This window comes from Plantibacter sp. VKM Ac-2880 (genome assembly GCF_015351235.1).
Lineage (GTDB): Bacteria > Actinomycetota > Actinomycetes > Actinomycetales > Microbacteriaceae > Plantibacter.
The window spans coordinates 1,191,179-1,245,612 of record NZ_JADKSJ010000002.1; the positions used below are offsets into that span (position 1 = coordinate 1,191,179).

Annotated in this window: 53 protein-coding genes (1 of these 53 cut by a window edge); 26 read left to right on the top strand and 27 right to left on the bottom strand. The window is 70.2% G+C overall.

Going from position 1 to position 54,434, the window contains the following annotated elements; all coding sequences use genetic code 11:
• The first annotated feature begins 137 nt into the window (after positions 1-137).
• Both ITJ57_RS19895 and pgm read left to right on the top strand, forming a co-directional pair.
• Positions 138-1,685: an alpha/beta hydrolase gene (locus ITJ57_RS19895; RefSeq protein ID WP_194671296.1), complete on the top strand. Its 1,548-nt coding sequence runs from the start codon at positions 138-140 to the stop codon at positions 1,683-1,685.
• Positions 1,686-1,764: 79 nt separating this feature from the next.
• Positions 1,765-3,384 (top strand): phosphoglucomutase (alpha-D-glucose-1,6-bisphosphate-dependent), encoded by a 1,620-nt coding sequence (gene pgm, locus ITJ57_RS17660; RefSeq protein ID WP_194671297.1) that lies wholly within the window; start codon positions 1,765-1,767, stop codon positions 3,382-3,384.
• A 255-nt stretch (positions 3,385-3,639) separates the two neighbouring features.
• On the opposite strand, the gene ITJ57_RS17665 is transcribed toward pgm, so the two are convergent.
• Complete coding sequence (locus ITJ57_RS17665; RefSeq protein WP_370582482.1) at positions 3,640-4,497, bottom strand: D-alanyl-D-alanine carboxypeptidase family protein; 858 nt, start codon at positions 4,495-4,497, stop codon at positions 3,640-3,642.
• 81 nt (positions 4,498-4,578) lie between these two features.
• Between ITJ57_RS17665 and ITJ57_RS17670 the strand changes: the two genes are divergently transcribed.
• The 4 genes from ITJ57_RS17670 (at position 4,579) to ITJ57_RS17685 (ending at position 10,432) form a co-directional block, all read left to right on the top strand.
• Positions 4,579-5,673 (top strand): alpha/beta hydrolase, encoded by a 1,095-nt coding sequence (locus ITJ57_RS17670; protein WP_194671298.1) that lies wholly within the window; start codon positions 4,579-4,581, stop codon positions 5,671-5,673.
• 109 nt (positions 5,674-5,782) lie between these two features.
• Complete coding sequence (locus ITJ57_RS17675) at positions 5,783-7,579, top strand: MDR family MFS transporter (RefSeq protein WP_194671299.1); 1,797 nt, start codon at positions 5,783-5,785, stop codon at positions 7,577-7,579.
• Between the two features lie 252 nt (positions 7,580-7,831).
• Positions 7,832-9,280: a GH1 family beta-glucosidase gene (locus tag ITJ57_RS17680; RefSeq protein ID WP_194671300.1), complete on the top strand. Its 1,449-nt coding sequence runs from the start codon at positions 7,832-7,834 to the stop codon at positions 9,278-9,280.
• Positions 9,281-9,421: 141 nt separating this feature from the next.
• Positions 9,422-10,432: a LacI family DNA-binding transcriptional regulator gene (locus ITJ57_RS17685; RefSeq protein WP_228507323.1), complete on the top strand. Its 1,011-nt coding sequence runs from the start codon at positions 9,422-9,424 to the stop codon at positions 10,430-10,432.
• A 2-nt stretch (positions 10,433-10,434) separates the two neighbouring features.
• Here the strand turns inward: ITJ57_RS17685 and ITJ57_RS17690 are convergent, their stop codons facing one another.
• A complete protein-coding gene (locus ITJ57_RS17690) occupies positions 10,435-11,304 on the bottom strand; it encodes a site-specific DNA-methyltransferase (RefSeq protein WP_194671302.1) in 870 nt (289 codons plus the stop codon).
• Positions 11,305-11,373: 69 nt separating this feature from the next.
• Here ITJ57_RS17690 and ITJ57_RS17695 point away from each other — a divergent pair, with 69 nt between their 5' ends.
• The 3 genes from ITJ57_RS17695 to ITJ57_RS17705 all read left to right on the top strand — a co-directional run bounded on the left by ITJ57_RS17695 (position 11,374) and on the right by ITJ57_RS17705 (position 13,210).
• Positions 11,374-11,667, top strand: coding sequence for a GNAT family N-acetyltransferase (locus tag ITJ57_RS17695; protein ID WP_194671303.1), 294 nt, complete (start codon positions 11,374-11,376; stop codon positions 11,665-11,667).
• A gap of 64 nt (positions 11,668-11,731) precedes the next feature.
• Positions 11,732-12,652 (top strand): polyphosphate kinase 2, encoded by a 921-nt coding sequence (ppk2, locus tag ITJ57_RS17700; protein ID WP_194671304.1) that lies wholly within the window; start codon positions 11,732-11,734, stop codon positions 12,650-12,652.
• A gap of 57 nt (positions 12,653-12,709) precedes the next feature.
• Positions 12,710-13,210, top strand: coding sequence for a hypothetical protein (locus ITJ57_RS17705; RefSeq protein ID WP_056010879.1), 501 nt, complete (start codon positions 12,710-12,712; stop codon positions 13,208-13,210).
• A 46-nt stretch (positions 13,211-13,256) separates the two neighbouring features.
• On the opposite strand, the gene ITJ57_RS17710 is transcribed toward ITJ57_RS17705, so the two are convergent.
• From ITJ57_RS17710 to ITJ57_RS17725, 4 genes are all read right to left on the bottom strand, one after another.
• The gene (locus tag ITJ57_RS17710) at positions 13,257-13,802 is read right to left on the bottom strand and encodes a HEAT repeat domain-containing protein (protein ID WP_194671305.1); all 546 of its coding nucleotides are present in this window, start codon (positions 13,800-13,802) and stop codon (positions 13,257-13,259) included.
• A gap of 67 nt (positions 13,803-13,869) precedes the next feature.
• The gene (locus ITJ57_RS17715) at positions 13,870-14,919 is read right to left on the bottom strand and encodes a biotin/lipoate A/B protein ligase family protein (RefSeq protein ID WP_194671306.1); all 1,050 of its coding nucleotides are present in this window, start codon (positions 14,917-14,919) and stop codon (positions 13,870-13,872) included.
• Between the two features lie 56 nt (positions 14,920-14,975).
• Positions 14,976-16,394 (bottom strand): NAD(P)/FAD-dependent oxidoreductase, encoded by a 1,419-nt coding sequence (locus ITJ57_RS17720; protein ID WP_370582485.1) that lies wholly within the window; start codon positions 16,392-16,394, stop codon positions 14,976-14,978.
• Between the two features lie 190 nt (positions 16,395-16,584).
• Positions 16,585-17,475 carry an alpha/beta hydrolase gene (locus ITJ57_RS17725; protein WP_194671307.1) on the bottom strand — a complete coding sequence of 297 codons (891 nt, stop codon included), beginning with the start codon at positions 17,473-17,475 and terminating at the stop codon, positions 16,585-16,587.
• A gap of 348 nt (positions 17,476-17,823) precedes the next feature.
• Between ITJ57_RS17725 and ITJ57_RS17730 the strand changes: the two genes are divergently transcribed.
• The 3 genes from ITJ57_RS17730 to ITJ57_RS17740 all read left to right on the top strand — a co-directional run bounded on the left by ITJ57_RS17730 (position 17,824) and on the right by ITJ57_RS17740 (position 20,937).
• Positions 17,824-18,882 (top strand): magnesium and cobalt transport protein CorA, encoded by a 1,059-nt coding sequence (locus tag ITJ57_RS17730; RefSeq protein ID WP_194671308.1) that lies wholly within the window; start codon positions 17,824-17,826, stop codon positions 18,880-18,882.
• Positions 18,883-19,072: 190 nt separating this feature from the next.
• Complete coding sequence (locus ITJ57_RS17735) at positions 19,073-19,525, top strand: MarR family transcriptional regulator (RefSeq protein WP_327078820.1); 453 nt, start codon at positions 19,073-19,075, stop codon at positions 19,523-19,525.
• 5 nt (positions 19,526-19,530) lie between these two features.
• Positions 19,531-20,937: an MFS transporter gene (locus tag ITJ57_RS17740; RefSeq protein WP_194671309.1), complete on the top strand. Its 1,407-nt coding sequence runs from the start codon at positions 19,531-19,533 to the stop codon at positions 20,935-20,937.
• Positions 20,938-21,052: 115 nt separating this feature from the next.
• On the opposite strand, the gene ITJ57_RS17745 is transcribed toward ITJ57_RS17740, so the two are convergent.
• Complete coding sequence (locus ITJ57_RS17745; protein WP_194671310.1) at positions 21,053-21,979, bottom strand: isoprenylcysteine carboxylmethyltransferase family protein; 927 nt, start codon at positions 21,977-21,979, stop codon at positions 21,053-21,055.
• A 7-nt stretch (positions 21,980-21,986) separates the two neighbouring features.
• A complete protein-coding gene (locus tag ITJ57_RS17750; RefSeq protein WP_194671311.1) occupies positions 21,987-22,367 on the bottom strand; it encodes a DUF3054 domain-containing protein in 381 nt (126 codons plus the stop codon).
• Between the two features lie 126 nt (positions 22,368-22,493).
• Between ITJ57_RS17750 and ITJ57_RS17755 the strand changes: the two genes are divergently transcribed.
• Positions 22,494-22,787: a DUF4287 domain-containing protein gene (locus ITJ57_RS17755; RefSeq protein ID WP_194671312.1), complete on the top strand. Its 294-nt coding sequence runs from the start codon at positions 22,494-22,496 to the stop codon at positions 22,785-22,787.
• 10 nt (positions 22,788-22,797) lie between these two features.
• Here the strand turns inward: ITJ57_RS17755 and ITJ57_RS17760 are convergent, their stop codons facing one another.
• From ITJ57_RS17760 to ITJ57_RS17780, 5 genes are all read right to left on the bottom strand, one after another.
• Positions 22,798-23,610 (bottom strand): CPBP family intramembrane glutamic endopeptidase, encoded by an 813-nt coding sequence (locus tag ITJ57_RS17760; protein ID WP_056782160.1) that lies wholly within the window; start codon positions 23,608-23,610, stop codon positions 22,798-22,800.
• A 68-nt stretch (positions 23,611-23,678) separates the two neighbouring features.
• The gene (locus ITJ57_RS17765) at positions 23,679-24,524 is read right to left on the bottom strand and encodes a transglutaminase family protein (protein ID WP_194671313.1); all 846 of its coding nucleotides are present in this window, start codon (positions 24,522-24,524) and stop codon (positions 23,679-23,681) included.
• Entirely contained in the window at positions 24,521-25,450 is a 930-nt protein-coding gene (locus tag ITJ57_RS17770) for an alpha-E domain-containing protein (protein ID WP_194671314.1), read from the bottom strand. The genes ITJ57_RS17765 and ITJ57_RS17770 overlap by 4 nt, the downstream gene beginning before the upstream one ends.
• A complete protein-coding gene (locus ITJ57_RS17775) occupies positions 25,444-27,156 on the bottom strand; it encodes a circularly permuted type 2 ATP-grasp protein (protein ID WP_194671315.1) in 1,713 nt (570 codons plus the stop codon). The genes ITJ57_RS17770 and ITJ57_RS17775 overlap by 7 nt, the downstream gene beginning before the upstream one ends.
• A gap of 274 nt (positions 27,157-27,430) precedes the next feature.
• The gene (locus ITJ57_RS17780) at positions 27,431-28,372 is read right to left on the bottom strand and encodes an aldo/keto reductase (RefSeq protein WP_194671316.1); all 942 of its coding nucleotides are present in this window, start codon (positions 28,370-28,372) and stop codon (positions 27,431-27,433) included.
• Between the two features lie 155 nt (positions 28,373-28,527).
• On the opposite strand from ITJ57_RS17780, the gene ITJ57_RS17785 reads away from it, so the two are divergent.
• From ITJ57_RS17785 to ITJ57_RS17795, 3 genes are read left to right on the top strand one after another with little or no spacing between them, the layout of a single operon-like run.
• Positions 28,528-28,971: a GNAT family N-acetyltransferase gene (locus tag ITJ57_RS17785; protein WP_194671317.1), complete on the top strand. Its 444-nt coding sequence runs from the start codon at positions 28,528-28,530 to the stop codon at positions 28,969-28,971.
• A 52-nt stretch (positions 28,972-29,023) separates the two neighbouring features.
• Positions 29,024-29,455, top strand: coding sequence for a hypothetical protein (locus ITJ57_RS17790; protein WP_194671318.1), 432 nt, complete (start codon positions 29,024-29,026; stop codon positions 29,453-29,455).
• A 29-nt stretch (positions 29,456-29,484) separates the two neighbouring features.
• Positions 29,485-30,393, top strand: coding sequence for an SMP-30/gluconolactonase/LRE family protein (locus tag ITJ57_RS17795; RefSeq protein WP_228507325.1), 909 nt, complete (start codon positions 29,485-29,487; stop codon positions 30,391-30,393).
• A gap of 12 nt (positions 30,394-30,405) precedes the next feature.
• On the opposite strand, the gene ITJ57_RS17800 is transcribed toward ITJ57_RS17795, so the two are convergent.
• The 3 genes from ITJ57_RS17800 to ITJ57_RS17810 form a co-directional block, all read right to left on the bottom strand.
• A complete protein-coding gene (locus ITJ57_RS17800) occupies positions 30,406-31,428 on the bottom strand; it encodes a LacI family DNA-binding transcriptional regulator (RefSeq protein ID WP_194671319.1) in 1,023 nt (340 codons plus the stop codon).
• A gap of 77 nt (positions 31,429-31,505) precedes the next feature.
• The gene (locus tag ITJ57_RS17805; RefSeq protein ID WP_228507327.1) at positions 31,506-31,925 is read right to left on the bottom strand and encodes a carboxymuconolactone decarboxylase family protein; all 420 of its coding nucleotides are present in this window, start codon (positions 31,923-31,925) and stop codon (positions 31,506-31,508) included.
• Positions 31,926-31,960: 35 nt separating this feature from the next.
• Positions 31,961-32,710 carry an SDR family NAD(P)-dependent oxidoreductase gene (locus ITJ57_RS17810; RefSeq protein WP_194671321.1) on the bottom strand — a complete coding sequence of 250 codons (750 nt, stop codon included), beginning with the start codon at positions 32,708-32,710 and terminating at the stop codon, positions 31,961-31,963.
• Positions 32,711-33,013: 303 nt separating this feature from the next.
• Between ITJ57_RS17810 and ITJ57_RS17815 the strand changes: the two genes are divergently transcribed.
• The 5 genes from ITJ57_RS17815 to ITJ57_RS17835 all read left to right on the top strand — a co-directional run bounded on the left by ITJ57_RS17815 (position 33,014) and on the right by ITJ57_RS17835 (position 40,645).
• The gene (locus ITJ57_RS17815) at positions 33,014-34,330 is read left to right on the top strand and encodes an extracellular solute-binding protein (protein ID WP_194671322.1); all 1,317 of its coding nucleotides are present in this window, start codon (positions 33,014-33,016) and stop codon (positions 34,328-34,330) included.
• 132 nt (positions 34,331-34,462) lie between these two features.
• Positions 34,463-35,344 (top strand): carbohydrate ABC transporter permease, encoded by an 882-nt coding sequence (locus tag ITJ57_RS17820; RefSeq protein ID WP_056010829.1) that lies wholly within the window; start codon positions 34,463-34,465, stop codon positions 35,342-35,344.
• A gap of 4 nt (positions 35,345-35,348) precedes the next feature.
• Positions 35,349-36,293, top strand: coding sequence for a carbohydrate ABC transporter permease (locus tag ITJ57_RS17825; RefSeq protein WP_228507330.1), 945 nt, complete (start codon positions 35,349-35,351; stop codon positions 36,291-36,293).
• 34 nt (positions 36,294-36,327) lie between these two features.
• Positions 36,328-37,332 carry an aldo/keto reductase gene (locus tag ITJ57_RS17830; RefSeq protein WP_194671323.1) on the top strand — a complete coding sequence of 335 codons (1,005 nt, stop codon included), beginning with the start codon at positions 36,328-36,330 and terminating at the stop codon, positions 37,330-37,332.
• 154 nt (positions 37,333-37,486) lie between these two features.
• Positions 37,487-40,645: a glycoside hydrolase family 2 TIM barrel-domain containing protein gene (locus tag ITJ57_RS17835; protein ID WP_194671324.1), complete on the top strand. Its 3,159-nt coding sequence runs from the start codon at positions 37,487-37,489 to the stop codon at positions 40,643-40,645.
• On the opposite strand, the gene ITJ57_RS17840 is transcribed toward ITJ57_RS17835, so the two are convergent.
• Genes ITJ57_RS17840 through ITJ57_RS17855 form a run of 4 tightly spaced genes read right to left on the bottom strand, consistent with a single transcriptional unit; the run spans position 40,623 to position 43,171 of the window.
• Positions 40,623-41,879 carry an NAD(P)/FAD-dependent oxidoreductase gene (locus ITJ57_RS17840; protein ID WP_194671325.1) on the bottom strand — a complete coding sequence of 419 codons (1,257 nt, stop codon included), beginning with the start codon at positions 41,877-41,879 and terminating at the stop codon, positions 40,623-40,625. The two genes, ITJ57_RS17835 and ITJ57_RS17840, sit on opposite strands and share 23 nt — an antisense overlap.
• Positions 41,880-41,893: 14 nt before the next feature.
• Positions 41,894-42,199, bottom strand: a complete 306-nt coding sequence (locus ITJ57_RS17845) for a DUF3072 domain-containing protein (RefSeq protein WP_056010822.1) — start codon at positions 42,197-42,199, stop codon at positions 41,894-41,896.
• Between the two features lie 26 nt (positions 42,200-42,225).
• Positions 42,226-42,669, bottom strand: a complete 444-nt coding sequence (locus tag ITJ57_RS17850; RefSeq protein WP_194671326.1) for a VOC family protein — start codon at positions 42,667-42,669, stop codon at positions 42,226-42,228.
• A 13-nt stretch (positions 42,670-42,682) separates the two neighbouring features.
• Positions 42,683-43,171 (bottom strand): MarR family winged helix-turn-helix transcriptional regulator, encoded by a 489-nt coding sequence (locus ITJ57_RS17855; protein WP_194671327.1) that lies wholly within the window; start codon positions 43,169-43,171, stop codon positions 42,683-42,685.
• 102 nt (positions 43,172-43,273) lie between these two features.
• On the opposite strand from ITJ57_RS17855, the gene ITJ57_RS17860 reads away from it, so the two are divergent.
• Complete coding sequence (locus tag ITJ57_RS17860; RefSeq protein ID WP_194671328.1) at positions 43,274-44,317, top strand: LLM class flavin-dependent oxidoreductase; 1,044 nt, start codon at positions 43,274-43,276, stop codon at positions 44,315-44,317.
• The gene (locus ITJ57_RS17865) at positions 44,314-44,988 is read left to right on the top strand and encodes an NADPH-dependent F420 reductase (protein ID WP_194671329.1); all 675 of its coding nucleotides are present in this window, start codon (positions 44,314-44,316) and stop codon (positions 44,986-44,988) included. The genes ITJ57_RS17860 and ITJ57_RS17865 overlap by 4 nt, the downstream gene beginning before the upstream one ends.
• On the opposite strand, the gene ITJ57_RS17870 is transcribed toward ITJ57_RS17865, so the two are convergent.
• A complete protein-coding gene (locus tag ITJ57_RS17870; RefSeq protein ID WP_194671330.1) occupies positions 44,985-45,770 on the bottom strand; it encodes an alpha/beta fold hydrolase in 786 nt (261 codons plus the stop codon). The two genes, ITJ57_RS17865 and ITJ57_RS17870, sit on opposite strands and share 4 nt — an antisense overlap.
• 73 nt (positions 45,771-45,843) lie before the next feature.
• Here ITJ57_RS17870 and ITJ57_RS17875 point away from each other — a divergent pair, with 73 nt between their 5' ends.
• On the top strand, positions 45,844-46,542 hold the full coding sequence (locus tag ITJ57_RS17875) for a YafY family protein (protein WP_194671331.1): 699 nt from the start codon (positions 45,844-45,846) through the stop codon (positions 46,540-46,542).
• A gap of 52 nt (positions 46,543-46,594) precedes the next feature.
• On the opposite strand, the gene ITJ57_RS17880 is transcribed toward ITJ57_RS17875, so the two are convergent.
• A complete protein-coding gene (locus ITJ57_RS17880; RefSeq protein ID WP_194671332.1) occupies positions 46,595-46,777 on the bottom strand; it encodes a hypothetical protein in 183 nt (60 codons plus the stop codon).
• 78 nt (positions 46,778-46,855) lie between these two features.
• Here ITJ57_RS17880 and ITJ57_RS19540 point away from each other — a divergent pair, with 78 nt between their 5' ends.
• Positions 46,856-48,217: an HNH endonuclease signature motif containing protein gene (locus ITJ57_RS19540; RefSeq protein WP_228507332.1), complete on the top strand. Its 1,362-nt coding sequence runs from the start codon at positions 46,856-46,858 to the stop codon at positions 48,215-48,217.
• A gap of 48 nt (positions 48,218-48,265) precedes the next feature.
• Here ITJ57_RS19540 and ITJ57_RS17890 read toward each other — a convergent pair whose 3' ends face one another.
• Genes ITJ57_RS17890 through ITJ57_RS17910 form a run of 5 tightly spaced genes read right to left on the bottom strand, consistent with a single transcriptional unit; the run spans position 48,266 to position 52,172 of the window.
• Positions 48,266-49,129 carry an NAD(P)-dependent oxidoreductase gene (locus ITJ57_RS17890; RefSeq protein WP_194671333.1) on the bottom strand — a complete coding sequence of 288 codons (864 nt, stop codon included), beginning with the start codon at positions 49,127-49,129 and terminating at the stop codon, positions 48,266-48,268.
• A 10-nt stretch (positions 49,130-49,139) separates the two neighbouring features.
• Positions 49,140-49,535 (bottom strand): AraC family ligand binding domain-containing protein, encoded by a 396-nt coding sequence (locus ITJ57_RS17895; protein WP_194671334.1) that lies wholly within the window; start codon positions 49,533-49,535, stop codon positions 49,140-49,142.
• Positions 49,535-49,993, bottom strand: a complete 459-nt coding sequence (locus ITJ57_RS17900; RefSeq protein WP_194671335.1) for a cupin domain-containing protein — start codon at positions 49,991-49,993, stop codon at positions 49,535-49,537. The genes ITJ57_RS17895 and ITJ57_RS17900 overlap by 1 nt, the downstream gene beginning before the upstream one ends.
• A gap of 47 nt (positions 49,994-50,040) precedes the next feature.
• Positions 50,041-50,865: a phosphoenolpyruvate hydrolase family protein gene (locus ITJ57_RS17905; protein WP_194671336.1), complete on the bottom strand. Its 825-nt coding sequence runs from the start codon at positions 50,863-50,865 to the stop codon at positions 50,041-50,043.
• Positions 50,866-50,867: 2 nt separating this feature from the next.
• A complete protein-coding gene (locus ITJ57_RS17910) occupies positions 50,868-52,172 on the bottom strand; it encodes a Tm-1-like ATP-binding domain-containing protein (protein WP_194671337.1) in 1,305 nt (434 codons plus the stop codon).
• A gap of 249 nt (positions 52,173-52,421) precedes the next feature.
• On the opposite strand from ITJ57_RS17910, the gene ITJ57_RS17915 reads away from it, so the two are divergent.
• A protein-coding gene (locus ITJ57_RS17915; RefSeq protein ID WP_194671338.1) for a glycoside hydrolase family 78 protein crosses the window boundary here: on the top strand, positions 52,422-54,434 show its 5' portion. Its footprint extends 681 nt past the window's final position; 2,013 of the gene's 2,694 nt are visible here — the first part of the coding sequence; its start codon is at positions 52,422-52,424; its stop codon lies off the right edge, out of view.

Sequence of the window (54,434 nt, forward strand, 5' to 3'; positions counted from 1 at the left end):
TGGATACAAGGGTGTATTGGGCGCTGCCGCTCGTCTCGGGATGCGAGTTCACGGCCGTTCGTCTCCCCGATCTCGATGCGTGATCCGACGTCGCGCGAGGCTCCACCCGATGGCCTGAGACGACGAACAGGAGTGACGTGACGAGTGTCTTCACCGACGCCGCCTCGCGGACCACTCCTCGACTGAACCTCGCGGCGGGCGCCGAGGCCGCGTTCGACATCGCACCCTCCTGGACCCTGCCCGCCTGGCGGCTCCCGACATGGGTCGGGCGGCCGCTCTCCGCAGCGCGCGTCACGCTCGTCAAGTCGGTCGTCATGACCGTCGCCATCGCCGCGATCCTCGCCGGCGTCGTCACCGTGACGCAGACCTCGACCGCCGGGGCCAGCGCGATCGCCGCCTCCGACTTCGCACCGGCGGCGTCCACGGTCCCCACCATGAGCGCAGCGGCCTTCACCGCGACCTACGTGGGCGACCTCGCCGCTGCGGCGTCCGCCCTCACGACGATGTCGTCGATCCAGGTCGCCCAGCTCTGGACCGCCTTCCCGCCCGGATACCGTGCGCTGCTCATGACCGGCTACCCGGCGATCATCGGCAACCTCGAGGGCGTCACCTACACGGACCGCGCGACCGCCAACGTGTCCCGCCTCGCCGGGCTCCTCACCGACACCGAGGCGAGCTACCGCGCGATGACGGCGAGTGCCGATCAGGTGGACGGCGAAGCGGCATCGATGGCCCTCGCGACGACCGTGTCGCGACTCGACGCGATCAAGCTGCTCGTCGACCGGTACGCCCCGGAGGCGGTCGCCGCCAGGCTCCAGCCCGAGTACCTCATCACGCTGCAGGCGGCGGGGGCCGGTCCTCCTCGCGTCGCGGTCGCGGTGGGCGACGTCGACACCGCCACCTACGTCACCGTGTTCGTCCCGGGGATGAACAGCAGCGCACTCGAGCTCGACGACTACCTGCGCGGCGCGAAGCGCATCCAGACGGCCGCGGCGGACAGCGCGGTGATCCTCTGGATCGGCGGCCACAGCCCGACCGCCCTCGAAGTGCCCTCCAACGACCGCGCCATCGAGGGGGCACCGCTGCTCGCCGGCGTGCTGGCCGGCTACGACGCGTACCGGACGACGCACGGTCTCTCCTCGCAGCTGAGCGTGGTGGCGCACTCCTACGGCACGGCGACGGCCTCGCTCGCGCTGGCCTCCGGCGACTACCACGTCGACGACTTCGTCATGCTCGGCTCGGCGGGCATCCCCTCCGAGATCGCGATCACCGACCTCCATGTCCCCACCAGTCGCGTGTACGCCTCACAGGCGAGTGCCGACACCCTCGCGGGCCTCGGGCAGATCCTGTCCGGGCGGGCGAACCCGACCGGTGACACCTGGGGAGCGACCGTGTTCGGCTCGGACGGCCTGACCCTCGGCGACGGCGACCACCTCGGCGCCGTCGACGGCCACAACGCGGTCGGCTCGAGCAACGCCGACGACCGGGGCAAGTACCTCGGGCCGGCCACCGAGAGCCTCTACGCGATCCAGCGCATCGTGACCGGGAAGGCCTACGCGCTGCCCGACCTCACGACCCCCGCCGGCGAACGGCACCCGGGTGCGACCGCCGCCTCGAGGACGACCGACCCGGCAACCACCACGTCGGCCTCGGCGAGCGCCGCCGCAGTCCTCGCCACCCGCTGACCGTCCGCGATCGTCGGGTGCCCGACATCCGGAGGTCAAGCGCCTTCCTGACCCGATCGGTTGCTGCCAGACTGGGGCGATGAACGATCGCGCTGGGACCCCCGCCACCGAAGCCGACCTGATCGACGTCCCGTCGCTCATCGACGCGTACTACACGCGCAAGCCCGACGTCTCGATCCCGGAGCAGCGGGTCGTGTTCGGCACGTCCGGCCACCGCGGCTCCTCGCTGAACACGGCGTTCAACCAGGACCACATCGCCGCCACGACGCAGGCGATCGTCGAGTACCGCGCGGGCCAGGGCATCACCGGTCCGCTCTTCATCGGTTCCGACACGCACGCGCTCAGCGGGCCGGCGCAGACGACGGCGCTCGAGGTCCTCGTCGCGAACGGGGTCCGGGTGCTCGTCGACGAGTTCGACGACTTCGTCCCGACGCCGGCGCTCAGCCACGCCATCCTCAAGTACAACGCGGAGGGCAACGGTGACCAGGCCGACGGCATCGTCGTCACGCCGAGCCACAACCCGCCGGCCGACGGCGGCTTCAAGTACAACCCGCCGCATGGTGGGCCGGCCGACTCCGACGCCACCTCGTGGATCGCGAACCGCGCCAACGAGCTCATCGCCGGTGGCCTGCAGGACGTGAAGATGGCCGAGCCCTCGGCCGTCGAGACGTACGACTTCCGCGGCAACTACGTCGACGACCTGAAGCACATCGTCAACCTCGACGCCATCAAGCGGAGCGGCATCCGCATCGGTGCCGACCCGCTGGGCGGTGCGAGCGTGCACTACTGGCAGGCGATCGCCGACCGCTACGAGATCGACCTCACCGTCGTGAACCCGCACGTCGACCCGGCGTGGGCGTTCATGACGCTCGACTGGGACGGCAAGATCCGCATGGACCCGTCGTCACCGTCGGCCATGGCCGCGCTCGTCGCCCGTCGTGACGAGTTCGACCTCCTCACCGGCAACGACGCGGACGCCGACCGCCACGGCATCGTCACCCCCGACGCCGGACTCATGAACCCCAACCACTACCTCGCCGTCGCGATCGACTACCTGTACGCGAACCGTCCGGGTTGGCGCGAGGACGCCGCGGTCGGCAAGACCCTCGTGTCGTCGTCGGTCGTCGACCGGGTGGCCGAGTCGCTCGGGCGTCGCCTGTGGGAGGTCCCGGTCGGGTTCAAATGGTTCGTCCCCGGTCTCGTCGACGGCACCGTCGGCTTCGGCGGCGAGGAGAGCGCCGGCGCGAGCTTCCTGCGCTTCGACGGCTCCGTGTGGACGACCGACAAGGACGGCATCCTCCTGTGCCTGCTCGCCGCGGAGATCCTCGCGGTCACCGGCAAGACCCCGTCGGTGCTGTACCGCGAACTCACCGAGCGCTTCGGCGACCCGGTGTACGAGCGTGTCGACGCCGCGGCCTCGAAGGAGCAGAAGGCACGCCTGGGCAAGCTCGACGGCGATGCGATCACGGCGACCGAACTCGCGGGCGACCCCATCGTCGCGAAGCTCAGCCACGCACCGGGGAACGACGCCGCCATCGGCGGGGTCAAGGTCGTGACCGAGCACGCGTGGTTCGCGGCCCGCCCCTCCGGCACCGAGGACGTCTACAAGATCTACGCGGAGTCCTTCAAGGGTGCCGAGCACCTGAAGCTCGTGCAGGCAGAGGCGAAGCGGATCGTCGACGACGCCCTCGGCGCCTAGGCTTCCGCGGTCCCTGAGCCGCCCCGCCCCGGCCCCTGAGCCGTCCGGGTCCTGAGTCGCCCCGCCCCGCCCCGGTCCCTGAGCCGCACCCTCCCGGTCCCTGAGCCGCACCCTCCCGGTCCCTGAGCTTGTCGAAGGGCGCACTTCGACAGGCTCAGTGACCGGTCTTCCGGGGCCCGACTCGTCCCCGGCCGGTCCCTGAGCCGTACCCTCGGTCCCTGAGCCGTACCCTCGGTCCCTGAGCTTGTCGAAGGGCTAGTTCAAGTACCCGGGTGCGGCCGGGAGTCCGAAGAACTCCTCGAGCGTCGTGACGCCCGTGTTGTGCATCTCGGTCGCGAGCGACACCCCGATGTAGCGGTAGTGCCACGGCTCGAAGGAGAACCCGGTCACCTCGACCTTGTCGGCCGGGTACCGCAGGAGGAAGCCGAACCGGTAGGCGTTCGCGGCCAGCCACTGGCCTTCGGCCGTGTCACCGAAGCAGGTGTTGAGCGAGCAGTTCCCGCTCGCGGCACCGATGTCCATCGTCCAGCCGGTCTGGTGTTCGCTGTAGCCGGGTCGCGCGGTCGTCGCGTCGTCGGGCTCGCTGTCGTACACGGACACCTGGCTCGAGTAGCTGCGGTACGCGCTGTTCGAGGCGAGTGACAGGCCGGCCTCGGCCGAGGCGGCGTCGAACATCTGCACGATCGCCGCGGCGGCCTCGGCACGCAGCAGCGGGTCCCAGGTGTGCGCGACGGGCACGGCGACGAGGTCCGGCGGCGTGTAGTCGACGGGGTTGAGCGGCCGGGTCTTGTTGACGACCACCCAGGGGCTCAGCGGGTCGTCGATCGAGAACGCCGCCTTGTCGAACGCGGGCGGTGCCGGCGGGGCGACCGGGGTGGTCTCGGTCGGCGTCGGCGTGGCCGTGGGCGACGGGGTCGGGGTGGCCGTCGGCGTGGCGCTCGGCGTCTTCGTGGCGGCGACCGGGGCGGGCGTCGCTCCCCCGGCGATGTTGACGACGAGCACCACCAGCAGGATCGCGAGCGCGGCCGCGAGCACCCCGAAGGCGATCACGCGGTTGCGACGCACGCGCGGCGAGACCGGGCGTCGGTGGGAGGGCTGATGGGCTGCGGTCACCCGTCGAGCCTAACCGTGACACGCCGAGTCCGCCTCTGCCACACTGTCGACAGGCACGCACACCGGACGAGGGGCCCGACGATGACTGCAGCGACGCCAGCACACCACGCGCCCACGCGTCGCCGGCGTCCGCGGTTCCGCCGGCTGCTCACCGCGGTCGCCGTCATGGTCGGTCTCGGGCTCGTGGTGGCGGTCGTCGCGGCGATCACCCCGTGGCCGTCCGCTCTGCTCATCCGTTCGGTCTTCGAGCGCGGCGGGGCCGCGACGGTCGCCGAGATGGAGCCGTACGTCCCGGACACGAAGCTCACCGAGTACCGCGACGTCGCCTACGCCGCACCCAGTGGCGGACGCCCCCAGGTCGACACGACCCTCGACGTCTTCACCCCGGCCGACGGCACGGAGCCGCTGACCACGATCGTGTGGATCCACGGCGGGGCGTGGATCTCCGGCGAGAAGGGCAACGTCGAACCGTACCTGCGGATCCTCGCCGCCGAGGGCTACACGACGATCGCCGTGAACTACACGATCGCCCCGGAGGCCATCTATCCCACGGCCGTGGACCAGCTGAACGACGCGCTCGCGTACATCTCCGAGCACGCGCCGGAGTGGAACGGGAACCCCGACCGGATCGTCCTCGCCGGCGACTCCGCCGGATCACAGCTCGCGAGCCAGCTCGCGGTCCTGACGACGAACCCCGACTACGCCGCCCTCAGCGGGATGACCCCCGGCATCCGCGCGGACCAGCTCGTCGGGGCGATCCTCAACTGCGGCGTCTACGACATGACGGCGATGGCGGAGCTCGACGGCATCGGCGCGTGGGGCCTGCAGACCGCGCTCTGGGCCTATGCGGGGACGAAGGACTGGTCGGAGACCTCGACCGGCGCGCTCATGTCCACCATCGACTTCGTCACCGCGGACTTCCCACCGACCTTCATCACCGGCGGCAACGGCGACGCCCTCACCTGGTTGCAGTCGGTGCCGATGAGCCAGGCCCTCGAAGCCGCCGAGGTCCCCGTCACGAAGCTGTTCTGGGCCGCGGACCACGAACCTGCGCTGCCGCACGAGTACCAGTTCCACCTCGACCTGGACGACGCGCACGTGGCGCTCACCGCGACCCTCGACTACCTGACGGCGCTCGACGCCGAGCTCGACGCCGCAGCGACCACGGCGCCCTGATCGGTTCGGTTGCCGCGGAACTTGCGCCGGGTGTAAGTTTGCACACTACGCAAAATCCCCAACGTCGGTGCGCCTGTGAACCGGCGCGCCCAGAGTCGAACGAGACCGCATGTCATCCAGCTCCCCCGCCTCGACCGAGCGACCGGGATCCACGCCCGTCCTCAGTCACCGGCAGATCCTCTTCATCATCTTCGGCCTCATGGCCGGCATGTTCCTCTCCGCCCTCGATCAGACCATCGTCGGCACCTCGATGCGCACCATCGCGGACGACCTCGACGGCATGGCGCTGCAGGCCTGGGTCACGACGGCCTACCTCATCACCTCGACGGTCTCCACGCCGATCTACGGAAAGCTGTCCGACATCTTCGGCCGTCGGCCACTCTTCATCATCGCGATCTCGATCTTCCTGATCGGCTCGCTGCTCGCCGGCATGTCCGGCTCGATGTACGAGCTCGCGATCTTCCGCGCCATCCAGGGGCTCGGTGCCGGTGGGCTCATGGCCCTGCCGCTGACGATCATGGGCGACATGCTCGCCCCGCGTGAGCGCGCGAAGTACCAGGGGTACTTCCTCGCCGTCTTCGGTGTCTCGAGCGTCATCGGTCCGCTCATCGGCGGCCTGTTCGCCGGTGCGCCCGAGTTGCTGTTCATCACCGGTTGGCGCTGGGTGTTCCTCATCAACCTGCCGATCGGCGTCATCGCGCTCGCGATCGTGCTGCGCTTCCTGCACATCCCGCACACGCGTCACAGCGTCCGCATCGACTGGTGGGGTGCCGCCACGGTCGTGCTGGCCGTCGTGCCGCTCCTCCTCGTCGCCGAACAGGGCCGCATCTGGGGCTGGGCCTCGGCCGGCTCCATCGCCTGCTACGCGATCGGTGTCGCCGGCATCGTCGGGTTCATCCTCGTCGAGCGGGCGATGGGCGACGACGCGCTCATCCCGTTGAAGCTCTTCAAGAACTCGACGTTCCGGGTCGCCACGATCCTCGGCGTCCTCGTCGGGTTCGGCATGTTCGGCGCGATGATGACCGTGCCGCTGTTCCTCCAGTTGGTGGAGGGCGCGACGCCGACCGAGTCCGGTCTGCTCATGCTGCCGATGATCCTCGGCCTCATGATCTCGTCCATCGCGAGCGGCCAGATCATCGCGCGGACGGGCAAGTACAAGGCGTTCCCGATCGTGGGCACCTTCCTGCTGCTGAGCGGCTTCTTCTACTTCAGCTTCGCGACGGCCGACAAGCCGGTCTGGTGGATGATGGGCGGCATGCTGCTCGTCGGCCTCGGCCTCGGTCAGCTCATGCAGACGCTGACGATCGCGAGCCAGAACGCCGTCGAGGCGCGCGACATCGGTGTGGCGACGAGTTCGTCGACGTTCTTCCGTCAGATCGGTGGAACGTTGGGCACGGCGGTCATCTTCTCGGTGCTCTACACGCGCATCCCGACGACGATCGCGGCGGCCTTCGCCGACCCGACGCTCAGCGAGCGCGTCCGGACCGCGGCGCAGGACCCGGCCGTGCTGTCCGATCCCGCGAACGAAGGCATCCTGAAGGTGCTGCAGCAGGCGCAGGAGAACAGCGGTTCGGCGGGTACCGCGCTCGACGGCGACACCTCGTTCCTCCTCGGCGCGAACCACGACCTGGCCGCGCCGTTCCTCACCGGCTTCGCCGACGCGACCGTCACGGTCTTCTGGGTGAGCTTCGCGGTGGTCGCCGTCGCGTTCGTCCTGAGCTGGTTCCTGAAGGCACCGCCGCTGCGGGCGAAGTCGGCCCTGCAGGAGCGGACCGACGCGCAGGCCGCCGTGGATGCGGAGGACGAGCTGTCGCTCGCCGCGCAGCGGGCCGCCGAGCTGGCCGGGTCGCAGTTGTCGCCAGACACCGCGAGCAACCGCGTCGTCGACCCGAGCACCAAGCGCTGACCGTCGTCCGTCGGGCCGCCAGCGCACCGCGCTGACGCGAGCCCCGGTGCCGGCGCGGTGCGCCGACGTCATCGCACCCGATTCGGCCCCACCGCGACCCCAGCACGTGAGCGCGCCCCTCCTGAGGGGCGCGCTCACGCGTGTGCACCGCGCTCACGTCAGCGCACCGCGCCGGCCCCACACCCGACCCATGCATGAGAGCGCTCTCAGCAGGCGATAGCATGGCCTTGCACCCAGCCACGAGGAGCTCCGATGACGCACGCCCCCCAGCCCACCAGCCGCCCGGCCCTGATCCTGCCGCCGTTCCTCTGGGGTTCGGCCACGGCCGCCGCCCAGGTCGAGGGCGCCGCCCACGAGGACGGCAAGGAGGACTCCATCTGGGACGCCTTCGCCCGCGTGCCGGGAGCGATCGCGAACGGCGACGACCTCGAGGTCGCCGTCGACCACTACCACCGCTCCGCCGGCGACGTCGCGATCATGAGCGAGCTGGGCCTCGACGCCTACCGCTTCTCGACGAGCTGGGCGCGCATCAAGCCGGGCGACCGCGAGGTCAATCCCGCCGGCCTCGACTTCTACAGCCGTCTCGTCGATCAGTTGCTCGACGCGGGCATCCTCCCCTGGCTGACGCTCTACCACTGGGACCTCCCGCAGGCCCTCGAGGAGCAGGGCGGATGGGCCAACCGGGACACGGCCCTCCGCTTCGTCGACTACGCCGAGGCCACCTACGCCGTCCTCGGCGACCGGGTCCAGCACTGGACGACGTTCAACGAGCCGTTCTGCTCGGCCCTCCTCGGCTACGCGGTCGGCGTGCACGCCCCCGGCCGACGCGACGAGGCCGCCGCCCTCGCCGCCATCCACCACCAGCACCTCGCACACGGGCTGGCCACCACCCGCCTCCGCGAGCTGGGCGCCGAACAGATCGGCATCACCCTCAACCTCACGAACGCGATCCCGGCCGACCCGACGGACCCGGCCGACGTCGACGCCGCGCGCCGCGTCGACGGCATCATGAACCGCATCTTCCTCGAACCCATCGTCCTCGGCGCCTACCCGGCCGACGTCACCGAGGACCTCGCCGGCCTCGGCCTCGACGAACTCGTCCACGACGGCGACCTCGAGACCATCTCCGCGCCCATCGACTTCCTCGGCGTGAACCACTACCACGACGACCTCGTCTCGGGTCACCCCGATGACTCCGGTGCCGACGGCGGCCACTCGGGCGCGACCGAACGCGAGGTGGGGTCTCCCTGGCTCGCCTCCACCGGCATCTCCTTCCCGAGCCGCGGCCTGCCGCGCACCGCGATGGACTGGGAGGTGCACCCCGCCGGGCTCCGCACCCTCCTCGTCCGGCTCGGCCGCGAGTACCCGACGCTGCCGCCGCTGTACGTGACCGAGAACGGCGCGGCGTACGACGACGTCGTCGCCGAGGACGGCCGCATCCACGACGTCGACCGCGACGCGTTCATCCAGGACCACATCGACCAGGTGGAGCTGGCGGTCGCCGACGGCGCGGACGTGCGGGGGTACTTCGTCTGGTCGCTGCTCGACAACTTCGAGTGGGCCTACGGCTACGACAAGCGCTTCGGGATCGTGCGGGTCGACTACGACACCCAGGTGCGCACCATCAAGGACAGCGGACTGGCCTACGCGCGTCGCATCGCCGCCTCACGCACGGCGCCCGCCGTCGCAGAACCGTCCTGACGCAGGGTCGACCCGGCGTGTCGCGCCCGCGAGGCCGCGACACGCCGGTCACCTCCTGAGAACGGTCACCGGCCGCTGCCGTCCAGACGGGCGGCGATACACTGCACTCGGCCACGCACACCCGCTCGGAAGGGGACGATGATGCTGTCCGGTCAAGGAGCCCCCACGCTCGAGATGGTCGCCGCCCGCGCAGGCGTCTCGCGCGCGACGGTCTCCCGGGTGGTCAACGGTTCCCCGAAGGTCACGGCGGAGGTCGTCGCCGTCGTGAACGAGGCCATCGCGGCGCTCGACTACGTCCCGAACCGCGCCGCCCGTTCGCTGGCCTCGCGCCGGACGCAGGTCATCGCGCTCGTCGTCCCGGAGTCGACCGCCCGCGTGTTCTCGGACCCGTTCTTCGCCTCCGTCGTGCAGGGCGTCGCCCTCGAGCTCGCGGAGACCGACTACACGCTGAACCTCCTCATCGCGTCCGAAGCGAACTCCGAGAAGACCCGCCGCTACCTGCTCGGCGGCAACGTCGACGGGGCGCTCGTCGTCTCCCACCACAGCGGCGACCACTCGTACACGCGACTCGGCCGGGAGCTGCCGATCGTGTTCGGCGGCCGGCCCATGGGCGCGGACGTCGTCGACAGCACCTACGTCGACGTCGACAACGTGGCCGGTGCGCGGAGTGCGGCGCGCTGCCTCATCGACGCGGGTCGCACGCACATCGCGACGATCGCGGGCCGGCAGGACATGCCCGGTGGGGTGGACCGTCTCGCGGGATGGCGCGCCGAACTGACCGAGGCCGGTCTGCCCGCCGACCTCATCGAGGTGGGCGACTTCTCCCCCGCCGACGGCGCCGCCGCCATGCGCCGTCTCCTCGCGCGCGGGGTGCCGATCGACGGGCTCTTCGCGGCGAACGACCAGATGGCCGCCGGCGCCTACTCCGTCATCCGCGAGGCAGGGCTGACGATCCCCGGCGACATCGCCGTGGTCGGGTACGACGACGACCGCTACGGCGAGACGGCCGCACCGCCGCTCACCACCGTCGCGCAGTCGCCCGTCGACCTCGGCACCGAGATGGCCCGGGTGCTGGTGCGACGGCTCGCGGGCGAGCCGGTCGAGCGCGTCACCGTCATGCCGACCCGGCTCGTGTCGCGCGCCTCGGTGTAGCCCTACCGGGCCAGCCGGGCCCGGATGATCTCGAGCGCCTGCGGGTTCTCGTCGACGAGCACGTACCGGCGCCCGAGCGCCTTCGCCACCGCGCCGGTCGTGCCGCTGCCGGCGAAGAAGTCGAGCACCCAGTCGCCCTCGCGGGAGGACGCCTGCACGATCCGGCGGAGGATCCCCTCCGGCTTCTGCGTCGGGTAGCCGGTCTTCTCGCGGCCGGTCGGCGACACGATCGTGTGCCACCAGACGTCCGTCGGCAGTTTGCCGCGCGCCGCCTTCTCCGCCGTGACGAGACCGGGCGCCATGTAGGGCTCGCGATCCACGGTCGCGTTGTCGAAGTGGTACCCCTTCGGGTCCTTCACGTAGACGAGGATCGTGTCGTGTTTCGTCGGCCAGCGGCTCTGCGCCTTCGCGCCGTAGTCGTAGGCCCAGATGATCTCATTGAGGAAGGACTCGCGGCCGAAGAGGGCGTCGAGCAGCACCTTCGCGTAGTGGGCCTCGCGGTAGTCGAGGTGGAGGTAGAGCGTGCCGTCCGCGGCCAGGACCCGCCAGGCCTCGACGAGTCGTGGTTCGAGGAAACCCCAGTAGTCGTCGAAGGCGTCGTCGAACCGTCGGAGGTCACCGCGGATGCGCTCGTAGGCCTGCCCCTTGAACCCGGCGAACCGGTTCACGCCCGTCTCGGCCGTGCGTACCGAGGTCGAGGAGTGGCGACGCTGCACGCGACCGGTGTTGAACGGCGGGTCGAGGTAGATGAGCGTGAACGCCGCGTCGGGCAGCTGCGCCACGACGTCGAGATTGTCGCCTTCGAGCACGAGGTCCGGGCCGTCGTGCGTCCACAGCGGCGGCCCGTCGGGAGCTGCTGCGGCAAGGGACATGTGCCCATTCTGGCAGTCCGGCCCCGCCCCGGCGGGAAGGAACGACCCGGCCCGCGCGTTGCACCCGGTATGACCACCGAGTTCGCCAACGAGACCGACGCCCAGCGCTACACCATGCACGTCGACGGCCAGCTGGTGAGCGTCGTCGACTACCGGATCTCCGGCGACTCGATCTCGTTCCCCCGCACCTTCACGACGCCGCCGTTCCGTGGCAAGGGGTACGCGGGCGAGCTCGTCACCTACGCGGTCGACGACGTCGAGCAGCACAGCGAGCGGCGGATCGTGCCCATGTGCTGGTACGTCGGCGAGTGGTTCGACGCCCACCCGGAGCGCCAGGACCTCTTCACCCGCTCGGCGAGCTGACCGGACCCCGACGCGTCACCCACCGTCCACCTGACGGTTACGCACGGGGACTAGCGTCCCGACCATGCAGCAGCTCGTCTCGCACTACGCCCCGCCGCCCCCGCTCGACCGGATGGACGGCTACCAGGTGGTCGACGTCGATGACGACGACCCGATCCTGCTCGACGCCGCAGGCACCCACATCGACACATGGCGCGAGGGCTACCCGTACGCGGAGCGGATGTCGCGCGAGCAGTACGAGAGCGACAAGCGGCTGCTCCAGATCGAACTGCTGAAGCTGCAGAACTGGATCAAGGCGAACGACCGGCGCCTCGTCGTCGTGTTCGAGGGGCGTGACGCCGCCGGCAAGGGCGGGACGATCAAGCGGTTCACCGAGCACCTCAACCCGCGCGGTGCCCGCGTGGTCGCGCTCGAGAAGCCGACGGCCCGTGAGTCCACCCAGTGGTACTTCCAGCGCTACGTGCAGCACCTGCCGGCCGCGGGTGAAATCGTGCTGTTCGACCGCTCCTGGTACAACCGCGCGGGCGTCGAACGGGTCATGGGCTTCTGCACGCCCTCGCAGTACGACGAGTTCATGCGCCAGGCCCCGCTGTTCGAGCAGATGCTCGTCGGCGACGGCGTCGACCTCGTGAAGTTCTGGTTCTCCGTCTCCGCGGACGAGCAGCGCACCCGCTTCGCGATCCGCCAGGTGGACCCCGTCCGGCAGTGGAAGCTGTCGCCGATGGACCTCGCCTCGCTCGACAAGTGGGGCGACTACACGCGGGCGAAGGAGGCGATGCTCGAAGCGACGGACACGTCAGACGCCCCGTGGACCATCGTGAAGAGCAACGACAAGAAGCGCGCCCGCGTGGAGGCGATGCGGCACGTGCTGCACCGGTTCGACTACGCGAACAAGGACCACGAGGTGGTGGGGACACCGGACACCAACATCGTCGGACCCGCGGCCTCGGTCTACGAGCGCGGCGAGCGGAGCGACGCGGTCTGATCCCGGACGTCGCCTCCAGCCGGACGCGGCGCCGGCCGGCCCGCTATCCTCTGGATCATGCAGCCGAACTCGTCCCCGTTGCGTCGCCTCACGTCGTCGAGCGCGATCTACGGCACCATCGTCTACGCCGGCCTCGTCGGCGCGTCGAGCGTGTACGAGGAGGACGACGTCGAGCAGGTGCTCTTCACGAGCGCGATCACCCTCGTCGTGTTCTGGCTGGCGCACGTCTACTCGGCGGCGCTCGCCCACCACGGTGACGATCGGCACGAGGGCACCGTCACCCTCGGTGCGTCGATCCGGCACGGCTTCGAGGAGTCGTTCGGCATGCTGCTCTCCGCCGTCCTGCCCACCATCCCGCTCATCGTGGGCGTCGCCGGCGGCCTCGCCCATGAGCAGGCGGTCAACCTCGCGCTGCAGGTGTCGACGCTGATGCTCTTCGTGCTCGGGTGCGCGGCCTTCGTGGTGCGTGGCTCGCGCTGGTGGTGGTGCCTCCTCGGCGGTGTGGCGACAGCCCTGTTCGGCGTCGTCATCATCGTGCTGGAGGCGGCGACCCACTAGCGCCGTGCGTCAGCATCACGCCCGCCGGCGCGACGCCGTCCGCGGTTCAGCTGCGGGTGCTGAGCGCCTTCGCCGACTGCTGGGCGGCGCGACGGACCTCACGGTCGGGGTCGCGGAGGAGGCCTTCGAGCAGCGGCTTGGCGTCGTCGCCCCCGACAGCGGCGAGCGCCCTGGCACCACCCGCGCGAACGCGGGCGTGGTCGTCGTTGAGCAGCGGGGCGATCGTGGCGACGTCGCCGACGCGACGCTCGGCGCACACCCGTGCGGCCATCTCGCGGACGCGCCAGGCCTGGTTGCCGAGTGCGGCGACGACGGCCGAGGTCGCGGAGTCGTCCCAGACATGGAGGAGGGCGCGGGTGCCCCAGAGCTCCGGCCAGTACAGCGCGGGAGCTCCGCCGAGGATGCCCTCGGCGTGGTGGCCGCCGACGACGCGGAGGAAGTCCTCGCCCTCGTACCGGCCGGCGAGGAGCGAGACGCAGCGCTCGACGACGCGCGGCTCGCTCTCGGCGGCGACCGCGTCGGCGAGTCGCTGCTCGAGGGAGGCCTGCGTGGCGGGGACCGGGGTGTCGGGTGTCTCGTTCTGCGCTGTCATCGTTCCCCCACCCTAGTCCGCGGGGTCCGGGGCGTGGTGGCCGCCTGGCGACCGACGCCGGGTCGGGTCAGGGGACGCGGGTGAGCCAGGCGTCGGTGTCGAACTTCGATTCCACGAGGGACTCGGCCGCTGCCAGCTCCGCCGCCGTGACGTGGCCCGGGGTCGCGCCGGTGATCTCCACGAAGGTGTCCTTCATCCGGTCGATGATCTCCGCCCGCGAGAGCCCCGTCTGGCTGCGAAGCGGGTCGACGCGCTTGGCCGCCGAGGTCGTCCCCTTGTCGCTGAGCTTCTCGCGCCCGATGCGCAGCACCTGCGTCATGAGCTCGCCGTCCATGTCGTAGCTCATCGTGACGTGGTGCAGCACCGCGCCGTTCCCGAGGCGCTTCTGCGCCGCCCCGCCGATCTTGCCCGAGGGGCTCGTGATGTCGTTGAGCGGCTGGTACGTCGCCTCGATGCCGAGCGAGCGGAGGGCGACGAGCACCCAGTCGTCGAGGTAGGCGTAGGAGTCGGCGAAGGTCATGCCGTTCACGAGCTCCGCCGGGACGTAGAGCGAGTAGGTGATGATCCCGCCGCGCTGCATCATCATGGCGCCACCACCGGAGACCCTGCGGACGACCTCGAAGCCGTTCGCCTTCGCGTTGTCGAGGTCGACCTCGTTCTTGAGCGACTGGAAGCTGCCGATGACGACGGCCGACTGGTCCCACTCCCAGATGCGGAGCGTCGGACCGCGGCGGCCCTCGCCGACCTCGTTGGTGAGGACCTCGTCGAGCGCCAGGTGCAGCTGCGGGGACACCGAGCCGTCGTGGATGAGCTGCCAGTCGTAGTCGCCCCAGCCGGTGGCCTTGGCGAGCGAGCGGCGGATGGCGGTCGCGACGGCTTCCGGGGTGAAGCCGAGGAGCACGGCGTTCTCGGGCAGCGCCCCGCGGATGGCGGCGGCGAGCCCGGCTGCGTCGGTGGTGGCCGGCAGCCCGGTGACCGCGCGGTCGATCAGCGCGAGCGCGTCGTCCGGTTCGAGGAAGAAGTCGCCCGCCAGGCGGAAGTCGGCGATCCGACCGTCGACCACGTCGAGATCGACGACGACGAGCTTGCCACCCGGGACCTTGTACTCACCATGCATGCCCCCAGCCTATTCCTGGACGGCGTCCGGATTCCCCGGAAGCGGTCTCGATCGGCTCAGGAGTCGAACCCGATGCCGAACCGGTCCATGACCGTCAGGAGCAGGCCGTCGCGGCCCTCGTTGGCGTCGGAACGGGCGACGGCGCGGCGGACCAGCTGGATGGCGGGGTTCGCGATGGGTTCGGGCGGGATGGGGATCGGCTTGGACCGCACCATCCGCAGCCGGGTCAGCTCCGTCGACTCACCGCTCAGCAGGTCGAGCATGACCTTCGCCCCGAAACGGGTCGCCCCGACGCCGAGACCGGTGAACCCCGCGCTGTAGGCGACGCGACCGCCGAGCGCCGAGCCTTGGAAGGCCGAGAGGCGGGAGCACATGTCGATCATGCCGCCCCAGGCATGGGTGAACCGCACGTCGAGCTGCGGGTAGGTCGTGAAGAAGTGGTCGGCGAGCGTCTCGAAGGTCTCGCGGCGCTGGTCGTGCTCAGGGCGGATCCTGCCGCCGCGGTGGTAGACGGCGTCGAAGCCGCCGTAGAGGATGCGGTCGTCGGCCGTGCGGCGGGAGTAGTGGAACTCGCGGCTCGAGTCGGCGATGCCGAACCGGTCCGTCCAGCCGATGCTCGCGAGCTGCTCGGCGGTGAGCGGCTCGGTCATGAGGACGTAGTCGTACACGGGGATGGTGAGCAGCTCCGTGCGCTTGAGGAGCGAGGGGAAGCCGTTGGTGGCGAGCGCGACCCGGCGGGCCTGCACACTCCCCTGCCGGGTGGTCACCGCGACGCCGTCTCCCGAGCGTCGCAGACCGGTGGCCGGCGTGTGCTCGAAGACGCGGACGCCGAGCTCGATGCAGGCGCGCTTCAAGCCCCAGGCGAGCTTCGCGGGGTGGACGAGTGCGGTGCTCTTCCATTCGCGCTGACCCGCCAGGTACACCGGGGAGTGCACGAGCTCCTGGACCGCCTCCCGGTCGAGGAAGACGCCGTCGCCCGAGACCTCGCGGAGGGCGTCGACCTGGTGCGGCTCGGTCGCGACCGTGAGCACGCCCGTGTGCTCGAACTCGGCGTCGATCCCGAGGCGGTCGAGCGTGGCGACGAACTCGTCGAAGTTCTCGTCCGCGAGCCGTTCGAGCTGCGGCAACTCCTCGGGGAAGTGACGTTCGCCGTTGTCGTCGCCATGGGTGAGGCTGGCCTCGAAGAAGCCGCCGTTGCGGCCGCTCGCCGCCCAGCCCACCTCCTTGCCCTCGATGAGCATGACGTCGCGGGAGGGGTCCGCCTCCTTCGCGATGAGCGCCGTCCAGAGCCCGGAGTAGCCGCCACCGACGACGAGCAGGCCGCTGTCGACATGGCCGACGAGGCGAGGCTCGGGCGCCGGACGCTCCGGCGTGTCGAGCCAGTACGGGACGGTGCTCGCGCGGGCGAGGGACCGCGCGATGCGCTCGGCCGGGTTGCGCCGACGATGGCTGTAGGTGGGGCCGTCCGAGGTCACCGGGTCTCCTCCGCGTCGAGAGTGGATGCCGTGACTGTACCCCGTGGGCGTCGCGCTTGTCCCGCCCTTCGACAGGCTCAGGGACCGGGAGGGGGTGGGCTCAGGGACCGGGAGGGGGTGGGCTCAGCGGCCAGGAGGGGTGGGCCCAGGGACCAGGAGGGGTGGGCTCAGGGACCGCGAGGGGGTGTGCTCAGGTGCGCTTGTCGAGCCACTGCACGACGTCGCGCTCGACGTCCTCGCGGTTCAGCTCGTTGAAGATCTCGTGTCGGGCGTCGGGGTAGATGATGAGCGTCACGTCGGTGAGCTTCGAGCGCTTCACGTAGGCGTCGCGCAGGAGGGTGAGTCCACGGACACCGCCGAGCGCGTCGTCCGAGCCGCCGAGGATCAGCACGGGCAGCTTGCGCGGCATGTGGCGGGGTGGGCGGCCGAGGAAGGCGAACGCCTGGATCGGGTTCCACACGGGGGTGACGCCGATGTCGAAGTTGCGCTCGTCGGCGGCGAACGCGGCCCAGGCCTCCGGGTCCCGGTTCAGCCACTCGAGGCCCGTGGTGCCGGTCTTCCGCCACCGCTTGTTGAGGTCGCCGGCGTTGATGACGCCCGGCATGGCCAGCGAGGTCCCCGAGAGGATGAGGTACTCGTAGAGGTCGTGGTGCGCGGCGACCTTCTGCGCCATGAGGGAGCCCCAGCTGTGGCCGAGGAGCGCCAACGCCGACTCCGGGAACCGGGTGCGCAGGTGGCGACCGACGGCGGCGAGCGAGGCGATCGCACCCCAGGTGGTGCGGGGCCCCAGCTTGCCGAGGCCCAGATGTTCGAGGCCGGTCCGGCCGTGGCCCCGGTGATCGTCGGCGACGGCCGTGTAGCCGGCGTCATTGAGCGCCGCGGCGAGGCGGCCGTAGCGGAGGGCGTGCTCGCCGGCGCCGTGCGCGATGTGCACGACGGCCTTCGGGTTCGCCACCTCCCACACGTAGAGGTAGATCGTCACGCCGTCGTCGTCCACGATCGTCTCGGTCGCGTACGGCCTCGGCTCGAACGGCCGGTTCGCGTCGTCGGCGTCGACAGGTGGCGGGGTCTGCTCGCTCATCCCGCCAGCGTAGGCCTTCTGCACGCTCGACGCCTCGCCTCCTCCACACCGCGCGGCAGGTCCCGGTCAGCCCACAGATGCGGGTTTGCGGTTCGTCAGCGGCAGGCGTACGGTGATCGAGGCCCGAACGGCGGGCCGCAGGGATCGACGGAAGCGAGGTGAGCGGCCATGGCTGGTGACAGTACCCGCGCCATCGCGTCGACGAACCGCTCCGCCTCCCCCACCCGGTAGGCGCTGCCCCCGCCGGCGCCGAGGCGCCCACTCACACCTCCCCGGGTGCGATCCCCCAGGATCGTCCGCACCCGCGCGGCCGCCGCACGCTCCCGTCCATCGACGGACGGAGACCTCATGGCACTCATCGACAACGGCATCTATGTGACCGGACGGCGCTCGGCGAGCCCGCGCTCCCTCGACGCGACGTACGAACTCCTGAACGAGCAGCGCGGCATGGCCTGGATCGGGTTGTACCGCCCGCAACCGTCGGAGATCCGTTCCGTCGCGCAGGAGTTCGACCTGCACCCCCTCGCCGTGGAGGACGCCCTGAAGGGGCACCAGCGGGCCAAGCTGGAGCGCTACGGCGACACCCTCTTCGTCGTCCTGCGTCCCGCCCACTACCTGGACGCGGAGGAGCGGGTCGAGTTCGGCGAGGTGCACCTGTTCGTCGGCCCCGGCTTCGTGGTGACGGTCCGGCATGCTGAGAAGCCCGACCTCGCTCAGGTCCGTCGGCGCCTCGAGGCACGACCCGACATCCTCGCGCTCGGCCCCGACGCCGTCCTCCACGCCGTGGTCGACCAGGTCGTCGACGGCTACGGGCCCGTCGTCGCCGGATTGGAGAACGACATCGACGAGATCGAGGACGAGCTCTTCGGCGACGCTGCGGACGTGTCGCGGCGCATCTACGAACTACTGCGACAGGTGATGGCGTTCCAGCGGGCGACCGCCCCGCTCCGCGCCGTGCTCCACGGACTCCTCCAGGGAGCCGACAAGTACGGGCTCGACGAGGAACTGCGCAACGGATTCCGGGACGTGCTCGACCACGTCCTGCGCATCGCCGAGCGCGTCGACTCCTTCCGACACCTGCTCCGGAACGCGCTGACCGTGCACGCAACCCTCATGACGCAGCAGCAGAACGAGGAGATGCGCCGACTCTCCGAGGCGAGCCTCGCGCAGAACGAGGAGTCGCGCCGCATGAGCGAGACGGCGTTGGCGCAGAACGAGGAGATCAAGCGCATCTCCTCGTGGGCGGCGATCCTCTTCGCACCGACGCTCATCGGCACCGTCTACGGCATGAACTTCGACGCGATGCCCGAGCTGCACTGGCAGTTCGGCTACCCCGCCGCGATCGGCGCGATGCTCGCCCTCTCGGGCACGCTGTACGCGATCTTCCGGTTCCGCCGCTGGTTGTGACGGCGCTGGTCACTGGGAGCCCTTCGACAAGCTCAGGGACCGGAGAGGGTTCCGGCCCCTGAGCCTGTCGAAGGGCCCACCTCGGCCCGGTCCCTGAGCTTGTCGAAGGGCCCACCTCGGCCCGGTCCCTGAGCTTGTCGAAGGGCCCACCTCTTTACTTAGCCTCACTAATGAGCTAAGCTAAGTATTCGTGGCAGGCACAGCGGCACCGAAGACGACAGCACGGACGATCGCGGAGCAGGCCTCCGAACTCCGCATGGGCACCTTCCGATTGGCAAGGCGCCTGCGCGGCGAGAAGAGCGTCGACGACCTCAGCGATCCACAGTTCTCCGTGCTCGGAGGGCTCTACAAAGAGGGCTCCGCGACACTCAGTGCGCTCGCCGAACGCGACCGCGTGTCCGCGCCATCGATGAACCGCACCGTCAACTGCCTCGAAGAGGCCGGGTACGTCACCCGTGAAACGGACACGGCCGACCGCCGCAAGGTCACCATCGCCCTCACCGAAGCGGGCCACACCACCGTCACCGAGACCGTCCGGAAACGCGACGCGTGGATCACCCAGCAGCTGCGCGCGCTCACCCCGGACGAACGCGACACCCTCGCCCGCGCAGCCGAGATCATGAGGAGACTCGCCACCCAGTGAGTGCAATGTTCCGTTCCCTGTCCAGCGTCAACTACCGCATCTGGTTCATCGGCGCCCTCGTGTCGAACGTCGGCGCGTGGATGCAGGCCACCACCCAGAACTGGGTCGTCCTGACCGACCTGACCGACAACGACGCCGTGGCCGTCGGCGCCACCATGGCCCTGCAGTTCGGGCCCCAGCTGGTGCTCGTGCCGATCACCGGCCTCATCGCGGACCGCTTCGACAAGCGCAAGATCCTCATCCTCACCCAGTCGAGCCTCATGCTCCTGGCCTTCGCCCTCGGTGCGCTGCTCATCTTCGGGCACGCCGAACTGTGGCACATGTACCTCTTCGCGCTCGCGCTCGGCATCATCAACGCGGTCGACGGACCGGCCCGCCAGACCTTCGTCTCCGAGCTCGTCGACGAGCACAACATGTCGAACGCGGTCGCCCTCAACTCGGCGTCGTTCAACGCGGCACGCATGGTCGGCCCGGCGATCGCCGGTCTCCTCATCGTCGCGATCGGGTCCGGCTGGGTCTTCGTCGTCAACGCCTTCACCTTCCTCGGCGTCATCGGGGCGCTCCTCGCCCTCCGCACCGGCAAGCTCCGCCGACCACCTCGGGCACCACGCGCCCGCGGGCAGTTCGTCGAGGGCTTCCGCTATGTCCGCGGCCGCCCGGACCTCCTGGTCGTGTTCGTGATCGTCTTCATCATGGGTGCGTTCGGCATGAACTTCCCGATCTTCGCCTCGACGATGGCGGTGGAGTTCGGCAAGGGCGCCGGTGAGTACGGGATCCTCTCCTCCGTCCTCGCGATCGGTTCGCTGACGGGGGCGCTGCTCGCCGCCCGGCGGGCGCAGGCCCAGATGCGCATGATCGTCGGTGCGGCCGGGCTCTTCGGCGTCGCCGCCCTGACGGCCGCGTTCATGCCGAGTTACTGGACGTTCGCCGCCGTGCTCATCCTCGTCGGCTTCTCCACCGTGACCCTGCTCACCACCGCGAACGGACTCGTCCAGACCACCACGGAGGCCGCCGTGCGCGGCCGGGTGATGGCGCTGTACATGGCGATCCTCATGGGCGGCACGCCCATCGGTGCGCCGATCGTGGGCTGGGTCGCGAACACCCTCGGGCCGCGGTGGGCACTCGGACTCGGGGCCCTGGCCGGCTTCGTCGCCTGCGCCACCGGCCTGCTCTACGGGGTCGTGCGGCACCACCTGCGCCTGCGCGTCGCCCCGGACTCCCGCTGGCGGCTGCAGTTCACCCACGACGGCGTCGTCGCGCCCGTCACCCCCGAGGAGTTCTCGGAGCAGATCGCGCTCACCTCGCCGATCCCACTGCCGAAGGGGAAGCCGCGCTCGACAGCAGCGACCGAACCCCGTCCTGAGCCGTCGCCGGTCGACGATCGCAGCTCGCTCACCGGCTCCCGCCGCTAAGCGGCTCTCCGCTCCGACCCGCTCGGCGTTCGCAACTCCTGCATCCTGCGACCGCCGAGGCCGCCGGTCGCGCGGAGCGGCGGCTGACTCGGCCGGTCGTCCCGGTCAGCAGGAGTTACGAACGAGCCTGCACCGGGCGGAGACTCGGCACCCAGCAGCGGAGCGCCGTCCGGTACCGACGGTACGGTTCGCCGAAGCGGGCTTCGAGGTCGGCCTCCTCGACCGGCCGGACCAGCACGTTCCAGACGACCGCGCCGAACACGGCGTAGACCACCACGATCCAGGACGACAGTAGGAGGCCGACGCCGATCCCCTGGACGATGCTGCCGACCGCCATCGGGTTGCGGACGAAGCGGTACGGTCCGGCGACGACCAGGCGGTTCGGCATCGCGGCCGGCAGCGGTGTCCCGCCTCCGGTGGTCGCCATCGCCGCCGCAGACCACAGCCCGATGATGCTGCCGAGCACCAGGACGATGACACCGGCGACGACGGCGAACGGCTCGGCACCGGGGAGCGTGATCGCGACCTGCCACCGCAGCTCGAAGAACCGCAGCACGGCCGGGATGACCGCGAGGAAGACGCCCCAGAACGCGACGATCTCGATCGCCGTCCGCCCGAGCTGCGCGCCGGTCGACGCCGTCGGGTCCGCCGGCCGGAAGGCGAACGGACCGATCGCGATCCACGCCCGCGGGATGCCACCGGTGAGGACGAGCGCGAGCGCCGTGACCGATCCGACGGCGGCACCGACCATCAGCAGGGCGCCGATGCCCGCCTCCCCGGTCACCGCCGCGAACACGCCGAGCGAGACGGTGACGAGCAGCGTCCATCCCGTCGCCAGGACCGCCGCCCAGCGGATCCCGATCGCGGCGAGCGCCGAGGCGACGACGAACAGCGGCACATCGAGCATCGCCATGAGCACCGGATCGAGGGAACCGAGGGTCGCGTCGCGCACGAACGGGACGAGGAACACCGACGCCCACCAGGCGGCGCCGGCGACCGCCTGGACGCCGAAGTACCAGCGCCCCCAGGCGACGGCGCTCATGCGCGCATCAGTGGCGCCGACGAGCGATGAGCCAGGCCACCAGGCGCCAGCCGAGGAGCAGGACGGCGAGCACGAGGACGGTCACGATGACGAAGCTGAGCTGCACGCCCTGACCGGAGACCGCGCGCAGCACCATGCCGACGATGACGGTCGACACCCAGACGATGACGCCCGCCCAGCGCACGGCCCGGGTCTCGCGCTGGCCGAGGACGAGGGCGAGCACGTGGCCGACGAGCAGGCCGACGGCGAACGGCCAGAGGGTCACGAGGATGCCGAGGACCCCTTCCCCGTGGCTGGCCCGGCCGATGAGGACGAACACGATGACGGCGAGGAGGTCGATGCCGACGGTCGCGGCGAATCCTGCTGGGGTTCTGCGGGGGCGTTCCATCCCCTCACCCTATTGGCGCGCCGGGCGCTCATCCTGGAGGGTCGCCGTCCGGCGTCGGCCGGGTCTGTCGCGGGGAGGAGCTGCTCGGTACGATGGCGCTGACATCCCACCGATGAAGGAGCAGTCATGTCGTTCCAGGCCTACCTCGACGCCGCAGAAGCCAAGACCGGTAAGACGCCCCGCGAGCTCGTCGACGAAGCGCATACCCGTGGTTTCGACGGGTCCACGAAGGCCGGCGAGATCCTCGAGTGGTTGAAGACCGACTACGAGCTCGGCCGTGGTCATGGCATGGCGCTCGTGCACGTCATCAAGAACGGTCCCACGATCGGCGAGAAGCACGTGGGCACCGACGGGGTGCACCGTGACGAGTCGACGGAGCTGTGGCTCGACGGCAAGGCCTCGAAGCCTGCCGCCCCCTGACCCGCTCTGCTCAGTACCAGAAGATCGGGATCCAGTCGCGGTGGTGCGCGTGCACGATCGCGAGGAACACGATCGCGTCGAAGAGCAGGTGCACCGCGAGGATGTAGCCGAGTGAGCGCGTCTTCGAGAACAGGTACCCCTGGAGGAGCGCGAACGGGAACGTCAGGAGCGGACCCCACGAGCGGTAGCCGAGTTCCCAGAGGAACGAGACGAAGATGACGGCCTGCAGCAGGTTCGCCTGCCACACCGGGAAGTGCCGGCGCAGCAGTGCGAAGCAGGTGCAGATGAAGAACAGCTCGTCCCAGGTGCCGACCGCGTTGACGCCGACGAAGAACCGTCCGAGTTCGCCGGCGTCACTGATCACCGGCCAGTTCTCGTAGGCACCGGATCGGATGAAGTAGAACGGCAGGATCGCCCACCCGAGCAGCGGGACGGCGAACAAGTACGCGATCTCGCCCTTCGTCTTCTTCTCACGGCTCCGCCAGGGGAAAATGATCGCCTTCCGCCGGTAGACGAAGCGGTCGATGAGGAACGGGACGCCGACCGCCAACAGGAGGACGGTGCCGATGCGGAAGAAGCTCGGCCAGGAGACGTCCGCCTCCACCGAGGTGGTCGACACGATGCCGATCCCGATCGCGATGAGGAAGAGGTCCTGCGCGAGCGCGCGATCGATGAGGATCGCGGTGACCAGCGCGGCGACGAGCAGCGGGTACCCGGCGAGGGGCTGCATGAGGCCGAAGAGGCAGAACGCGGACGCCGCCAGCAGCACCGCGGGGATCAGCTTCATCGGGCGGCGGGCCGGGACGATCATCTCGGTCTGCATGCCGTCGATCCTACGGGTGTCGTCCACACGGACGAATGTCAGCGCACCGCGCTGGCACCACCCCCGGGTCAGGCCTCGCGGGTGATCTCGACCTTCACGAAGAGCTTCGACCGGTACGGACCCGCGTAGACGCCACGGAGCGGGGACACGTCGCCGTAGTCACGGCCGCGCCCGATGAGCACGTGGCGCTCACCGACGTCGACCATGTTGGTGGGGTCGAACCCGCGCCAATCACCGCAGAACCACTCCACCCAGGCGTGCGACTCCCCCGTCACCGTCTCACCGATCGCCGCATGCGGCTTCGGGTGGAGGTACCCGGACACGTACCGCGCCGGGATCCCGACGGACCGCAACGCTCCGAGGACGATGTGCGTGATGTCCTGACAGACGCCCTTGCGGTTGGCCCACGCCTCGGCCGCCGTCGAATACACGCTCGTGACGCCCTGCACGTAGTCCATCTGCTCGCCGATCTCACGGCTGATCGCCATCGCTGCCTCGCACGGGCTCTCGTGGCGGTCGGCGATGGTCCTGGCGAGCTCGACGAGGTCGTCCGGCGGCGTCGTCCGGCGGGTCTGCTCGAGGTGCTCCACCCGGGTGACGGCCGCCTGCGTCGCGATGTCGAGCTGCTCCCAGCCGGTCGGGTGCGGTTCGTGCTTCCGAGGACGCACCTCGACGAGACTCGTGGCCGTGAGCGACAGCTCGTCATGCGGGGTGAGCACCTCGAACGCCGACACCTTCATGCCCCAGTAGTCCGTGTACGTCGACTGGGACGCACCGGGCTGGATGTCGATGTGCGAGTACAGCACGTACTGGTCCTCCGTCGTGACGGGGAGCATGCGCGCCTCGTTGTAGGAGGCGTTCACCTTGCCGCCGTACGAGAAGCCGGTGCTGTGTTTGATGTGCAGACGGGTCATGAGTTCTCTCCGATCCACGCGGGCACCGCATGCGTGGGGAAGTAGCGTTCGCGGATCGCCTCGGACACCTGGCTCGTGACGTTCTGCACGGCGTCCATCCGGCCGGGGAGGTCGCCGAGGGTGTCCTGGATGGGGCGGTACTCGAGGTCGCTGCGGATCTGACCGAGCAACCGCTGGGCGGAGTCGACCGTGCCGACCCGACCACGCCGCGGTTCGAGGTCGCGCATGCACTCCTCAGCCCGGCTGATCGAGAACATGACCGACCGCGGGAACAGCTGGTCGAGCAGCAGGAACTCGGCGGCGTTCTTCGCGCTCGGCATGCCGCGGTAGGTGCGCAGATACGCCTCGTACGCGCCGCAGGAGCGGAGGATCGTCGTCCACGACGGGCCGCTGGCCTCGGTGAGCGATCGCGTCGCCAGCAGGCGGGCCGTCATGTCGGCGCGCTCGAGGCTGCGGCCGAGGGTGAAGAACCGCCACGCGTCGTCACGGCTCGTGGCGGAGTCGACGATACCGACGGCGAGCGCCGACCGTTCGCGGACCCAGCCGAAGAACTCGTGGACCTTGTCGCTCGCGACCCGTCGCGGCATCCGCGCGCGGGTGGTGTTGAGGCACTCCCACAGCTCGGTCGACACGATCTCGCGGGCGCGACGGGCGTTCTCCCGAGCGGCGCCCAGGGAGTACGCGATCGACGCGGGGTGGGTGCGGTCGACGGCGAGCTGCGCGAGGACGTCCTGGCGGGTGAGTTCCTGGTCGGCCGGTGCGGCGCTCCCCATCACGGACAGCAGCGAACGGCAGGCGGTGTCCTCGTCGATCCACGGGTCCTCCAGCAGCAACTGCAGGTGGACGTCGAGGATGCGCGCGGTGCCGTCGCTCCGCTCGATGTAACGACCGATCCAGAACAGGCTCTCGGCGATCCGGCTCAGCATGCTGCGTCCTCCTGCCCGTCGACACGCTCAGACGGTGCGTCCGCACGCGCCTGCTGCTGCTGCTCCTGCTGGTCCTGATTGCCCGTGGGCCGGTCCTGGGGCGAGTGCTCCGGGGTCGTGCCGTGGTCGTAGATGATCGGGATCGACGTCGTCTCCGTCGTGGCCTGCTCGGCGACGAGCCCCTGGATGTCGTGCGACGACGCCTCGGGAGCGGCGTTCGGGTCGTAGGCGCGGCCGACGACCCAGGTGTCCTTCGAGCCACCACCCTGGCTGGAGTTCACGACCAACTGCCCCTCCGGCAGCGCGACCCGCGTCAGGCCACCCGGCAGGACCCACACGTCGTTCCCGTCGTTGACGGCGAAGGGCCGGAGGTCGGCGTGGCGCGGACGCATGCCGTCCTCGACGAGGGTCGGGATGGTGGACAGCATGACGACCGGCTGCGCGATCCAGCCGCGCGGGTCCTCCTGCAGCTTCGTCTTCAGGGTCGCGAGCTCCTCCTTCGAGGCGTCCGGACCCACGACGAGCCCCTTACCGCCCGAGCCGTCGACGGGCTTGATGACGAGCTCGTCGAGCCGGTCGAGCACCTCCTCCAGGGCGAGCGGGTCCTCGAGACGCCAGGTGTCGACGTTCGGGAGGATCGCGTCCTCAGCGAGGTAGTACTTGATGAGGTCGGGCAGGTACGTGTAGACGAGCTTGTCGTCCGCGACGCCGTTGCCGACCGCGTTCGCGATCGTCACGTTGCCGAGGCGGGCCGCGAGCATCAGCCCGGGCGAGCCGAGCATCGAGTCGGCGCGGAACGACAGCGGGTCGAGGAACTCGTCGTCGACGCGACGGTAGATGACGTCGACGCGGGTCGGGCCGGCCGTGGTCCGCATGAACACCTTGCCGCCGGAGCAGAAGAGGTCGCGGCCCTCGACGAGCTCCACGCCCATGAGGCGCGCGAGCAGCGTGTGCTCGAAGTAGGCGGAGTTGTACACACCGGGGGTGAGCACGACGACGTTCGGGTCCTCGACACCGGGCGGGGCCGAAGCGCGGAGCGCCTGCAGGAGCTTGTTCGGGTAGTCGCCGACGGGGCGCACCCGCATCGAGACGAAGAGCTCCGGGAGGGTCTGCGCCATGACCCGACGGTTGGAGATGACGTAGCTGACGCCGGACGGGACGCGCACGTTGTCCTCGAGGACACGCATCTGGCCGTGTTCGTCGCGGATGAGGTCGATGCCGGAGACCTGGATGCGGACGCCGTTCGCGGCCTGGATCCCGTAGGCCTGCCGATGGAAGTGGGAGGACGAGGAGATGAGCTTGGCGGGGATGACGCCGTCGCGCACGGCGAGCTGCGGACCGTAGACATCGGCGAGGAACGCCTCGAGCGCCTTCACCCGCTGCTTGATGCCGGCCTCGACCTGCGTCCACTCCTGCTGCTCGATCACCCGGGGGACCGCGTCGAGTGGGAACGGGCGCTCCTCACCGGCGAAATCGAAGGTGACACCCTGCGCGAGATAGGAGCTGGCGAGGGCGTCGGTGCGCCCGCGGAGCTCCTCCTGGGTCATGCGTGCGAGGGAGGTGTAGATCTCCTGATACGCCCGCCTGGCGGTCGCGCCACCGGCGTGTTCAGCCGCCTCGCCGAACATCTCGTCGAAGGCGGGGACACCGCTCGCCGTCTTGCGCGGGGCCAGTGTGCCGCCGTAGCCATTGAACAGATCGCCCATGGCCCGACTCTACTCGGCCGCATGTTGCCGGGGTGTTTCCGGCAGCTCCGACCAGCCTGGCGTGGTGCGGTCACCGGTCACCGAGCCTGTCGAGGTGCGCCCTTCGACAGGCTCAGGGACCAGTGGGGCTCAGCCCTTCGACAAGCTCAGGGACCAGTGGGGCTCAGCCCTTCGACAAGCTCAGGGACCAGTGGGGCTCAGCCCTTCGACAAGCTCAGGGACCAGTGGGGCTCAGCCCTTCGACAGGCTCAGGGACCGGGGACGGAGGGGCGCGCTAGGCGACCGAGGCGGCGGTGATGGCCGCGAGCTCGTCGGCGGAGAGCTCCAGCGTCGCCGAGGCGAGGAGGTCTGGCAGCTGCTCGACGGTGCGGGCGCTCGCGATCGGCGCGGCGACGGTCGGCTGCGAACGGAGCCACGCGAGCGACACGGTCGCGACCGAGACACCGTGGGCGGATGCCACCTCGTCGAGCACCGGCAGGAGCGCGGCGTGCTCGGCGAGGTACGCCTGGGCACCCTCGGCGCGGACGCTGTCGACGCTCGCACCCTCGCGGTACTTGCCGGTGAGGAAGCCCTTCGCGAGCGAGAAGTAGGGCAGCACAGCGAGCTGCTCGCGCTCGGCGATGGTGCGCAGCTCCCCCTCGAAGTCGCGCTCGACGAGGTTGTAGTGCGGCTGCAGGGCGATCGGGCGGTGCAGCCCCTTCGCCTCGACGATCTCGAACCACTCGGCGATACGGGCGGCGGAGTAGTTGGAGATACCGAGGTAGCGGACCTTGCCCGCGTCGACGAGCGACGACAGCGCCGTCACCGTCTCCTCCAGCGGGACGGACTCGTCGTCGAAGTGCGCGTAGTAGAGGTCGATGTGGTCGGTGCGGAGGCGCTCGAGTGAAGCGTCGGCGGCCTTCAGGATGTTGTCGGCGGCGAGACCCTGGAAGTCGGGGTGCTGACTGACCTTCGTCGCGATGACGAGCTCGTCGCGGTTGCCGCGCAGCTCCTGCCACTCGCCGACGAGGCGCTCCGAGTCACCACCGGTGTTGCCGGGGACCCACGCCGAGTAGCCGTCGGCGGTGTCGATGAAGTTGCCGCCGCCCGCGACGAACGCGTCGAGGATGTCGAACGAGGTCTGCCGGTCGGCGGTCCAGCCGAAGACGTTGCCGCCGAGGTTCAGCGGGAAGACGGACAGGTCGGACGTTCCGAGGGTGGTGCGGGCGTGAGTCATCTGATGATCCTCCAGAGGTTCGGTTCAGGCGTGTGCCTCTCTCACGGTAAGGCGGAGGGCCGCGCGGCTATTCCTCGTGTCGTCGGATGACGGTCGGTCCACCGACCCCGGATCGGCACCCGGAACTCCGCTTCCGGCCGCCATACAGTGGAGGGATGGGCTACCTCGTCGACGACTCGAAGGACCGCATCGACCGCGACGCCGTGTGGGGCGCACTCCGCGAGGTCTACTGGGCCAAGTGGCGGAGCCGGGCCGAGGTCGAAGCGCAGATCGACGACGCCTGGCGGGTCATCGGCGTGTACGAGGAGGAGACCGGCGCGCAGGTCGGCTTCGCCCGTGCCGTCTCGGACGGACTCGGCTTCGCCTACCTCGCGGACGTCGTGGTGCTCGAAGCGCACCGCGGTCACGGTCTCGGCAAGCGCATCGTGCAGGCGATGATCGACGACGGGCCCGGCGCGCACTTCCGGTGGACGCTCTTCACGAGCGACGCACACGGGCTCTACGAGCAGTTCGGCTTCGCGGAACCCGGCCGGACGGCGCTCGTCCGGCCGGCCGCAGACCTCCCGGTGCACCCGACGCAGCGGCCGCCGGAATCCTGACCGCGACCTCACTCTCGCCCGGCCCCCAGCGATGACGGGCTACCGTTGACGCATGTGGATCTCCGATGACGGCCGGTACAACATCGTCGATGTGCCGGCGGACGCCTATCCGGGGCGCGCGTACCTCCTCGAACTCGTAGCCGGGCTCGAATCCGACGAGCTCCACACCCTCGTCGCCCGCATGCAGGCGTTCGACGACGCGATGATCGACCGGCTCGAGGGCCTGGTCGACGGCGATGCTCCCGAGGTGGCTCCGGATCCGGAGCGCGAAGCCCCCTACGTGGACGAGATGATCCCGCGCCGCGTGCTCGACTCCATCGACTGGGACGCGATCCTCACCCCGCCGTTCCGGATCGAGGCGATCGACGTCGCCGGCGACCGCTGGCGCATGGACGCCTGGGCCTTCCTCGAGTCGATCGTCGAACCGCCCGTCACGCGCCCGACCGCCCGCAACCTCGGCTCCTCCCCCATCGATCCGGCGTAAACCGGCACCTGCCGAATAGGCTGGATGTCATGACCGACGACGATGTCACGATGACCGATCCTTCGCCGCTGCTCGCGGAGGGCGCCGAGCTCGAACACCTGTACACGGGCGCGATCTGGAGCGAAGGGCCGGCGTGGATCGCCGAGACCGGACGACTCCGGTGGAGCGACATCCCGAACGACCGCATCCTCGAGTTCGACGCGGCGAGCGGCGAGACGGCCGTGTTCCGCGACGCTGCCGAGTACACGAACGGACGCACGATCGACCGAGAGGGTCGCGTCGTGCAGTGCAGCCACGGGCGGCGCGCGGTCGAGATCGAGGGCCCCGACGGGCCGATCACGCTCGTCGACCGGTGGGCGGGCGTGCGCTTCAACTCACCCAACGACGTCGTGGTGCACTCCGACGGGTCGATCTGGTTCACCGACCCGCCCTACGGGATCGACGCGAGCGGCCGGGAGGGTCACCCCGGCGAGCAGGAGTACGACGGCTGCTTCGTCTTCCGCCTCGCCCCCTCGACCGGCGCGATCGAACCGGTGATCACCGCACTCGTGCACCCGAACGGGCTCGCCTTCTCCCCCGACCAATCCGTCCTCTACGTCTCCGACACCGGCGACGGGGCGCAGCGCATCGCCGCGTACGACGTCGCCGCCGACGGGGTCTCGGTCGAGCACGGCGACACCCCCGGCCGCACCTTCGCGGCGACGGCCGTCCCCGCCTCCGACGGCTTCCGCATCGACGTCGACGGCAACCTGTGGTCGTCGGCCGGCGACGGTGTCGAGGTCTTCGACCCCGCGGGCGTGACCATCCTGCGCATCCCGGTCCCGGAGCGCACGGCGAACGTCTGCTTCGCCGGCGAGGACGGCATGACGCTCTACATCACCGCGTCGAACTCCCTGTACCGCATCCGCACGGCCACCCGGCAGGCGCCGCGGCCCTGACGGTCGCGCCGCTCAGACGGAGGAGGCGCGGACGACGAGCTCGGGCTGGAAGACGAGGTGGCGCGCGGACGGCGGCGGGGTCGGCGCACCCTCCGCGACGGCGAACTCGCCCAGGAGCAGCTCCACCGCGGCGACACCGAACCCCTCGTGCGGCGCGCGCACGGAGGTGAGCGGGATGATCGACGACTCGGCGAACTCGATGTCGTCGTAGCCGACGATCGCGAGGTCCTCCGGCACGCGGAGCCCGTGCTCGACGACGAGCGTCTGCATGATGCCGAGGGCGAGCAGGTCGTTCACCGCGAACACGGCGTCGGGACGCGCCTCGGGTGGGCGGGCGGCGATGGCCCGGCCGAGCTCGCGGCCCTCGGCGATCGTACGCTCGGTGCCCGCGATCACCTCGAGGGTCGCCCCGGGCACGGCGGCCACGGCGGCGCTGGCCCCCTCGAACCGGTCGGCGACCTGACGGATGCCGAGGGGACCGCCGACGAAGGCGAGTCGGCGGCGGCCGGCCGCCAGCAGGTGCTCGGCCGCGAGGAACCCGCCGCGCACGTCGTCGACGGACACCGACGGCTGATCCGGCGAGGACGCCAACTGCCCGACGAGGACCGAGGGGATGCCCCGCTGCCGGATGCTCGTCAGCCGCTCCTCCACCGACTCGTGCGACGCGACGAGCATGCCCTGCACCCGCTGCGCCTCGAACATGCCGAGGTAGGCGTCCTCGCGCTCACGGCTGCGGTTGGAATTGGCGATGAAGACGGAGAGGCCGTCCTCGGCGGCGCGCTGCTCGACGCCCTCGGCGATCGTCGCGAAGAACGGGTTGCTCACGTCCGGCGCGATGTAGGCGATGGTGCCGCTGCGGCCGAGACGCAGCTGCCAGGCGGCGTTGTTGCGGACGAACCCGAGCTGGTCGATGGCGCGCTGGATGCGCTCCTGCTTCTCCGGTGAGACGCGGTCGGGGTGGTTGATGTAGTGCGAGACCGTGCCCATGGAGACGTCGGCGAGCGTCGCGACCTCGCGGATGCCGACTCGTCCCATGGTTCACCCCTGCCCTCGTGCTGCGTGCCCCGGGAGCGTTCCCGCGGCCCGGCTCAGTCTAGATCGCCCCGTCTCGGTCAGTCCTGATCGCGGCGCGGCTCCGGTCCGAGGGGCTCGGGGATCTCCACGCCGACCTCGATGAGGGCGTCCGTGACGACCCGGATGGCGTTGAGCGCACGCGGGAACCCCGCGTACTGCACGGTGTGGATGACCGTCTCGAGGATCTCCGTGGCCGAGCACCCCACGTTGATCGCTCCGCGCGTGTGCCCGCGGAGCTGCGGCTCCAGGCCGCCGAGGGCGACGAGCGCCGCGAGGGTGATGAGCTCCCGCTGCGCCAGCGTCAGGCCGGGACGCGAGTAGATGTCCCCGAAGTTGAACTCGATCCCGAAGCGGGCGAGGTCCTGCGCGAGACCCGTCTGCATCGCGACGAGCCCCTCCGACTTCCCCTCGCCGTACACCTCGTCGAACTTCGCCTTGCCTCGCTCGAGCCGCGTCATGTCGTCTCCTGCCGTCATCGTCGTCGCCCCGTCGCCTAGATCGAGTGTCCGCCGTCGAGCGGCAGGATCAGGCCGGTGATGTTCACGGCGGCGGGTGAGGCGAGGAAGACGACGGTCTCCGCGAGGTGCTCCGGCTCGCCGAGGAGCCGCGTGGGGATCTGCGCGAGGAGGGCCTCGCGGCGTTCCGGGGTGTCGTTGTCCCGGCCGGGCGTCGCCTGCGCGCCGGGCGCGAGCGCGTTCACCGTGATGCCCTGCTCGGCGACCTCGATCGCGAGGGACTTCGTGAGCCCGACGACACCGGCCTTGGCTGCGGCGTATGCGATCGCCCCGCGGACGAGGCGGCCGCCACTCACGGCGGCGATCGACGCGATGCTGATGATGCGACCCGAGCGCTGCTCGAGCATCGAGGGCAGGACGGCCCGGGTCACGTTGAAGACCGAGTTGAGGTTGCGGTCGATCTGCGTCGTCCAGGTCTCGGAGGTCATCTCGTGGAAGAAGCTGACGGCTCCGCCACCGGCACCGTTCAGCAGGATGTCGACGCCGCCCCACTCGGCGACGATGCCCCCGACGGCGGCCTGCACGGCGTCGAAGTCGGTCAGGTCGGCGGTGGCCGAGGCGGCGCGCACCCCGTGCGCCCGGACCAGTTCCGCAGTCTCCTCGAGGCCGGCGGCATTGAGGTCGAGGCCGGCGACGTCGGCGCCCTCGGCGGCGAGCTTCTGGGCGATCACCCGACCGAGCGCTCCTGCTGCTCCGGTGATGATCGCTCGCTTGCCCTGCAACCTCATGTGCGGTTCCGTTCCGTTTCGTCCGGCGCGTTCAGGCGCCGTGCATCGTCATTGATCTCGACCGTCCGCGCGGTGTCGAGACCACGAGGCGACCGCCCCCATTGTCGCCCCGGACTTGAAACGTGTCAATGCACATTCCTGCATCCCCCGCTCGACCCGGAACCGCCGCCGTGATTGGGGCCGATCCGATGCTTGACATGCGAGCTGAGCGCGGTTAGCCTCGGCCATTGAAACGCTTCAACTTTGCTCGCGACGGTCACCGCTCGCGTCTCACCATCACTGCCACATCTTCAAGGAGGAAATGTGTCCACAGCGCACCGGGCCCCGAAACGTCGGTCGGCCACCGCCATCGCCGCTCTCGGCGTCACCGCTCTCGCCCTGACCGCCTGCGCAGGGAACGGAGGCGCGACGAGCGCCACCTCGTTCGACTACCTCGCGGCCGTCGAGAACTCGATCGTCCGCGACGAACTCACCGCCCTCGGCGAGGGCGCCTGCTCCGCGAACGAGAAGGCACTCCCGCTCAAGGTCGAGACCCTGCCCCAGGCCGACGTGCTCCAGCGCGTCACCCTGCTGGCCAGCCAGAACGCCCTGCCCACCACCTTCACCGCCCCCACCGCACCGCTGCGGCCGGGCGGGACCCTCGGCGACGACGACACCGTCCTCGATCTCGAGGACACCCTCACCGAGCTGGGCGTCATGGACGACATCCTCCCCTCGGCCGTCGCGACCGTGAAGAACATCTACGGCGACCGCTTCGTCTCGATGCCGTACCAGTACAACGTCGAGGGCTTCTTCTACAACAAGACGATGTTCACCGACCTCGGCATCGAGATCCCGCAGACCTGGGACGAGCTCCTCGACGCGGCAGACAAGGTGCAGGCGTCCGGCAAGTCGGCGTTCACCGTCTCCGGCGCCCAGGGCTGGACGATCACGCGCTACATCAGCACCTACCTCTTCCGGTCGCTCGGCACCGAGGCGATGAACGACATCGCCTCGGGCGACGCCAAGCTCACCGACCCCGAGTACGTCGAGGCGATCACCGCCGTCGCGAACCTCGGCAAGTACTTCGGCCCGGGCATCACGACGATGGACATGCAGACCGCCACGAGCGAGTTCTTCACCGGCAACGCGGCCATGATGTACAACGGCACCTGGATGCTCGCCGACGTCTACAACACCGAGCTCAACCAGATCGGTGAGGACGCCGTCGGCTTCATGCCGTTCCCGACCGTCGAGGGTGGCAAGGGGTCGATCGACCAGTACCCGGCCAACACCGGTGCGGCGACCTCGTTCTCCACGAAGGGGTACGACGAGGAGAAGGTCGGTGGGTGGCTCAGCTGCATCGCCGAGAACTACGGCTCCAGCGTGCTGAAGAACCAGGGCGTCATCTCCGGCTTCAAGCTCAACGAAGAGGTCACGGACGTCCCGGCGCTCACCGCCGAGGTGCAGGGCATCATGGCCGACACCGACGAGACGGTCACCTGGTTCGAGACCTTCCTCCCCGAGAAGGCCGGCGTCGACGCGCAGACGAACGCCGCCCCGCTGCTCACCGGCGGCATCTCCCCCGAGGACTTCGCGGCGCTCGTCCAGGCCGGCGTGGACGCGGGCCTCAAGAAGTAACCGGCGATCCGGTCGCCCGGCACCCGCCAGGCGACCGGATCCGTCCGTCCGTCCGCGGACATCCTCCCTCGCAGCGGGTCACGCACCCCGCCGCCCAGCCTCACGGTCTCCCGACCGACTCAGGAGCACAGCATGAAAGACGTCCTCGGCGACAGGAAGGCCATCGCCATCCTGCTGGGCCCGGCCCTGCTCATCTTCACCCTGGTGAAGCTCGTGCCGGTGATGTGGTCGTTCGGCCTCACCTTCTTCCAGGGCGACCTGCGCGGTTTCGAGTTCGTCGGCCTCGACAACTTCGCCCAGCTGTTCGCCGACCCGACCGCCCCCGAGGCGATCTTCTTCAGCATCAAGTACTCGCTCATCGCGACGGTCGCGCAGATCGCCCTCGGCTACGGGCTCTCCCTCTTCTACGTCTTCGTCCTCAAGAAGGCGTCGACGCTCGTCCGCACGCTGGTGTTCTTCCCCGTCGTGCTGCCGACCGTCGCCGTCGGCCTGTTGTTCAAGCGGCTGTTCGAGGTGGCCCCGCAGACCGGGCCCGTCAACGCGATCCTGAACGGCTTCGGCATCGACTCCGTCGACTGGTTCAGCTCGCCGGACAGCGCCTTCGTCGTGATCATCATCATGGACCTCTGGCGGTCCATGGGGTTCTACGCCGTCCTGCTCTACGCCGGGCTCCTCGACATCCCCGAGGAGGTGATCGAGTCGGCCCGCATCGACGGCGCCCGCGGCCTGAAGCTCGTCCGTTACATCATCGTGCCGCTGTCCCTCCCCGTCCTCCTGTCGGCGGTGATCTTCAGCTTCAACGCGACGCTCAAAGTGTTCGACTCGGTGCTCGCCTTGACGGGCGGCGGACCGGGGACGGCCACGACCCCGCTGACGCTGTACATGTACAACACGACGTTCACGTACCAGAACTACGGCTACGGCTCCACGCTCGCGTTCGTGCTCACGATCATGTGCTTCCTCGTGACGCTCCTGATCTTCAAGACCTCCCGCAGAGACCTGACGAAGGACTGACGCCATGACGACCGCCATCACCCCGGCGCCCGGCGCCACCACCCCGGCATCGAGCGGCAGCGGCGACGGATCCGGCACCGCCGTCCGCCGCCCGAAGATGCGTCGCGCTCCACGCTCGCGCGCCTACTACCTCCGCAAGCTGCCCTCGGTCATCCTCATCGGCCTCCTGCTCGTCATCGAGATCTACCCCATCGTGTGGCTGTTCCTCTCCTCGTTCAAGAACCAGCGCGAGTTCCTGCAGGAGTCCACCTTCTCCCTGCCGGAGTCGTGGAGCTTCGACAACTACGTCACCGCGTGGACCACCGGCAACATCTCCCAGAACCTGCTCAACAGCGTCATCGTGACCCTGCCGTCGCTCGTGTTCATCCTCATCTTCGGCGTCGCCGCGGCCTTCGCCCTCGAGGTGATGGTGTGGAAGCGCCGGAACCTGACCCTGCTGCTGTTCATCTCCGGCATCATGATCCCCGGTCAGATGATCCTCGTGCCGCTGTTCGTCGCCTACTTCAACCTCGGCCTGACGAACACCTACTGGCCGATGATCATCACCTACACGGCGCTCGGCATGCCGCTGACGGTGTTCATGATGACCGCCTACTTCCGGGCCGTGCCTCGCGAGGTGTTCGAGGCCTCGACGATCGACGGCGCCGGCATCATCCGCTCGTTCTGGTCGATCGGCTTGCCGATGGTGCGGAACGCGTTGTTCACCATCGGGCTCGTGCAGTTCCTGTCGATCTGGAACGACCTGCTCATCTCCCTGACCTTCACGACGAACGCGGACCTCCGCACCATCCAGGCGGGCCTGCTGAACTTCAGCGGCGAGTTCGGCCAGGTGGACTACGGGCCGCTCTTCGCGGGCATCTGCATCAACGTGTTCTCACTGCTCGTGGTGTTCGTCTTCCTCAACCAACGGATCATGAAGGGGCTGGCGTCCGGTGCACTCAAGGGGTGACGCCGGACGACACGGCGGGCGCAGGATGGACGACATGACCCACGACGACACGACCCACACGGACGACACCGACACCACGACCTCCGGCGCTCCGGCACCGGCCGACCTCCGCCCACTCGGCTCGACCGGCCTGCTCGCGAGCCCGGTCACGGTCGGCACCTCGGGGCTCGGCACCCCGGCGAGCGCCGACGGATCGCCCGGGCCCGGGTCGACGGCGTTCGCCACCGCGGCGCTGCGCGGACCGAACCTGCTCGTCGACACCTCGAACAACTACTCGGACGGACGCAGTGAGACGGCGCTCGGCGACGCGATCCGTGCGAGCGGCCTGCCTGCTGGTCGTGGCGTCGTGACGAAGGCGGATCAGGATCCGTCGACGGCGGTGTTCGACCGCGACCGGGTGCTGCGCTCCTTCGAGGAGAGCCTCGAGCGCCTCGGAGTGGACCGTATCCCGATCTTCCACCTGCACGACCCGTACTCGGTGTCGTTCGCGGAGGCGTCGGCACCGGGCGGGGCGATCGAAGGCATGCTGGCGCTCAAGGAGCAGGGCGTGGTCGATGCGATCGGGATCGCGGCCGGCCCGCTGAGCGTGATGCTGCCGTATGTGCTGAGCGGGGCGTTCGACGTGGTGCTGACGCACAACCGTTTCACCCTCGTCGATCGTTCGGCGACGGCGTTGTTGGAGGAGGCGCGTTCCCGCGGGATGGGCGTCTTCAACGCGGCTCCGTTCGGTGGCGGGCTGCTCGCCGGGCGCCGCGGCACAGACGGCAAGCCGTCGACGTACGCGTACCAGGCGGGGTCGCCGGAGCTGCTGGCCTGGGTGGCGCTTGCGGACGAGGTGGCCGCACGGCACGGGATCCCGCTCGCCGCGGCGGCGCTCGCGTTCTCGACGCGTTCGGAACTCGTCGACTCGACGGTCGTCGGGATGAACCGGCTCGAGCGTCTCGAGCAGGTCGAGGTGCTGCGGACGACGACGATCCCCGAGGACTTCTGGACGGACCTCGACGCGCTCGGCACCCCGCCGAGCACCCTCACCGACTGACCGGTGGTACCTCTTCTCCCTAACTCAGGACTGCTCCGGCGCGTCGGACCCGCGGCATGGCGGGTAACCCGCGACACGCCGAGCGGTTCCTGAGTTGGGGAAATGGGGGAACGCGACGGGGTGAACACCACACGACGATGAAGGTTGCACGACGATGAACGACTCAGCACGACTCGCGGCCTCGTGGGTGGAGGACCCGATCCCCGGGACCGGGCGGCGGCGACCCCGGGCCGACGAGCTGAGCGACGCGCGGCGACTGTCGCTCAACGGCGAGTGGGCGTTCACGCTCGCACCGACGGCGGACGGCACGGGCGACACGTTCGGCGATCCACACCTCGACGACTCGGGCTGGGACCGCATCCGCGTCCCGGCCCACTGGGTCCTCGAGGGCCACGGGCAGCCGCTGTACACGAACACGGCGTTCCCGATCCCGATCGATCCGCCGCGCGTCCCCGAGGAGAACCCGACGGGCGACTACCGGCGCCACTTCACCCTGCCGGAGGGTTGGCGGCACGCCGACACGGTGCTGCGCTTCCAGGGCGTCGACTCCTGCGGCACGGTCTGGCTGAACGGCGTGCTCCTCGGGCACAGCAAGGGCAGCCGGCTCCCCGTCGAGTACGAGGTCGGCGAGCACCTCGTCGCCGGCGACAACGTCCTGGCCGTGCGGGTGCACCGGTGGTCGAGCGGCACCTACCTCGAAGACCAGGACATGTGGTGGCTGCCCGGGATCTTCCGCGACGTCGACCTCCTCGAACGCCCGCGGGGGTCGATCGACGACGTCAAGGTCACGGCGCGATACGACCACCGGGACGGCGTCGGCGTGCTCCGCGTGGACACCGACGTCCCCGGCCTCGTCGACATCCCGGAGTTGGGCATCCGCGACCTCCCCACGGGCACGGCCACCGCCCTGCCCGTCGAACCGTGGAGCGCCGAGGAACCGCGCCTCTACACGGCCAGGCTCAGGCCGCGGCCGACCGACGAGGCGCCCGACGTCCCCGAGACCATCGAGCTGCGGATCGGCTTCCGCACGGTCGCCATCGACGACGGCCGGCTGCTCGTGAACGGCGTGCCGATCCTGTTCCGCGGTGTGAACCGCCACGAGCACGACCAGGACCGCGGCCGCTCGCTCGACACGGAGACGATGCGGCAGGACATCCTGCTGATGAAGCAGCACAACCTCAACGCCGTGCGCACCAGCCACTACCCGCCGCATCCCGACTTCCTGCGCCTCTGCGACGAGTTGGGGCTCTGGGTGGTCGAGGAGTGCGACCTCGAGACGCACGGCTTCATCTACACCGACTGGGCCGGCAACCCGCCGACGGAGCCGGTCTGGCGTGACGCGATGCTCGACCGCGTCCAGCGCATGGTCGAACGCGACAAGAACCATCCCTCAATCGTCGTGTGGTCGATGGCGAACGAGAGCTGGGTCGGCGAGAACTTCGACGTGCTGGAGCAGTGGATCCGCGAGCGCGACCCGTCCCGTCCCATCATGTACGAGCGCGATCCGTCGTACCGGAACTCCGACTTCTCCAGCCTCATGTACCCGGACCAGGAGCTGCTGGAGGCCATCGGCCGTCGCGAGGAGCCGACCCCGGCCGGCGTCGTCCCCGGGTCACCGGACGACGTGCGCCGGCGCCGCCTCCCGTTCCTCCTCTGCGAGTACGCCCACGCGATGGGCAACGGACCCGGATCGCTCGTCGACTACCAGCGCATCCTCGAGTCGTCCGACCGGTTCTGCGGCGGCTTCGTGTGGGAGTGGATCGACCACGGCTTCCGGAGCACCGACGCCGCCGGTCGGGAGTTCGTGATGCACGGCGGTGACGTGGCGTTCCGACCGAACGGCGGGCGCTACTGCCTCGACGGACTCGTGTTCGCCGACCGCACCCCGTCGCCCGGACTCGCCGAGCTCCATGCCGCCATCAGCCCGGTCGAGCTCCGCCTCGACGTCCGCAACTCCTGCTCGTGCACATCAAACCAGGATTCCGGCCCGGTCTCACCGCGGGCGGACACGGGGGCCGGGACGGCCAGCAGGAGTTGTGGACACCAGGCCGCGGGCACGCTGACCGTCCGGAACAAGCATGACGTGCGGTCGCTCGACCACCTGGCGCTGCGCTGGCAGCTGGAAGACGACGGCCAGGTCGTGGCGAACGGTGAGCTGGCGACGCCTGACGTGGGCGCACGGAGCGAGGCGACCACCGCCCTGCCGCCCCTCGCGCTCGTGGCAACCACGGGCACCGACCCCGTCTCCGGCGCGCCGGTGGAGCGCTGGCTCACGGTGCGTGCGGTCCTCGCGTCGGACGAACCGTGGGCAGGTGCGGGGCACGAGGTCGCCTTCGGTCAGGTGCTCATCCCGGGCGACCCGGCGCTGGAACCACACCGGGCCGCGGTTCCGCCGAACGACGCTCGCCGCGTGCTCGCACCGGTCGACCGCACGGCCGGACAGCGCATCGCCCTCGGGCCGGCGTCCTTCGACGCCCGCACGGGTCGGCTCCGCTCCCTGGGCACGCTCGACCTCGACGGCCCCGTCCTCGACATCATGCGCGCCCCCACCGAGAACGACCGCGGTCAGGGACCACGCAACACGGCGGCGGCGAGTTGGAAGCTCACGGGGCTCGACCGCTTCCTGCACCGGACCGACGCGGTCGAACACACCGAGGACGGGCTGGGCGGCACCGGACTCCGCGTGCGGGGCCGCAGCGCCCCCGCCGCCCACGGCCTCGGGCTCCGCTGGACCTTCGATTGGACGACGCGCGGCGACGCCCTGGAGCTGTCGGTCACTGTCGTCCCCGAGGGCGTCTGGGAGCACACGCCGATCGGCGACCATGTGCTGACCCTGCCGCGCCTCGGCCTCCGTCTCGGCCTCCCCGCCGCCTACCGCCGGGCGACCTGGTTCGGCCGCGGGCCTGGGGAGTCCTACGTCGACAGCCTCGCTGCGGCGCGCACCGGCCGGTTCACCAGCAGCATCGACGCACTGCAGACGGACTACCCGGTGCCGGAGGAGAACGGCAACCACGTCGGCACGAGATGGCTGGAGCTGACGGGCGACGAGGTGCCGACCCTTCGCGCCGAGCGGCTGCAGGACGCCGGCTTCGACTTCACCGCGCGACGCTGGACGAGCGAGGCGCTCGAGGAAGCCCGCCACCCGCAGGACCTCCGCGACTCCGGCCGCGTCTGGCTCAACCTCGACCACGCGCAGCAGGGGCTCGGCAGCTCCTCCTGCGGCCCGGCGCTCCCCGAGCGCTACCGCATCCCGGTCACCGAGACGACGTTCGGCGTTCGCCTACGGACGGTCAGGCCCGACCCTGCAGGATGAGGTTCCAGTACACCCACGGCAGCAGGTAGCGGTCGGCGAGGAACGTGAAGCGTCGTTCCTTCGCGAGCCCCTTCCAGAACGGGATCGTCGGCATCGGCCGGTAGCGGTCGTCGAACTCGGCGAACACCACCGTCCCGCGGGACACCGTGAACGGACACACCGAGTACCCGTTGTAGACGTGGCTCGGCGCCTTCCCCGCGCGCACGGCGGTCAGGTTCTTCACCAGCGTGAACGCCTGCTGGCGGAGCGCCCCACCGGACTTGGAGCTCATGACCGCGGCGGCGTCGCCGAGGGTCCAGACGTCGGGGAAGCGCGGGTGCCGCAGGGTGAGGGAGTCGACCTCGACGAACCCGCCCGGGTTGCCGGGGTCGGCGAGCGCGGTTGCGGCCAACCAATCGGGTGCGGACTGCGGCGGCACGGCGTGGAGGACGTCGTAGGCGATCTCCTCGTGCTGCCCGCCCGTCGAACCGTCCTGACCGCGGTCGGGCCCGTCCTGCGGGGCGGTCTCCGCGATGGTCACGACGCGTCGCTCCGGATCGACGGCGACGAGCTCACGCGAGAACCGGACCTCGATGCCGTACTCGGCGACCTTGCGGTCGAGTTCGGCGTCGATCATCGGCATCCCGAACATGGTGGGCGTGGGGACGACGAGGATCACCCGGATGTCGTCGAGGACGCCCGTCTGCCGCCAGTAGTCGCACGCCAGGTACATCGGTTTCTGCGCAGCACCGGAGCACGTCGCCGGGCCGGCCGGTTGCGTGAACACGACGGTGCCGGAGCGGACCTCGCGGAGCACGCGTGAGGCCTTCTGCGCGAACTCGAACTCGTAGTTGGAGATCCCCACGGGCGAGGCCATCGCCTCGGTGAGGCCGGGCACCGCGTCCCAGTCCTTCTGGATGCCGGGGGCGACGACGAGCTGCTCGTACTCGACCCGTGTGCCGGATTCGAGCAGGACCGTCTTCGCGACGGGGTCGATCGTCTGCACCCGGTCCTGGATCCAGGTCACACCCTTGGGTGTGACGGCCCCCTGCGGGCGCGTCGCGACCGATGAGGCCGCCGTCCCTCCCGCGACGTGCGAGAACATCGGCTGGTAGAGGTGGTGCTCGCGCGGTTCGATGACCGCGACGTCGTCCACCCCGTACCGCCGGAGCCGGCCCGCGACGGAGAGACCGGCGTTGCCGCCGCCGATGACGACCACCTCATGATGGAGCGGTGCCGTGCTGTGGTCGGTCATAGCGGCGGCGGCGCTCAGGATGCGGACTGGCCGCGGCCGGTCGCGTTCTGGAGCCGGTCGATGTGCTCGGAGGCCTGCGCCTTCGTGAGGTCGGCGGGGAGCTCCTCGCCGGCTTCGCGGGCGAGCGTGTCGAGGTAGCTGCGCTGCGGTCCGGTCATCGGCTCGTCGCCGGTGACCCAGTCCTCGGGGTCCTTGCTCGCGCTGGTGGAGCTGTCGTCGCCGCGGGCTCCGAGGGTGTCCTCGGTCGCGCCGATCGTCTCGGGGGCGCCGGTGCCCGTGGTGTCGGGGGTCGCCTGGTCGGTGGATTCTGCGTCAGTCATGCGGCAACGGTACGTCGCCGGACGGCTCAGGCAGGAGGGGTTGCGCGTTCACCCGGAGCGGGTCGTTCCTCGACGGGGATCACCGCGAACAAGGAGTGGATGTTGCCTGCCGGGTCGCCGAAGAACCCGGTGAAGTGGCCCCAGGCTTGCACGGTCGGGCGGGCGATCTCCGTGCCGCCCGCGGCGATGATGCGGTCGAACTCGGTGGCGACCTCGGCGGGGCTGTCGCACTCGAAGTTCAGCTCCACGGCTTGGCCGCCTCGCGGGCTGGTGAAGGAGGGATGTCCGTTGGTGTGGTCGGCCAGCCCCGCGCGACGGAAGACCGCCAGCCGGACACCGTCGTTGGCCAACGCCAGATAGTCCGACTCGCGGACGGCGACCTCGAACCCGAGCACGTCTTCGAAGAACGCCCCCATGGCCGCCACGTCGTCGGCGAGCAGGGTGATGCCTTCCAGCGCGATGCGGGTCATGGTCGAGACGCTATCAGCCGATGTCCTCCCGGCGCAGGTGAGCGTCGAGCGAGCGCATCGCGTCTTCCAGCGCGGCCAGTTGCTCGGCGGAGAGGGCCTCGGCGAACACCGCTCGGACGGCGCGCAGGTGGGGTGCCGAACCGGCGCGGAACAGGCGCGCGCCCTCCTCGGTCAGGACGACCTCCGCCCCGCGGCTGTCGGACGCCACCGGCTCTCGTTGGACGAGACCGCGGCGTTCCATGCGGCCCAAGTGGTGGGAGAGTCGGCTGCGTTCCCAGCCGACCTCGGTCGCGAGGAACGACGATCGCAGGCGCCGCTGCGGAGCCTCGGACAGGGCGAGGAGCACGGCGTAGTCGCCGGTGGAGAGGCCGGAGTCCTGCTGGAGGCGGTCAGCCACCACCCGCTTGACGCGCTCGGACGTCTCGATGAACGACCGCCAGGTGCGGAGTTCGTCGTGCGTGGGAGATCGCCTGCGTCGGTCGCGGGCGTCGGGAATAGCCATGGGGCACCTCCTGTTTGACATGTCAACTACATTCAACCACGGGTCATGGACACCACCGCCGTCCCGCGGTCGAGTGGCCGCACCGCACACGAAAGAGACCCCATGCCTGACCTCGAATTCGGACTCGACACCTTCGGAGACCTCCCCGAGACGGCGTCCGGTGACCTCGCGACGCACCCGGAGGCCATCCGGCAGGTGGTGGCCGAGGCGGTCCTCGCAGACCGACTCGGCGTCGACGTCTTCGCCGTGGGCGAGCACCACCGACCCGAGTACGCGATCTCCAGCCCCGAGACCGTCCTCGCCGGCATCGCCACGCAGACCGAGCGGATCCGGCTCGCCTCGGGCGTCACCGTCCTCAGCTCCGACGACCCGGTGCGCGTGTTCCAGCGCTTCGCCACCGTCGACGCACTCTCCAACGGCCGCGCGGAAGTGATCCTGGGCCGCGGCTCCTTCACAGAGTCATTCCCGCTCTTCGGATACGACCTGAGCGACTACGACACCCTGTTCGAGGAGAAGATCGACCTGTTCGCCCAGCTCCTGACGGAGGGTCCCGTCACCTGGAGCGGCAGCATGCGGCCCGCCCTGCACGAGGCCGAGGTGTTCCCGAAGACCGCGTCCGGCCACCTGTCGACCTGGGTGGGCGTCGGCGGCTCACCGCAGTCCGTCATCAGAGCCGCGAAGTACGGGTTCCCTCTCATGCTCGCGATCATCGGCGGCGCGCCGGCCCGCTTCGCCCCGTACACCGACCTCTACCGCCGGGCGGCCGAGCAGTTCGGCACGACCGCGCACCCGATCGGCATGCACTCCCCCGGCTTCATCGCCGACACCGATGAGGCCGCGCGCGAGATCTTCTTCCCGCGCTACAAGGTCATGCGCGACCGGATCGGCGCGCTCCGCGGATGGCCGCCGGTCACGCGCGCGGAGTTCGACCAGGAGGTGGAGCACGGGTCGATGTACGTCGGCTCGCCGTCGACCGTCGCACGCCGCATGGCAGACGCCATCACCGCACTCGGGGTCGGCCGGTTCGACCTCATCTACTCGGCGGGGACGATCCCCATGGCCGACCGCCTGCGCACCGTCGAGTTGTACGGCACCGAGGTCATCCCCATGGTCCGCGAACTGCTGGCCGAGCGGGTCGCGGCATGAGCGGGCTCACGACGCCGACGATCGGCATCCTCGGCGCCGGCAAGGTCGGCACGGTCCTGGCACGCCTCGCGGTCGCCGCCGGATACCGCGTGCTCATCAGCGGTTCGCGCGACGCCGCCCGGATCGCCCTCACGATCGACGTGCTCGCTCCCGGTGCCGTCGCCACGACCTCGGCGGACGCTGCAGCACGGGCCGACCTCGTGATCCTCGCCCTCCCGCTCGGCAAGTACCGGACGCTGCCGGTCGAGGAGCTGCGCGGCAAGCTCGTGCTCGACGCCATGAACTACTGGTGGGAGGTCGACGGGCACCGCGAGGACCTCAGCAGTCCGGCGACCTCCACGAGCGAGCTGATCGCCGGGTTCCTGCCGGAGTCGCGCGTCGTGAAGGCCTTCAACCACATGGGCTACCACGATCTCGACGGCGAGCCCCGCCCGGTCGGCGCGCCGGGACGCAAGGGCATCGCGATCGCCGGCGACGCCCCGGAGGACCGGGCGGCCGTCGCCGACGTCGTCGACGCCCTCGGCTTCGACCCCGTCGAGATCGGGCCGCTGCACGCAGGCGTCGTCCTCGAGCCGGGCCATGAACTCTTCGGCGCGAACATCGGAGCCGACGAGATCCGTGAGGTCCCCGAGGTGCGAGCGCTCCCGACGGTCGGCCAGGGTGTCAGCTAGGCGGTCCCGTCCGACGCGGTCTCCGACGACCCAGGACGAGCCGGACGCGGGCTGAGCGCGGCCGACCGGATCACCTCCGCGAGGTCGCCGGCACGGCTCCACATCGGCCAGTGCCCCGTGGGGAGGTCGACGACGTCGACGGACTCGAGCCCGGCCACCTCGGCGAACATCGGGTGCCCGCCTCTGGCCATGTCCAGCACCTGTGCGCCGGAGATCGAACAGCACACCAGGGTGGTCGGCACGGCGTTGCGGGCGCGGTTCGTCAGCTCGATGCACTGACGCAGGACGGGCCCCGGCTCAGGCACCGCCCTGGCCCGGAAGCGGTCGAGGACCTCGGTGCTCAAGCCGTCGAGGCTCGCCTGCTGCGAGAGGACGTCGAAGGCGGGCAGCGGGAGCTCCGTGACCTCCGGCGGAAGGTCCGGGGCGAACGCCGTTCCGGAGGCCATCGGCCCGGAGTCGACCCACACCACCCGGCCGACGAGTTCCGGATGCCGGTCGAGGACGAGGCTGACGGGTCCGTTCGCCCCACTGTGCGCGACGATGACCGCCGGATGCTCCGCGGACACGTCCGGCTGGTCGAGGGCGTCCAGGATGGCCGTGGCCTGGTCGTCGAGAGTCCTTGTGGCGCGGTCGGGATCAGTGGCGTCGAGGCCGGGCAGGGTGATCGCGAGGGTGCGGGAGTGGTCCAGGTCGAGGCGCTCGACGACCTCGTCCCAGGCCCAGGCGCCCAGCCAGTGGCCGGCGATGAGGATGATGGCGGGGGTGGTGTTCGGTGTGATCATGACTCCAGGCTGAGGCGCTCCCTCGGCACGTGTGTGTCACTATTTCTGTCATGAATCTTGAAACCGTCGACCGATGAAGCGAGCCGAACGGCTGCATGCCTTGTCCGAGGCGCTGCGTCGAGGCGGATCGCGAGGAACCTCCGCCGAGCGGCTCGCGCGCGACTTCGAGGTCTCCGTGCGCACCGTCAAGCGGGACCTCCAGGCGCTCGAGCGCAGTGGTGCCCCCATCTGGTCCCGCCCCGGCCCAGGTGGCGGGTACGGCTTGGCCGTCGGCACGACGCTCCCACCGGTCAGTCTCTCCCCGGTGCAAGCGGTGGCGCTCATGGCGGCAGCGGCGGCGGCGCCCGACGCCCCCTACGCCGATCTGGCGACGGCCGGCGTCGCGAAGATCCTCGACGTCCTCGACCCCAGGACCCGCGCCCGGGCCGACGCGCTGGCCGACCGCGTCTGGGTCGATGCACCACCAACCGCATCGCGCGCCGTCCGATCGGCCCTCGAGGAGGCGATGGCGGACCAACGGGTCGTGCGCATCCGCTACACCTCGGGAACGGGGAGCACGACCACCCGAGACGTCGAGCCGGTGCTGTTCGCGTCGACGAACGGGCAGTGGTACCTCGTCGGGTGGTGCCGGATGCGCGACGCGATGCGGTGGTTCACCGTGTCGCGGGTCGAGCGGGCCAGCGTGACCTCGGTGAGCTGCAGCGGCCACACGATCGCAGAGGTCGGCGAACCGCCGGCGCACGCGGCACCGGTCCACGGCAGGAGGAACTGACTCGCGCTGTCAGCTTGCGAGTTGATGACGTTCGAGCAGGAGGTGCACGGCTTCACGCACCAGCGACCCGGTCTGCCTCCTCGATGGCCGCGTCGCTGCCGCACTTCCCGAGGAGGAACGCGCGACCAGCCTCGGATGCCGCAGCGCCGGTCAACGGCTCCGTGCTCGCACGGACCGGTGATCGCTCATCCGTGAGACGGGCAATCAGCGCCTCGTTCGTTTCCGTGTCACTCATACTCAGGCTCCATTCGGGGTCGACGACACTTCCAATCTCACCACCTAGAATGTCAGTGGTCCGTGATGGACTGAAGGCATGACCACCACTGAGCGCCGCGAGCACCCGAGCGACGTCTTCGCAGCGCGCCTCGCCTCGTTCTCGGACCGCTTCGCGGAGCTCGCCCGGCGGCGAGCCGCGCTCGATGCCGAGGAAGCCCGACTCCTCGCGGAGGCGGCAGCATACGCCGACGCGACCACCTCCGCAGTGATGTCATCGCGCATGTCCGAGTCGGAGGGACGCGACCTCGCGCGGCGTTCGATCTGCGCATCGCTCGCCATGGCGACGCGCATGTCCGAGCCGACGCTGCAGCACCGCATCGGTGAGGCGGAGACCCTCGTCCACCAGGCGCCGTCGGTGCTCGAGGCGCTGGAACGCGGCACGATCAGCGCCGGCCACACCAGGGTCGTGATCGACCAGCTACGCGACGTGCCGGCCGTCGGGCGCGAGATGTTCGTGGAGCATGTCCTCCCGGTCGCCGAGCGGACCACGCCGGCGCTCCTCAAGCGACGCGCCCGGGTGCTGCGCGAACGGTTGCACCCTGAGTCGATCACCGTACGAGCGCGCCGCTCCCAAGCCGACCGCCGAGTGACGATCGAGCCCGCCGCAGACGGCATGGCCTGGCTGAACCTCATGACGACCGCGCCCATCGCGTACGCGATCATGTCCCGGCTCGACGGTGTTGCCGTGCCGGCTCGCGCCGCTGGCGACGACCGGACGCTCGCGCAGCTGCGCGCCGACGCGCTGTCCTCGCTCGCTGTGGCGGGCACCGTCAACACCGACGACAAGCCGATTTCCGCCGACCCGGAGTCCGGCGGGGAGGTGGTGTGGCTCGGGGGCTCGGGCGCCCCGAGGGACTGGTCTGCCAGATCGACTCAGCAGGCCGTGCTCATCGAGCGCCCCGTCGACGTCGAGGCGCACATCCGTCCCTCCGTCCAGCTCGATGTTCCCGTCCTCTCACTCCTCGGCGTCACCGATGAGCCCGGCACCCTCGACGGCTACGGGCCCATCGACCCCGACACCGCCGCCCGGCTCGCCGTCGCCGCCCCGTCCATGACGAGAGTGCTCACCCAACCGGAGACCGGCTCCGTCCTCTCCGTCGGCCGCGAGCAGTACCGGGTGCCGGCCGATCTGCAGCGCGCGGTCCGCCTGCGCGACGTCACGTGTCGGGCACCGGGATGCGGCCGGCAGGCGCGCAACTGCGACCTCGACCACAGCACGGCGTGGGAGCACGGTGGCAGCACGAGTATCGACAATCTCGCCGCCCTCTGCCGACATCATCATCGACTCAAACACCTACCCAGGTGGGAGGTCGAGCATCGCCCGGACGGCACACTCCATTGGACGACACCTGACGGACGCCAGCACGAGACCAGACCGGCGTTCGCCGAGACCGGATGACGCGGTGAATGCCGCGCGGCGTTCAGACGATCGTCCTGCGGCCGCAGGTCAGCCCCGCGCCGCCTGCTCGCGCGCGTACTCGTCCCGCCAGAGATGTTCGGGCTCGTAGCCGAGGCGCGCACGAGCCTTGTCGATGGACATGAGCGTCTCGAACTCGCCGAGTCCCTCCCGCAGCGGGACCCCGGGGAAGTGCGTCGCCGCGAGCTCCGCCGACGGAACCGTCGTCCCGGTGTCGGAGGCGCACACGTCGTACACCTCGAACCCCGGCTCCGCTCGAGCCAGCGCGAGCGCGACCGCCTGCGCACCGTCACGAGCATCGACGTAGCTGAAGAGGAGATCGCGCCGATAGCCGGGCTCCGACGCCCGCGCGAACGTCCCGTACTCCCCCGGCGCGACCACGTTCGTGAACCGCAGCGCCGTGATCGACGTGCCCTCGGCCCACCGCACGAGCTGCGCCGCCATCGCCTCCTCGGCGACCTTCCCCAGCGCATAGGTGTTGTTGGCGCGGCTGACGGTCTCGTCGATCGGTAGGGACTCCGGCGCCTCCTCGAACGGGAAACCCATGGCGGTGATGCTCGACGCGGTCACGATCGTCCGGATCCCCGCGCGCAACGCCCCATGCAACACGTTGAACGACACCGTCAGGTTGTTGTGAAACGTCGCCGCGTCCGGCACGAGCCCGTTCACCGGGATGGCCGCCAGGTGCACCACGGCGTCGAGGCCGGAGAACCGGGCCGTCACGCCGAGCAGGCTGTCGATCGTCTGGCCGTAGTCGGTCAGGTCCACGCGCGTGAAACCGGGCCCGGCAGCACCCGCGAGGTCGAGCCCGTGCACCGTGTGGCCGTCCCGGCGCAGGCGTTCGACGGTGGCGGACCCGAGCTTGCCCGAACTCCCGGTGACGGCGATGCGCATACCGACGATCCTAGGCTCGGGCCGGGAAGTCGGCCGGCAGCGGGAGCGCGGTCACGACGTGCCCGGCGGCGTCCGAGTCGTCCGCGTGCAGGTGACCGACCCGACCACCCGTCGGCAGCCCCGTCTCGGTGAAGAACCCGCGGATCGTCTCGTACACCTCGACGATGTCGTGGGTGTCGCCGGCCTGCGTCAGCACGATGTCGCCCGACTGCACATAGCGCTCTGCGCCGTCGACGAACACCTTGCCCTTGCCCTCGGCGATGAACCAGATCTCGTGGTCGTCGTGGTGGTGCCGGTCGAAGCGGCCGCCGTCGACCGACACCGCGAAGCGCCCGATCGTGCCGATCTCGCTCCAGTCCGGCTTCGAGCCGGGATGCACCCAGGAACCCGGTTCGATCACCGGCATCAGCGGTTTTGCTTCCAGCTCGGGGCCTCACCGGCGTCGAGGATGCGCGCGTCGGGCAGCCCGTCGAGCCCCGTCTCTGCGCCACCAGGCGTGTACACGACCGACAACCGCAGCGGACGCCACGTCGTGTTGTAGGTGGAGTGCACCGTGTCCTTCGGGATGTAGACGGCGTCACCCTCGCGGATCGGGAAGGCCGGGCCGTCACCGACCGTCTGGACCCCCTCGCCGGAGATGACCGTGATGACCTCCTCCTCGCCCGGGTGCTGGTGCGGTGCGTGGCCCTGCCCGGGGTAGACGATGACCTCGCCCACGGTGAGGCCGGCACCTTCGTCGAGGTGCGGGGTGACGAGCCACTTGATGGTGCCCCAGTCGAAGACCCTCGTGGGGACCTCGTCCGGGCGGCGACCGGCGGTGGCCGGGGTGATGGGTCGTGCAGCGGTGTTCGGGGTGTCGGTCATGGGGTGCTCCTCGTCGAGTGGGTGGTGCGGCAGGCGCCGCGGGTCGGTCAGCGGGTCGGGATGGCTTTGAAGTCCTCGATCTGCCGCTTGATGGCGCGTTCGGTCGGCAGCCGCTCCGCCGAGGACGCGCCGAAGAAGCCGGCGACCCCCGTCGTGTTGGCGAGGATGAAGGCGGCGTCCTCGGGTTCCGCGATCGGGCCGCCGTGGCAGAGCACGACGACGTCCGGGTTGATCGCGACGGCCGCATCCCGCATCTCCTGCACCCGGTGCGCAGACTCCTCGAGGGAGAGCGCCGTGGTCGCACCGATCGTGCCGGCGGTCGTCAGCCCCATGTGCGGGACGAGGACGTCGGCTCCCGCCTCGGTCATCGCGACCGTCGACTCGAGGTCGAAGACGTACGGCGCGGTGAGGAGGTCGCGTTCGGCCGCGAGTCGGATCATGTCGACCTCGAGGTCGTAGCCCATGCCCGTCTCCTCGAGGTTCTGGCGGAACACGCCGTCGAACAGGCCGACGGTCGGGAAGTTCTGGACGCCCGTGAACCCCATGGTCTTGAGCTCGTCGAGGAAGCGCTCCATGATGCGGAACGGATCGGTGCCGTTCACGCCCGCGAGCACGGGGGTGTCCCGCACGATCGGCAGCACCTCGCGGCTCATCTCGACCACGACCTGGTTGGCATCCCCGTACGCCAGCAGCCCCGAGAGCGAGCCGCGACCGGCCATCCGGTACCGTCCCGAGTTGTAGATGATGATGAGGTCGACGCCGCCGGCCTCCGCGGACTTCGCCGAGATGCCGGTACCCGCCCCGGCACCGATGACGGCCTCCCCTCGCGCGACGGTGGCGCGGAGCCGTTCGAGTGCGATGGTCCTGTCCATGGTCAGTCCTCCTCCGTGGTGCTGCTGTCCTCGATGAGTGCGTGCAGGGTGTCGGCGGCGAGTCTCGCGAACGCCGGATCGTTGAGGTGTTCGGGGCGGTCGATGACAGTGACCGCACTGCCGTCCAGGCCGTCGAGCACCGCTTCGACGAGCGCGGCGTCCGCCGCCGGGTCGTGGAAGGGCAGGCCGTCGGCGTCGAGGGCCGAGACGCCGCCGCGCGGGATCAGCAGCACCGTCGGGGCCGTCGCCGCCGCGAGTTTCCGGCCGATGCGGGCGCCCAGCTCGCGGTTCTCGTCGACGGTGGTGCGCATGAGGGTGACGGTGGCGTTGTGGATGAAGAAGTGGCGATCGGCGAAGCGTTCCGGCACGGTGTCGCGTGGCCCGAAGTTGACCATGTCGAGTGCACCGAGACTGACGAGCTGTGGCACGCCCGCCGCGCCGGCCGCGGTGAGGCGGTCGGGACCGGCGGTCAGGACGCCGCCGACGAGGTCGTCGGCGAGTTCGGTGGTCGTGAGGTCGAGCACCCCCGCGAGCATCCCGCTGCGGGCGAGCGACTCGAGCGCCAGTCCGCCCGACCCGGTCGCGTGGAAGACGAGCACCTCGTAGCCGAGCTCATCGAGACGCTCGCGGGCCGCGTCGACCGCCGGGGTCGTCACCCCGAACATCGACGCCCCGATGAGCGGCCGGTCCGTGCGCTCGGCGGAGGTGGCCAGACCGCGCGTCTTCGCGGCCGCGGCCATGCCGGTGACGGCGGCGGCCGCATTGCCCAGGACCGCGCGGGAGATCTGGTTGATCCCGGCGATGTCGACCACGCTGTACATGAGCGTCACGTCGTTCGCTCCGATGTATGGGGCGACGTCGCCGGACGCCATCGTCGAGACCAGGAGCTTCGGCGTCCCGATCGGCAGATCGCGGAAGACCCGGGCGGCGATGGCCGATCCACCGCTCCCACCGAGCGCGAGGACGGCGTCGATGCGCCCCGAGGCGTGCAGTCGACCGACCACGGCCGCGGCGCCCTCGCCCATCGCGCTCACCGCCGCGCCGCGATCCTCCGCTGCGAGCAAGGTCTCGAGGTCCGTTCCGACGGCAGCCGCCACCTCGTGGTTCGGGTGGTCGACGGCGGCCGGGTAGCCGTGGGGCTCGCGCGTTCCCGCGTCGACGACCACGACGTCCGCGCCGAGTCCCCAGAGTCGCTCGGCGATCCACGCGTACTCGACCCCCTTGGTGTCGAGGGTGCCGACGAGCGCGACGGTGGGTCGTCCCGTTCCGCCCGTCTCGGTTCCGCTGGCTTCCTCGGGTGTGGTCATCGTCGCTCTCCATCGTCGTCGTCGTGAGCGCGGGACGGCCCCGTTCCGGCGCCCGTCCCACCTGGCGGATCCGCTCCGACCCCGCCAGCGCCTCCATCCTGCTCCAGGTTTTGAAACGTGTCAAGAAACAGCCCGCAGCTCTCGCTTTTGCTCTGGCGAGCGTTATACGATCGCTTTTTGAAACGTGTCAGAGTTGATCGCCTCGCGAGCTGCGACGCGCCCTGCCTGACGAAAGGACCAGCAGCCACGATGGTGACCACGAGCGCTCCCCGATTCGAGCATCTCCGCGAGGCCCGCGGTATCGGCGTGGCGAAGCCCCGGCTCAGCTGGACGAACCTCGGCCCTGCCGGCTGGGAGCAGCGCGCCGCCGAGATCGAGATCACGCGAGGCGATCGGGTGACCACCACCGGACGCGTCGCCACCGGGGAATCGGTCCTCGTCGCCTGGCCCGGTGAACCACTCCGCTCCCGCGAGGTCGCCTCCGTTCGCGTCCGGGTGTGGGGCGCCACGAGGGCCGAGACGGACACCGCCGAGGTGGCCGACTGGGGGCCGGCGGCGACGGTCGAGGCCGGCCTCCTGTCCGCGAGCGACTGGGTCGCGAAGCCGATCGCCGCGGACTGGGACGAGGATCCCGACAGCGACACCCGCCGGCCACCCCTGCTGCGACGCGACTTCACCGTCGGCGCGGGCCTCGAGTCTGCCCGCCTGTATGTCACGGCGCACGGCGTCTATGAGGCGGAGATCAACGGTCGTCGGGTCGGCGACGAAGCGCTCGCCCCGGGTTGGACGAGTTACGCCAATCGCCTGCGCACGGCGACGCACGACGTCACCGCGCTCCTCCACCCCGGCGACAACGCGATCGGCTCATGGATGGGCGACGGCTGGTACCGGGGGCGCCTCGGCTGGCGCGGCGGCTTCCGGAACCTGTTCGGCTCGGACCTGTCACTCATCGCCCAACTGGAGCTGCGGTACCACGACGGCCGCGTCGAGACGCTCGCGACCGACGAGCACTGGCGTGCGTCCGTCGGCCCCATCATCAGCTCGGGCAACTACGACGGCGAACATTACGACGCCCGCGAGGAACGGACGGGATGGTCGTCGCCGGGCTTCGATGCGAGCGCGTGGACGGGCGTCCGCATCGGCACCCGCGACCCGTCCACCTTCGTCGCCCCCGAGGGCCCGCCGGTGCGCGCCGTCGAGGAGGTGGCACCGATCGCGGTCCTCACGAGCCCGAGCGGGAGACGCATCCTCGACCTCGGGCAGAACCTCGTCGGTCGGCTCAGGATCCGACTCTCGGGGACGGCCGGTGCGACGGTCGTGATCCGCACGGCCGAGGTCATGCAGGCGGGCGAGATCTACACGCGTCCACTGCGGGAGGCGAAGGCGACCGACAGCTACACGCTCGCCGGCCGTCCGATCCCGCCGAACGGTGGTGCCGCCGAAGTGTGGGAGCCGCGGTTCACGATCCACGGGTTCCGGTACGCGGAGATCAGCGGGTGGCCGGGCGACCTCGACGCAGCCGTCGCGAACGGCGACCTCGTCGCGCGCGTCTACCACTCGGACCTCGAACGTACGGGTTGGTTCGAGAGCTCCGACGAGCGCGTGAACCGACTCCACGAGAACGTCCTCTGGAGCATGCGCGGCAACTTCGTCGACCTCCCCACCGATTGCCCGCAGCGCGACGAACGCGTCGGGTGGACGGGTGACCTCCAGGTGTTCGCGCGCACCGCCTCCTTCCTCTACGACGTGTCGGGCATGCTCGGCTCCTGGCTGCGCGATGTCGCGGTCGAACAGCACGAGGACGGCACCGTGCCCTGGTACGTGCCGTTCATCCCCGACGACGGGCAGTGGACGCCGAACCGGCCCGGCGCGGTGTGGGGCGACGTCGCGGTCCTCACGCCCTGGGTGCTCTACGAACGCTTCGGCGACCTCGGCGTCCTCGCGGCCCAGTACGACAGTGCGAAGCGGTGGGTCGACCTCGTGCACCGCCTCTCGGGACCGGACCACCTGTGGAACGAGGGCTTCCAGCTGGGCGACTGGCTCGATCCCGCCGCCCCACCGGACCGGCCTGCCGAGTCGCTCACCGACCGGTATCTCGTCGCCACCGCCTACTCGGCCTGGTCGACGGCGCACCTCGCGAAGACCGCCGCCGTGCTCGGACGCTCCGACGACGCCGAGCACTACGCCGACCTCGCCGAGGCGACCCGACGCGCGTTCCTGGCGGAGTACGTCGGCGAGGACGGGGTCATGACGAGTGACGCC

Excerpts from the sequence above, each read along its gene's own strand:
- ITJ57_RS19540 (WP_228507332.1), top strand. The coding sequence starts at position 46,856 with ATGACCACCACTGAGCGCCGCGAGCACCCGAGCGACGTCTTCGCAGCG.
- ITJ57_RS17800 (WP_194671319.1), bottom strand. The coding sequence starts at position 31,428 with ATGGGACGAGTCGGCATCCGCGAGGTCGCGACGCTCGCCGACGTCTCC.
- ITJ57_RS17890 (WP_194671333.1), bottom strand. The coding sequence starts at position 49,129 with ATGCGCATCGCCGTCACCGGGAGTTCGGGCAAGCTCGGGTCCGCCACC.
- ITJ57_RS17905 (WP_194671336.1), bottom strand. The coding sequence starts at position 50,865 with ATGGACAGGACCATCGCACTCGAACGGCTCCGCGCCACCGTCGCGCGA.
- ITJ57_RS17775 (WP_194671315.1), bottom strand. The coding sequence starts at position 27,156 with ATGGGCGATCTGTTCAATGGCTACGGCGGCACACTGGCCCCGCGCAAG.
- ITJ57_RS17670 (WP_194671298.1), top strand. The coding sequence starts at position 4,579 with ATGACTGCAGCGACGCCAGCACACCACGCGCCCACGCGTCGCCGGCGT.
- ITJ57_RS17695 (WP_194671303.1), top strand. The coding sequence starts at position 11,374 with ATGACCACCGAGTTCGCCAACGAGACCGACGCCCAGCGCTACACCATG.
- ITJ57_RS17760 (WP_056782160.1), bottom strand. The coding sequence starts at position 23,610 with ATGCAGACCGAGATGATCGTCCCGGCCCGCCGCCCGATGAAGCTGATC.
- ITJ57_RS17750 (WP_194671311.1), bottom strand. The coding sequence starts at position 22,367 with ATGGAACGCCCCCGCAGAACCCCAGCAGGATTCGCCGCGACCGTCGGC.
- ITJ57_RS17730 (WP_194671308.1), top strand. The coding sequence starts at position 17,824 with ATGGCACTCATCGACAACGGCATCTATGTGACCGGACGGCGCTCGGCG.
- ITJ57_RS17785 (WP_194671317.1), top strand. The coding sequence starts at position 28,528 with ATGGGCTACCTCGTCGACGACTCGAAGGACCGCATCGACCGCGACGCC.
- ITJ57_RS17900 (WP_194671335.1), bottom strand. The coding sequence starts at position 49,993 with ATGACCGACACCCCGAACACCGCTGCACGACCCATCACCCCGGCCACC.
- ITJ57_RS17690 (WP_194671302.1), bottom strand. The coding sequence starts at position 11,304 with ATGTCCCTTGCCGCAGCAGCTCCCGACGGGCCGCCGCTGTGGACGCAC.
- ITJ57_RS17810 (WP_194671321.1), bottom strand. The coding sequence starts at position 32,710 with ATGAGGTTGCAGGGCAAGCGAGCGATCATCACCGGAGCAGCAGGAGCG.
- ITJ57_RS17705 (WP_056010879.1), top strand. The coding sequence starts at position 12,710 with ATGCAGCCGAACTCGTCCCCGTTGCGTCGCCTCACGTCGTCGAGCGCG.
- ITJ57_RS17675 (WP_194671299.1), top strand. The coding sequence starts at position 5,783 with ATGTCATCCAGCTCCCCCGCCTCGACCGAGCGACCGGGATCCACGCCC.
- ITJ57_RS17820 (WP_056010829.1), top strand. The coding sequence starts at position 34,463 with ATGAAAGACGTCCTCGGCGACAGGAAGGCCATCGCCATCCTGCTGGGC.
- ITJ57_RS17870 (WP_194671330.1), bottom strand. The coding sequence starts at position 45,770 with ATGATCACACCGAACACCACCCCCGCCATCATCCTCATCGCCGGCCAC.
- ITJ57_RS17830 (WP_194671323.1), top strand. The coding sequence starts at position 36,328 with ATGACCCACGACGACACGACCCACACGGACGACACCGACACCACGACC.
- ITJ57_RS17835 (WP_194671324.1), top strand. The coding sequence starts at position 37,487 with ATGAACGACTCAGCACGACTCGCGGCCTCGTGGGTGGAGGACCCGATC.
- ITJ57_RS17790 (WP_194671318.1), top strand. The coding sequence starts at position 29,024 with ATGTGGATCTCCGATGACGGCCGGTACAACATCGTCGATGTGCCGGCG.
- ITJ57_RS17875 (WP_194671331.1), top strand. The coding sequence starts at position 45,844 with ATGAAGCGAGCCGAACGGCTGCATGCCTTGTCCGAGGCGCTGCGTCGA.
- ITJ57_RS17845 (WP_056010822.1), bottom strand. The coding sequence starts at position 42,199 with ATGACTGACGCAGAATCCACCGACCAGGCGACCCCCGACACCACGGGC.
- ITJ57_RS17805 (WP_228507327.1), bottom strand. The coding sequence starts at position 31,925 with ATGACGCGGCTCGAGCGAGGCAAGGCGAAGTTCGACGAGGTGTACGGC.
- ITJ57_RS17715 (WP_194671306.1), bottom strand. The coding sequence starts at position 14,919 with ATGCATGGTGAGTACAAGGTCCCGGGTGGCAAGCTCGTCGTCGTCGAT.
- ITJ57_RS17825 (WP_228507330.1), top strand. The coding sequence starts at position 35,349 with ATGACGACCGCCATCACCCCGGCGCCCGGCGCCACCACCCCGGCATCG.
- ITJ57_RS17795 (WP_228507325.1), top strand. The coding sequence starts at position 29,485 with ATGACCGACGACGATGTCACGATGACCGATCCTTCGCCGCTGCTCGCG.
- ITJ57_RS17880 (WP_194671332.1), bottom strand. The coding sequence starts at position 46,777 with ATGAGTGACACGGAAACGAACGAGGCGCTGATTGCCCGTCTCACGGAT.
- ITJ57_RS17765 (WP_194671313.1), bottom strand. The coding sequence starts at position 24,524 with ATGACCCGTCTGCACATCAAACACAGCACCGGCTTCTCGTACGGCGGC.
- ITJ57_RS17865 (WP_194671329.1), top strand. The coding sequence starts at position 44,314 with ATGAGCGGGCTCACGACGCCGACGATCGGCATCCTCGGCGCCGGCAAG.
- ITJ57_RS17710 (WP_194671305.1), bottom strand. The coding sequence starts at position 13,802 with ATGACAGCGCAGAACGAGACACCCGACACCCCGGTCCCCGCCACGCAG.
- ITJ57_RS17855 (WP_194671327.1), bottom strand. The coding sequence starts at position 43,171 with ATGGCTATTCCCGACGCCCGCGACCGACGCAGGCGATCTCCCACGCAC.
- ITJ57_RS17895 (WP_194671334.1), bottom strand. The coding sequence starts at position 49,535 with ATGCCGGTGATCGAACCGGGTTCCTGGGTGCATCCCGGCTCGAAGCCG.
- ITJ57_RS17745 (WP_194671310.1), bottom strand. The coding sequence starts at position 21,979 with ATGAGCGCCGTCGCCTGGGGGCGCTGGTACTTCGGCGTCCAGGCGGTC.
- ITJ57_RS17850 (WP_194671326.1), bottom strand. The coding sequence starts at position 42,669 with ATGACCCGCATCGCGCTGGAAGGCATCACCCTGCTCGCCGACGACGTG.
- ITJ57_RS17770 (WP_194671314.1), bottom strand. The coding sequence starts at position 25,450 with ATGCTGAGCCGGATCGCCGAGAGCCTGTTCTGGATCGGTCGTTACATC.
- ITJ57_RS17860 (WP_194671328.1), top strand. The coding sequence starts at position 43,274 with ATGCCTGACCTCGAATTCGGACTCGACACCTTCGGAGACCTCCCCGAG.
- ITJ57_RS17780 (WP_194671316.1), bottom strand. The coding sequence starts at position 28,372 with ATGACTCACGCCCGCACCACCCTCGGAACGTCCGACCTGTCCGTCTTC.
- ITJ57_RS17725 (WP_194671307.1), bottom strand. The coding sequence starts at position 17,475 with ATGAGCGAGCAGACCCCGCCACCTGTCGACGCCGACGACGCGAACCGG.
- ITJ57_RS17740 (WP_194671309.1), top strand. The coding sequence starts at position 19,531 with ATGTTCCGTTCCCTGTCCAGCGTCAACTACCGCATCTGGTTCATCGGC.
- ITJ57_RS17685 (WP_228507323.1), top strand. The coding sequence starts at position 9,422 with ATGCTGTCCGGTCAAGGAGCCCCCACGCTCGAGATGGTCGCCGCCCGC.
- ITJ57_RS17840 (WP_194671325.1), bottom strand. The coding sequence starts at position 41,879 with ATGACCGACCACAGCACGGCACCGCTCCATCATGAGGTGGTCGTCATC.
- ppk2 (WP_194671304.1), top strand. The coding sequence starts at position 11,732 with ATGCAGCAGCTCGTCTCGCACTACGCCCCGCCGCCCCCGCTCGACCGG.
- pgm (WP_194671297.1), top strand. The coding sequence starts at position 1,765 with ATGAACGATCGCGCTGGGACCCCCGCCACCGAAGCCGACCTGATCGAC.
- ITJ57_RS17755 (WP_194671312.1), top strand. The coding sequence starts at position 22,494 with ATGTCGTTCCAGGCCTACCTCGACGCCGCAGAAGCCAAGACCGGTAAG.
- ITJ57_RS17910 (WP_194671337.1), bottom strand. The coding sequence starts at position 52,172 with ATGACCACACCCGAGGAAGCCAGCGGAACCGAGACGGGCGGAACGGGA.
- ITJ57_RS17680 (WP_194671300.1), top strand. The coding sequence starts at position 7,832 with ATGACGCACGCCCCCCAGCCCACCAGCCGCCCGGCCCTGATCCTGCCG.